Here is a 53,728-nt window from a genome sequence, read left to right as displayed (position 1 = left end):
TTCGTTGCTGCGGGAGTGGAATTCTACTCAACCGCCTTCTCGAGTCAAGCCTTATTTTCAAAGGCTTTTCGAGGTTACCGACTTGGCTTTCTGCGTTGCCGCTTGCTCTGTCGATGTGGCGCATTATAGGGATCTGGATCACGCTTGCAAGGGTGTTTTCGAATTAAATTCGCATTTTTGGTTCAACCGTTCACTAATCACCCAAAAAGCGCATTTATCCTGCAATAACACACCCATTTGGCGATATCGCTACCTTTATGTGGCGTGGCGGAGGGTGCAGATCAAGGTTGTGGCGATTTGGTCTCTCTACATCTATATGCATGGTGATCGAGGTCACGCCTTCGGGTAACATAGCGCCCCTTTGCGATTCACACACTCTTGGGCTTTGGAGAGTTTAATGCCTTTTGCACTTGGCCAGCGTTGGATTAGTGATACAGAGACGGATCTGGGGTTGGGGACTGTCGTTGCTGTTGAAGGACGCATGGTTACCCTGTTGTTTCCGGCTACCGGTGAAAACCGCATGTATGCCAAAGAAGAGGCGCCGGTGACCCGGGTCAGCTTCAATGTGGGCGATCAGATCACCAGTCACGAAGACTGGACCATGACGGTCGAAGAAGTGCAGGAGAAAAACGGCCTGCTTATATATGTAGGTGTGCGCACCGACAATGATGAGCCCGTTGCCCTCAAGGAAGTGTTTCTCAACAACTTTATCAAGTTCAACAAGCCGCAGGATCGCCTGTTCGCCGGTCAGATTGACCGGATGTCCCGCTTTACCCTGCGTTACGAGGCATTGATCAACCAGCACCAGCGTCGTCGCAATCCGACTCGCGGTCTGGCCGGTGGCCGGGTCAGCCTGATCCCGCACCAGCTCTATATCGCCCACGAAGTGGGTCACCGCTACGCCCCGCGCGTACTGCTGGCCGATGAGGTGGGTCTGGGCAAGACCATCGAAGCGGGCATGATCATTCATCAGCAGTTGCTCTCCGGCCGCGCCCATCGCGTGCTGATCCTGCTGCCCGAGACTTTGCAGCACCAGTGGCTGGTCGAGATGCTGCGCCGCTTCAACCTGCACTTCTCCCTGTTTGACGAGGAGCGCTGCATCGAGGCATTCGCCGATGCAGAGAACCCCTTCGAGACCGAACAGCTGGTGATCTGCAGCCTCGACTTCCTGCGCAAGAAGCGTCGTCGCTTCGAGCAGGTGCTGGAAGCCGAGTGGGATCTGCTGGTTGTCGACGAAGCACACCATCTGGAGTGGAGTGAAGAGGCCCCCAGCCGCGCCTACGAAATGGTGGAAGCGCTGGCCGAACAGGTGCCGGGCGTACTGCTGCTGACCGCTACCCCGGATCAGCTGGGCCACCAGAGCCACTTTGCCCGTCTGCGCCTGCTCGATCCCGAGCGTTTCTACGACTACGAGGCTTTCCTCGCCGAGGAGCAGGCTTATGGCCAGGTCGCCAGCGCCGCGCAAGAGCTGCTGGAAGGCGAGACCCTGAGTGATGCAGCCAGACAGATCCTCGCCAGCCAGCTGGAAGGGCTGGACTTAAGCGATGCAACCGCCCGTCAGCAAGCGGTCGCCAAGCTGCTGGATCAGCACGGCACCGGCCGGGTGCTGTTCCGCAACAGCCGCGCCAATATTCAGGGCTTCCCCGAGCGTCATCTCAATGTCTACCCCATGCCGCTGCCGGATCAGTACAAGACCGCCATCAAGGTGATGGGCATGATGGGTGGCAACGGCGGCGATCTGCAGACCCGCGCCCTGCGCTACCTCTACCCCGAGAAGATCTTCCAGCAGTTCGAAGGCGACAACGCCACCTGGACCCAGTTCGACCCGCGCGTCGAGTGGTTGCTGGGGCTGCTGCTCTCTGCCCGCCAACAGAAGGTGCTGGTGATCTGCTCCGAAGCGGCCACCGCTCTCGCACTGGAAGAGGCGCTGCGCACCCGTGAAGGGATCCGCGGCACCGTATTCCATGAAGGGATGTCGATCCTCGAGCGGGACAAGGCCTCTGCCTATTTTGCGCAAGAAGATGGTGGCGCCCAGGTGCTGCTCTGCTCCGAGATCGGCTCAGAAGGTCGCAACTTCCAGTTTGCCAGTCATCTGGTGCTGTTCGATCTGCCGCTCAATCCGGATCTGCTGGAACAGCGCATCGGTCGACTGGATCGTATCGGTCAGCAGAATACCGTCGAGATCCACGTTCCCTATCTGGAGGGCACCTCCCAGCGCGCCCTGCAGCTCTGGTATCACGATGGTCTGGACGCGTTCGAGCAGACCTGCCCGACCGCTCGCCCGGTATTCGAAGCGGTGCGTGACGAGCTGTTCGAGCTGCTGGCCGCCAACACCGGCGATCAGGCGACCCTCGACGCCCTGCTGATCAAGACCCGCGAACTGCACGAACCGCTCAAGGCCCGGCTGGAACAGGGTCGCGATCGCCTGCTGGAGATCCACTCCAGCGGTGGTGCCGCCGCCCAGCAGCTGGTCGACAAGCTGGCCGCCGAAGATGACGACACCGGCATGATCTCCTTCGCCCTCAAGATGTTTGACGAGATCGGCGTCAATCAGGATGACCGTGGCGAGAACGCGCTGGTGCTGACTCCCGGGGATCACATGCTGGTCTCCAGCTTCCCGGGCCTGCCGCAAGACGGCATGACCATCACCTTCGATCGCAACACCGCCCTGTCGCGGGATGACATGGCGCTGCTCTCCTGGGATCACCCCATGATGCGCGGCGGCATCGACCTGATCCTCGGCTCCGAGATCGGTGCTACCTCGGTCGCATTGCTCAAGAACAAGGCGCTGCCCATCGGCTCCATCCTGCTTGAGCTGATCTTCGTTGCCGAGTCTGCGGCCCATCCCCAGCTCTACCGTTTCATGCCACCGACGCCAATCCGTCTGCTGATGGACAAGAACGGCCAGAATCTGGGCGAGAAGGTGGCGTTCGATGCCTTCAACCGCCAGCTGACTCCGGTCAACCGCCACCTCGGCAGCAAGCTGGTCACCGCGTCCCAACCGGTGATCCACGGTCTGATTGGCAAGGCTCAACCGATTGCCGAAGAGCTGAAAGCCGGGATTGTCGACAAGGCCCGTGCCCAGATGGCGCAGACCCTGCAGCAGGATCTGGATCGTCTGGAAGCGCTCAAGGCGGTCAACCCGAACGTGCGCGACAGCGAACTGGATTATCTGCGCAATCTGCAGGCAGAATTGCACCACCTGATCGATCAGACCCAACTCAAGCTGGATGCAATCCGCTTTATCGTGGTCACCCATAACTGACAAGGTACCGACCGACAGCGGCCAGACCCAGCTCAAACTGGATACTCAATGCCGCTTTATCGTGGTTACCCATAACTGATGGGGGCTTGCCCCCACCTTCTGATGCGAGACATTTATGTTTGAATACTCACCGCCTCTGGAACCCTGGCTCGATATCCTGTTCAAGGACAAGGACATCATGGTGGTCAACAAGCCCACTGGCCTGCTGAGCGTCCCCGGGCGCGGCCCCGAGAATGAAGACAGCGTCCTGCATCGGGTGAAGCAGCAGCACCCCAAGGCGGCGGCGGCTCATCGCCTCGACATGTCCACCACGGGCGTCATTGTCATTCCCCTCAACCCCAATTCACATCGGGAGCTGAGTCGGCAATTTCGCGAGCGGGAGACCGAGAAGCACTACCTCGCCTGGGTGTGGGGCGAGCCGGAGGCCGAGTCGGGTCAGGTTGACCTGCCGCTCTGCGTCGACTGGCCCAACCGCCCGAAACAGAAGGTTGACCACGAAGAGGGCCGCCACGCCCTGACCCTGTGGGAAAAATTGAAGGTGGAGAACGGCAACAGCCTGATCAAGCTGACCCCCATCACCGGTCGCTCGCACCAGCTGCGCGTTCATATGCTGGAGCTGGGGCACCCGATCCTGGGTGACAACCTCTACGCCCATCCGGATGCACTGGCGGCAGCGCCCCATCTCTACCTGCATGCGGCCAGCCTGACCATCAGCCACCCCCGCAGCGGCGAGCGGATGAGCTTCGAGGCGCCAGCGCCCTTCCCGCTCTGAGCGGAAGAGGCTCGCGCCAAATCGCAGAGATAACAAAGCCCCCATCGCGAGATGGGGGCTTTTTCATTAGGGTCAGACGCGAATATCGATCTTGCTTCCCAAAGAAGCGCTGGCCGATGTCGGTGCAACCGGCGCTGATTGCGCTGCGTTTTGCAGCAGCTTCAGCGCAGCTTCGCCCTCTTGGGTCTGCTGTTTCTTGGCCAGACTGGCCGTCATCAGAGCAGAACCAAACGACGCATTTGCAGAACTTGATATATCCATAGGGTTCCTCCTGCACTCAACAGTATCGGCCAAGCGGCCCGGAACATAAGCACTGAATACAAAACAATCTGAAAGTCGCTTTTCTATCAATCAGATAGCGCGAACATTCATGGCCCCTGTTCACCGCTAGATGACGCCTTCAAGCTCCTGTACCGTCATCGGCCGAAGCACCTTGCAAGGGTTGCCAGCCGCCACCACGCCCGCCGGCACATCCTTGGTCACCACCGAACCCGCGCCAATGACGCTATTGTCCCCTATGGTGACGCCGGGGCAGATGACGACGCTCCCGCCAATCCAGACGTTGTGGCCTATACGAACAGGCTTGCCGAACTCCACCCCCTTGATGCGCGGCGCCACCGCCACCGGATGAGCAGCGGTGTAGATCTGCACCCCGGGCGCCAGCAGCACGTTGTCGCCGATGTGCACCTCGCAGACGTCGAGGATGGTGCAATTGACGTTGGCGTAGAAATTCTCCCCCACGAAGATGTTGGCACCATAGTCGCAAAAGAACGGCGGGTTGATGGCGCACGCTTGGCCACGCCCGCCCAGCAGTTCATGGAGCAGGGCATCCCGCGCCGGTTTCTCCTGCCAGCTGGTATTGAAGGTGTGATAGAGCTTGCGGCAGCGCTCGCGCGCCGCTTTCAGCTCAGGGTCACCAGCATCATAAGGCGCCCCCGCCACCATCTTCTGCCACTCGGCACCGCGCACCGCGTTCGTCATCGCCTACTCCATCAGCCAGATCAGGGATTCATAAGGGCGCAGCATACCCGATTGCGGTCGGGCTGGGCTATCTGGGTAGTTGCCCAGCAGCAGGTGACCCTCCCCGCTTTGCAGCTCGGCAGGCAAGGCAAACTCCACCGGCTCACCGTAGAAGTTGCTCACTACCAGCAGGGTCTGACCGTTGGCGCGGCGGGCATAGGCCCAGATCTGCGGGTGCCCGGTCAGCAGCTCCTGATAATCCCCCTGAGTGAAGATGGGGTGCGCCTTGCGAAGGGCGATGAGATCCCGATAGTGCCAGAACACCGAGTTCTGGTCGGCCAGCGCCGCCTCGGCGTTGATCTCCGGGTAGTTGGTGGCTGGCTTGAGCCAGGGCGTCCCGCTGGTAAAACCGGCGTTGGGGGCGGCGCTCCACTGCATCGGGGTACGCGAGTTGTCGCGGGACTTGGCGCCGAGAATGGCGAGGATCTCGGCCTCGCTCATCCCTTCGGCCTGCTTGATGGCGAAGATGTTGCGGCTCTCCACATCCTGATAGTCATCAATGCGCTGATAGCCGGGGTTGGTCATGCCGATCTCCTCCCCCTGATAGATGTAGGGGGTACCCTGCAGGCCGTGCAAGGTGCTGGCCAGCATCTTGGCGGCGACCACCCGATGCTCGCCCTCATCGCCGAAACGGGAGACGATGCGCGGCTGATCGTGGTTGCACCAGAACAGCGCCGACCACCCCTTGCCGTGCATGCCGCTCTGCCAGTGGTTGAAGATACGCTTGAGTTCGAGGAAATCGAACGGCGCCTTGGTCCACTTGTCGCCGTTGGGGTAATCCACCTTCAGGTGGTGGAAGTTGAACACCATGGAGAGCTCGGAGCCGTCCAGTGCTCCATAGCGCTGGCAGTGCTCCAGCGAGGTGGAGGACATCTCCCCCACCGTCATGGCGCCGACCGGGGCAAAGACGTCACGGCTCACATCCTGCAAAAATTCGTGGATACGCGGCCCGTCGGTGTAGAAGCGGCGGCCATCGCCGATCTCGTCGTTCGGAAACGCCTGATCCTTGGAGATGAGGTTGATGACATCGAGGCGGAAGCCATCAACCCCCTTCTTGGCCCAGAAGTGGATGATCTTTTTGACCTCGGCGCGCACCGCCGGATTTTCCCAGTTGAGATCCGCCTGCTCGCGGGCGAACAGGTGCAGATAGTACTGACCGGTGAGCTCATCCAGCTCCCAGGCGCTGCCGCCAAATTTGGATTGCCAGTTGTTGGGCACGCCGCCATCCACCGGATCGCGCCAGATGTAGTAGTCGCGGTAGGGACTGTTTTTATCCCCCAGCGCCGACTTGAACCAGGCGTGCTCGGTGGAGGTGTGGTTCACCACGATATCCATCACGATGCGGATGTCGCGCTCATGGGCGGCGGCCAGCAGCGCCTCGAAATCGGCCATGGTGCCGTAGGCGGGGTCGATGGCAAGGTAGTCGGCGATGTCGTAGCCGTTGTCCACCTGCGGGGAGACGTAGACCGGGGTCAGCCAGAGGGCATCGACACCCAGGGTTTTGAGATAGTCGAGGCGGGCCATGATCCCCTTGAGGTCGCCGGTGCCACGCGCAGCGGAATCCTGAAAGCTCTTGGGGTAAATCTGGTAAATCACGGCACTCTGCCACCAGGGTGTTTGGCTCATGGGTCTTTCTCTTGTCTCGAATAGAAAATGGAGAGGGCGACCCGCGGGTCGCCCTGATAATCAGTGTCAGGCGCTGGCTTGGGCCAACTTGCCAGCAGCTTGCTGGCGCTTGTAGACCAGCAGGGTCAGCACCACCGGCACCACGATGGCGACCAGCATGGCAATGGAGTAAACGGCCCAATATTGCGGCTGGATGGAGAGGATGCCCGGCAGGCCCCCTACCCCGATGCCGTTGGCCATCACCCCGGCGAAACCGCAGATGAGGGCAGCAAGGCTCGATCCCACCATGGCGCACAGCATGGGGAACTTGTACTTGAGGTTGATACCGTACATGGCCGGTTCGGTCACCCCCAGGTAGGCGGAGATGGCGGCAGGCACCGAGATCTCCCGCTCGTTCTCCTTACGGCTGATCAGAATGATGCCCACCACGGCAGACGCCTGAGCGATATTAGAGAGCGCAATGATCGGCCAGATCGGCGTGCCGCCCATGCTCTGCATCAGTTGCAGATCCACTGCGTTGGTGGTGTGGTGGATACCGGTGATGACCAGCGGTGCGTAGAGGAAACCGAACAGCGCGGCACCGATAGGGGCGAAGGAGCCGGTCATGGCGGCCTTGGCAGCGAAACCGACGCCCTCACCAATCCAGCGACCGAACGGGCCGATAAAGGCGTGGGCCACGATCACCGCCAGCAGCAGAGACACGAACGGCACAATCACCAGATAGAGATAGGCCGGAATGATCCGCTTGAGGTTGGTCTCCACCCAGGCGAGGAAGACACCCGCCAGCAGGGCCGGAATGACCTGGGCCTGATAACCCACCTTCTGGATCACGAACAGGCCGAAGTCCCACACCTCGGGAGTTTGCTGGCCGATGCCGTAGGCGTTCATCAGCTGCGGCGACACCAGCGTGATGCCGAGCACGATACCCAGGATCTCGGAGCCGCCCATCTTCTTGACCGCAGACCAGCAGACGCCCACCGGCAGGAAGTGGAAGATCGCCTCGCCCAGCAGCCAGAGGAAGGCGTGTACCTGAGCCCAGAACTGGCTGATCTCGGTGAGGGTGTGAGTGCCATCGTCAAACATCTTGATGTCGCCGATGACGTTGCGAAAGCCCAGGATCAGACCGCCGGTGATGATGGCGGGCAACAGCGGCACGAAGATCTCCGCCAGATGGGAGATGCCCCGCTCCAGCGGGTTCATGTTCTGGCGGGCTGCCTGCTTGGCGGCATCCTTGCTGCCACCGCTGACGCCGATCTCTTCGGTCAGCGCCTTGTACCACTGCTCCACCTCGTTGCCGATCACCACCTGAAACTGACCGCCCTGGGTGAAGCTTCCCTTCACCGCCGGGATGGTTTCGATGGCTTTGCTGTCGGCCTTGGCCGGATCGTTCAGGACGAAGCGCAACCGGGTCAGGCAGTGGCTGACGGTGGCGATGTTCTCCTTGCCGCCGATCTTGTCGATCAGGGTGGCAAGCTGCTGTGCGTTGATCTTGGACATGGGTCTTCCCTCTGTGACGCCATTGAATAGTGGTCTGCATCGCCCTTATGAGCCAGTCTGTCGGCCGGAGCGTTTTTGGTATCGTTCCCATTTAGCATGCCGACAATTTCGCAAGATCAAAATGGGAACGTTCCCAATTCGTGGCCAGCGTCACAAAAAGCGCGTTTTTTGTTCAGTCGAAAGTGATGGGGCTCACAGGGTTCGGCAGGGGGCGATAGTCACCAGCGGTGGTTGTTCCTGCTCGATCTGGCCGAGCAGCTGACGCGCCGCCTGCTCGCCCGCCCCCTTGTAACCGAGATCGAGACTGAGGGCGTTGGGGAAGAGGAAGCTGAGCATGGGGTTGTTGCCAAGGCCGGTCACCAACACCTCGCTACGTCCTTGTTCTTGCAGGTATTTTGCCGCTCCGATGGCGAGGGTGTCGCTGGCGCAGACCAGCGCCTGGGTGGTGGGAGTAAGCAGCTCGGCAGCCAGCCGGTAGCCGCTCTGCAGGCTGAGATCGCCGAGGGCGCTGCGCGGGCGCAACCCCTGCTCTGCGCAGTAAGCGAGATAGGCATCGAGGCGGCGCTGGCCGGTGGTGAGGTCGGCGGTATCCACCCCCAGATAGGCGATGTCGCTGGCGCCACGGCTTGCCAGCTGCGCCAGCATGGTGCGCACCGCTCCGGCATCGTCGAAGCAGACCGAAGAAAAACCGGGGTATTCGCGGGCGACCAGCACCAGCTTCTCTTTCAGCGGCGCCATGGCGGCATAGTCCAAGTCATTGAAGGCGAACAGGATAATGCCATCCACCCCGCGCCGCTCCAGCACCGCCAGATGCTCCTGCACCTTGGCGGGGGAAAACTTGCTCTCCATCAGCACGGCGTCGTAGCCACGCTGGTAGAGGGTCTCCAGCATGCCGCGCACCGCCTGATTCTCCGAACTGGAGTCGAGCCGCGAGACGATGATCCCCACCACCTGCTGACTCTGGCTGCGCATGGCCCGCGCCGACTTGCTCGGCACGAAGCCATGCTCGGCGATGATCTGCTCCACCCGCTCGCGGGTCTCCTGCTTCACCTTGGGATCCTGATTGAGCACCCGGGAGACGGTCGACTTGCCGACGCCGCTCAGTCGGGCGATATCGAGGATGGTCAGTTTCTTGTCCATGAATTGGCTCACAGGAGGCTAGGCGGTGGAATTGCCCACATTGTTGTGATTAACCCCTGTGAATACAAGTCCATGGCGTTAGAATGCCCTTTTTGCCCCGCCGTCAGGGTATGTGGGCACAGCACAGGATGCTCATCATGGATCTGCTGGCCAGTCTGCTCTTCTCCCTCTCCATCACCGGCCCCATCTGCGTGGTGCTGCTGCTCGGCATCTTGCTCAAGCGGCTGGGACTGCTGCCGGATCCCTTTACCGAATCCGCCTCGCGACTGGTGTTTCAGGTCACACTGCCCTCCCTGCTCTTTCTCAGCATTCTGGGCACCAACTTCGCCACAATGCCGAGCCTCTGGTTTATCGGCTATGGCCTGCTGGCCACCGTTATCAGCTATCTGGTGCTGGAATTGCTGGCCGGGCGTTTTATCGGCGAGCAACGGCTGCGCGGCATCTTCGTGCAGGGGAGCTTTCGCGGCAACAGCGCCATCATCGGGCTCGCCTATGTGCAAAACGCCTACGGCCACGAAGGGTTGGGGGCAGCGGCCTTCTATGTCGGTGCGGTGACCGTGCTCTACAACATTCTCGCGGTGATCACCCTCACCCGCAGTCTGGGCGGCGCCACCGGCATTCGCCCCATTCTGCTCGGCATCATCAAGAATCCGCTGATCATCGCCATTGTGGCGGCGCTGCCGTTTACCCTGCTCGGCATCAAGATGCCGCAACTGCTGCTCACCACCGGCAGCTACTTCGCCAATATGACGTTGCCGCTGGCGCTGCTCTGCACCGGCGCTTCTCTCAGTCTCGACGCCCTGCGCGGTGGCGCGGCGTTGGCAGGTTGGGCCAGCATCATGCGGCTCTGCCTCATTCCGGCAGCCTTCACCCTGGGGGCGGCCCTGCTCGGTTTCAGCCATCTGGAGCTGGGCATTCTATTTCTCATCAGCGCCACCCCGACCGCCGCGGCCAGCTACGTGATGACCCGCGCAATGGGGGGCGACAGCGTGCTGGCTGCGAACATTATCGCCACCACGACCCTCGGATCGCTGGTCACTACCAGCCTGGGGGCCACCCTGATGAATTACCTCGGTTTGATGTACTGACCTCACCCGCACACCGGCGGGAGCAACCCTGATGAATTACCTCGGTTTGATGTGCTGACCTCACCCGCACTCCGGCCGGGAGCAACCCTGATGAACTATCTGGGCCTGATGTACTGACCTCACCCGCACACCGGCTGGGAACGACCCTGATGAACTATCTGGGCCTGATGTACTGACTGCTTGACCTTGCCGGAGGCGGCAGCTTTAGGCTGGCGCACATCAACAGAGGAGATATCCCATGACCATCGAACTCACCGTGTCCGGCATGTCCTGTGGTGGCTGCGCCGCCAGTCTGCAAAAAGCGTTGCTGGCCCAGCCTGCCGTCACAACCGCAACCGTCGATTTCGCCAGTAGCAAGGCCGTCATCGAAAGCGGGCTGAGCAAAGCCGAGCTGATCGCCCTGATCGAAGCCCAGGGCTTTCAGGTAGGTTAATTTATCTCTATAGAGGTATTAAACAGGTTAAAAATCTGTACCCACCTGTCTTTTGGTGAGTTTTATCACAGATATTGCTGTTTAAATGGGCAAACTTGCTGCGATTATTCCAACCATAAGGATTTGCAGCATGACCCTACCGATCCGCAAGACCCTGCTCGCCGCCGTCGTTGGCCTGACCCTCTCCCCCATGGCGATGGCCCTGCCCAGCGTCCATATTCTGGCGACCGGCGGTACCATCGCCGGGGCAGGCCAGTCGGCCACCCAGTCCAACTACGAGGCAGGCAAGGTAGCCATCGAGACCCTGATTGCTGCCGTTCCCGAGATGAAGAACGTCGCTGACGTGCAGGGTGAGCAGGTAGTCAAGATCGGCTCCCAGGACATGAACGACGAGGTGTGGCTCAAACTGGCCAAGCGGGTCAACGAGCTGCTGGCCAAGGATGACGTGGACGGCATCGTCATCACCCACGGCACCGACACCATGGAAGAGACCGCCTACTTCCTCAACCTGACCGTCAAGAGCGACAAGCCGGTAGTACTGGTTGGCGCCATGCGCCCCTCCACCGCCATGAGTGCCGATGGCCCGCTCAACCTCTACAACGCAGTAGTGACTGCCTCCGACCCGAGCTCCAAGGGCCGTGGCGTCATGGTAGCGATGAACGACACAGTGCTGGATGCCCGTGACGTCACCAAGACCAACACCACCGGGGTGCAGACCTTCGCCTCCCCCAACTTCGGCCCGCTGGGTTACATCCACAACGGCAAGATCGACTATCAGCGCACCCCGGCCCGTCTGCACACCAGCAAGACGCCGTTTGACGTGAGCAAGCTCGACAAGCTGCCGCAAGTGGGCATCGTCTACAACTATGCCAACGCCACCGATCTGCCGGCCAAGGCGATGGTGAACGCCAAGTTCGACGGTATCGTCAGTGCCGGTGTGGGTAACGGCAACCTCTACCATACCCTGTTCGATACCCTGGCTCAGGCGAGCAAGGATGGTATCCGCGTGGTGCGTTCCGCCCGCGTGCCGACCGGCGCCACCACCCTGGATGCCGAGATCGATGATGCCAAATACGGCTTCGTGGCCTCCGGCACCCTCAACCCGCAAAAATCCCGCATCCTGCTGATGCTCTCCCTGACCCAGAGCAAGGATCCGGCCCAGATCCAGCGCTGGTTCCAGCAGTTCTGATAAAGGTTGTCTGACAAGTGATAAGCAAGGGCGGGACTTCCCGCCCTTTTCCATCCCGTGGCGCCACCTCGCCGCGCGCTCTGTCTCGCTGGTTCCATCCTTGCCCCTTTTCTCGCCATCGCGGACTCTCGTCAGCAAATTAGCGAACCGGATCACCCGCTTTCACAAGCGCATCGCCGCCAAATTCATTACACTGCCAGCGATCTTATCCACTCAAGAGGTGCTGTTGCTGTATGGAAATATTGATCCTGCTGGGATTGATTTTGCTTAATGGCGTCTTCGCCATGTCAGAAATCGCCATCGTCACCGCACGCAAGGCGCGCCTCGGCAAACTTGCCAATGAAGGCAACCGCTCCGCCGCCATCGCCCTCAAACTGGGTGAAGACCCGACCCATTTTCTCTCCGCCGTCCAGATAGGCATCACCAGCATCGGCCTGCTCAACGGTATTTATGGCGAATCGCTACTGGCCCAGCCCTTCTCGCTCTGGTTGCAGGAGTGGGGACTATCCCCCAAGAGCAGCGGCCTGATCGCCACCGTCATCGTGGTGGTGGTCGTTACTTACCTCTCCATCGTGGTGGGGGAGCTGGTGCCCAAGCGGCTTGGCCAGCTCAATGCCGAGCGCATCGCCTGCCTGATGGCCCGTCCGATGCACTGGCTCGCTACCCTGACTCGCCCCTTCGTCTGGCTGCTGTCGGCCTCCACCAATGCCAGCCTGCGGCTGCTGCGGGTCAACCAGAATGGCAGTAACAATGTCACCGAGGAGGAGATCCACGCCATGCTGGTGGAAGGATCGGAAGCCGGGGTGATCGAGGATCATGAACACACCATGCTGCGCAACGTCTTCCGTCTCGACGAGCGCAGCCTCTCCTCCCTGATGGTGCCACGCAGCGATATCCGCTATCTGGATCTGGCGCTGCCGCTGGAGGCCAACCTGCAGCGGCTGGTGGAGTATCGCCACAGCTATTTTCCGGTCTGCGACGGCAACCTGTCAGAGCTGGTAGGGATCATCAATGTCAGCAAGGTGCTGCACGCCTATATCAAGGGAGAGCCTATCGATCTGGCGGCCCTGACCCAGGAAGGGAGCCTGCTGCCCGAGACCCTCAACGGCGTCGAGCTGCTCAACCACTTCCGCACCCACAGCGAACAGATGGTGCTGGTGGTGGACGAATATGGCGAATTACAGGGGCTGGTCACCCAGCAGGATCTGCTGGAGGCGCTGGCGGGGGATTTCCAGCAGGAGGATGGCAGCGACAACTGGGCCTTCCGGCGCGCCGACGGCAGCTGGCTGCTCGATGGCCTGATCCCGCTGCCAGAGTTGAAGGACTGTCTGGAGCTGGTTCGTCTGCCAGAAGAAGAAAAACATCACTATCACACCCTCGGAGGGCTTATCATGCTGCTCCTTGGTCGTGTTCCACACACCGGAGACCTGGTGACACTGGAACAGTGGCAACTGGAAATTGTTGACATGGATGGCCTGCGCATCGACAAGGTGCTCGCCATGCCCTTGACCGATCAACCCAGCTAACCTGCGGAGTTTGCAAGTATGGAGCAGTTTTACCAACTGGCTCACGCCTTTATGAATCACGATCTGAACACACTTTCCGATCCCAAGATGGCCTTCATGATCTGTGGTGTGATTTTGACGTTTCTGGTACTGGAGAACGGATTCATCCCTACCGCCTTTCTGCCCGGTGACAGCCTGCTGCTCCTCACCGGCGTGCTTATCTATCAGGATGTGTTGTCACTCGGGGTGATCCCGCTGCTGATCATGGCTACCTTTGTCGGCACCTGGCTCGGTTACATGCAGGGGCGCTTCCTCGGCCATACCCAGCTTTACCACCGGCTGATGTCCCACGTGGAAGAGCGACACCAGCAGAAGGTCTACCACCTGCTGGACAAGTACGGGATCATCACCCTGATCACCGCGCGCTATATCGCCTTCGTGCGCACCGCCTATCCCTATATCGTGGGGGCCACCGAGCTGCCGCAGGGGCGTTTTCTCATCGTCAATCTGATCAGCTCCATTATGTGGATCTGCCCGCTGGTCGGCACCGGCTACTACCTGAGCCACACCAAGCTGGCAGCCGAATACCAGACCCAGTTCTTCAACATCATCATCTATCTGCCGGTGGTACTGCTGGTGGGTGGCATGGTGGCGCTGGTATGGCGCTGGATCAGCAAACGCAAGGCCGCGCAGCCGCGGGATTGACCCCTCGCGCAACGCCCGACCCGAAAGCCCTCGCCAGAGGGCTTTTTTGATCCCCTATTTTGCGCAAATAGCAGAAATAGTCCCGCTCGGCCCTTGTAAAGCAGGGGTAAAAATGAGTGAATCTAGCGCCTTTTTTTGGATGGGAATGGAGTCGGTTGTATGTGGTGTCGGATTCGCGCAGCAGCGCTGGTTGTCGGGTTGATGGGAATGCTGGGATTGCCTGCGGTCAGCGCGGCCCCCAACCCAGCCAAACTGGAAGTACGCTCAAGCAGCGCCCTGGTCGTGGATGTAAAAACGGGCAAGACGCTCTACCAGAAGAATGCCACCAAGGTGCGTCCCATCGCCTCCCTCACCAAGCTGATGACAGCGCTGGTGGTGCTGGATGCCAAGCAGAATCTCAACCAGACCATCACGGTCGACAAGAACGATCTGGATCGGGTCAAACACACTCACTCCCGCATCCGTATGGGCACCAAGGTGACCCGTCGCGATGCCCTGCATCTGGCGCTGATGTCCTCCGAAAACCGGATGGCCTCGGCACTGGCGCGTCACTATCCGGGTGGTCGCAGCGCCTTCGTGCGGGCCATGAACAACAAGGCCAGACTGTTGGGGATGCGCAATACCCACTTCTACGATTCCACCGGCCTCTCCACCCGCAACGTCTCCACTGCCCAGGATCTGGGCAAGCTGGCCGCCGCCGCCTATCGTCAGCCGCTGATCCGTCAGTTCACTCAGGATGAGAACCGTGAGATGCGGTTCAGCTCCCCCGCCTACAGCCTGATGTTCAACAACACCAACCCGCTGGTGAAAAACCCGGATTGGGACGTACGCCTCTCCAAAACCGGCTTCACTGACGAAGCGGGGCGCTGTCTGGTGATGCGCGCCAAACCGGACAATCAGGAGCTGGCCATCGTGCTGCTCAACTCGGTGGGCAAACGCACCCCCATCGGCGATGCCAACCGCATTCGCAAATGGCTGAAAAGCTGAGTAACACTCTCAACACCAAAGGATGCTGCGGCATCCTTTTTTATTGCCCGCAGAACGCCTCAGCAGGCCTTACGGGATGTTGATAGCCAAACCCTGAGTGGTGAGCTGCGCGCAGTCCCCCGCAGTAACAGCAGGCATACAGCCCGCCTGCAGATGAGGCTCAGGGTGGCAAGGGGTTGCACCGTTCAGAAGAGCGCGGTGTAATAACAGAAGGGGAGCAGAAAAGAGGACAAGAACAGGCAGGCAGGCAGGCAGGCAGGCAGGAGGGTAACCCGGCCGCTCCAGCGAACGAGGATCCGCATCAAAGAGTGAATTGTCGCCCATAAAAAAACAGCCCCGACCGAAGTCGAGGCTGTCTGTATGGTGCGCCCGAGAGGATTCGAACCTCTGACCACCTGGTTCGTAGCCAGGTACTCTATCCAGCTGAGCTACGGGCGCGCACGAAGTATGGTGCGCCCGAGAGGATTCGAACCTCTGACCACCTGGTTCGTAGCCAGGTACTCTATCCAGCTGAGCTACGGGCGCCCTGTTTTAAAACGATAAAAAAAGCTTACTTATCAGTAAGCCTTTTCCAAAGTGTCGACTTGCTGATGGTCAACACATGACTCTTGCTTGAGTCGTAATATGGTGCGCCCGAGAGGATTCGAACCTCTGACCACCTGGTTCGTAGCCAGGTACTCTATCCAGCTGAGCTACGGGCGCAAATGGCGGAGAAGGGGGGATTCGAACCCCCGATGCGGGTATAAGCCGCATACTCCCTTAGCAGGGGAGCGCCTTCAGCCTCTCGGCCACCTCTCCGTTTGCGGGGCTGATAATACTTCACAGGGATTTTTAGTCAAACACTTTTTTGGAGAAAAAAGCGCGTTCGCTCAGCATTTGGTCAAAGCGTGGAATATTCAAACAATATCGGCACTTATCCCGCAGTTTCGCACCTTGCAGGGCGATTTTTGGGGGGCCAGAAAAACAAAAGGCGACACATAGGGTGTCGCCTTGTCACAGCCATGAACGCAGCTTAGAAGCCCGGTTGGCCCGGTACTTTCTCGGCCTGGATGCGCTGGTAGATCTCTTCGCGGTGCACGGAGACCTCTTTCGGTGCGTTCACACCGATACGGACCTGGTTGCCTTTAACGCCCAGTACGGTGACAGTCACTTCATCACCAATCATCAGGGTTTCCCCAACACGACGAGTCAAAATAAGCATTCGCTTGCTCCTGTATCCTGTTTTGTTTTTATATCGATATGCGACATTATCTTACAAAGATACCGATATGGTAAATGGTTGAAACTAAATCAATCAGAGATTGTTAGCCCAAGGGCTGCTCCTGCGGTGCCTGATCCAACCCGAAAGCCGCGTGCAGGGCGCGCACTGCCAGCTCCAGATACTTCTCGTCAATGACCACAGAGATTTTGATTTCAGAGGTCGAGATCAACTGCATGTTGATCCCCTCCTCGCCCAATACCTTGAACATGGTGCGCGCAACACCGGGATGGTTCCACATGCCGACACCGACAATGGAAACCTTGGCGATCTCGCCATTCCCCTGCACGCAGGAGGCGCCCAGCGCAGTGGCGGTCTCCTCCAGCAGTGCCCGGGCACGGCGGTAATCGTCACGATTCACCGTGAAGGTGAAGTCGGCGGTGCCATCTCCCAGGGTGTTCTGCACAATCATGTCGACATCGATGTTGGCGTCGCTGATCGGATTCAGGATCTGCGCGGCAACGGTTGGTCTGTCCGGCACGCCCAGAATGGTCAGGCTGGCCTCGTTGCGGTTAAAAGCGATCCCGGATACCAGGGGAGCTTCCATCCTATCACCTCCATATGTGATTAAGGTTCCCTCTCCATCGATAAAGCTCGACAGCACCCGCAGCGGGACGCGGTACTTGCCCGCAAATTCCACCGAGCGGATCTGCAGCACCTTGGCACCGAGACTGGCCATCTCCAGCATCTCCTCGAAGGTGATGGTGTCGAGACGACGCGCCTTGGGCTCGATGCGCGGATCCGTGGTGTATACCCCATCCACATCGGTAAAGATCTGGCACTCATCGGCCTTGATGGCCGCCGCCACGGCAACCGCCGTGGTGTCCGAGCCACCGCGGCCCAGGGTCGTGATGGCGTTATGCTCGTCACGGCCCTGGAAACCGGCGATCACCACCACCTTGCCCGCCCCCAGTTCAGCCTGAACCAGCTCGGTGTCAATGTGAGTGATGCGCGCCTTGCCATAGGCGGAATCGGTATGAATGCGCACCTGATCACCGGTCATTGAGACCGCAGGACAACCGCGTTTGTTCAACGCGATGGCCAGCAGCGCTATGGTGACCTGCTCACCGGTGGAGACCAGCACATCCATCTCGCGCCGGTTGGCATCAGGATCCAGCTGCTGGGCCATGCCCAGCAACCGGTTGGTTTCGCCCGACATGGCGGAGACAACCACCACCACGTCGTGTCCCTGGGCGCGGGTCTGCTCGACCCGCTCAGCTACCGCCTCGATCCGCTCCAGTGTGCCGACCGAGGTGCCGCCGTACTTCTGTACATAGAGTGCCACAGATCACCTCGCCCTATTACAGGCGCTCTTCCAGCCAGGAGTGAACGGATTGCAGCGCTGCCGGCACCGCCTCAGGCTGGGTACCACCCGCCTGTGCCATGTCCGCACGACCACCGCCCTTGCCACCCACCTGCTGGGCAACCAGATTGACCAGCTCACCGGCCTTGACCTTGCCGGTCAGGTCGTTGGTCACACCCGCGATCAGGTTCACCTTGCCGTCGGCACAGGTTGCCAGCAGTACGACACCGGACTTCATGCGGTTTTTCAGCTCGTCCAGCATGCCGCGCAGAGATTTCGGATCGGCCCCTTCCAGTGCTGCAACCAGCACCTTCTGACCATTGATCTCGATCACCTGACTCAGCAGATCGTTACCGGCCTGGGCAGCCAGCTTGGCCTTGAGCTGCTCCAGCTCGCGCTCCATCATCTTGGACTTGTCCAGGATCTGGCGCACTTTGCTGCCGATGGAGAACTGGTCGCCTTTCACCAGTGCGGCAGCCTCTTCAAACTGCTCGGCCAGCTGGTGCATGAAGTCGATGGCGCCCTTACCGGTCACCGCTTCGATACGACGCACACCGGCGGCGATACCGCTCTCGGCGATGATCTTGAAGAAGCCGATGTCACCGGTGCGCTTGGCGTGAGTACCGCCACACAGCTCGGTGGAGTAGTCGCCCATGCGCACCACTCGCACGTCGTCTTCATATTTCTCACCAAACAGCGCCATGGCACCGGCAGCCTTGGCGGCTTCCAGATCCATCACCTGAGTGCTGACTTCGTGGTTGGCACGGATCTGGGCGTTGACCAGCTCTTCGATGCGACGAATAGTCGCCATGGTCAACCCCTCGAAGTGGGAGAAGTCGAAACGCATGCGCTCGGCCCCCACCAGAGAACCTTTCTGGGTCACATGATCACCCAGCGACTGACGCAGGGCGGCGTGCAGCAGGTGAGTCACGGAGTGGTTCAGGGCAATGGCCTGACGGCGATCGCCATCGACCACGGCTTCCACTTCGGCGCCCTTCTCCAGGGTACCCAGCTCCATGTAACCCTTGTGGATGATCGCCTTGCCCGCTTTCTGGGTGTCGGTCACGGCAAAGATGCCGTCGTCCACTTTCAGGGTGCCGCTGTCGCCAACCTGACCACCGGACTCGGCGTAGAAGGGGGTCTGCTCCAGCACGATGACGGCTTCGTCACCGGCGATCAGGCCATTCACCTCTTCGGTGCCCTTGTAGATGCCGAGCACACGAGTGCGCTCGCTCAAGTTCTTGTAACCGGTGAACGGGGTTTCGAAGTCGAGCTTGAGCATCTCGTTGTAGTTCACGCCGAAGCTGGAGGCCTCTTTGGCGCGCGCACGCTGCTTCTCCATCTCGACGGTGAAGCCCTCTTCATCTATGCCGATGTCGCGCTCGCGCACCACGTCAGCAGTCAGGTCGGCCGGGAAGCCGTAGGTGTCATAGAGCTTGAACACCACCTCACCCGGCACGACTTTGGCGTCGCCCAGATTGGCCAGCACATCTTCCAGCAGCAGCAGACCGCGATCCAGGGTGCGGACAAACTGCTCTTCCTCGATGCGCAGTACGCGCTCGACCAGCGGCAGCTGGGCGATCAGTTCGGCGCCCACGTCCTTCATCTGCACCGCCAGTTCGGCAGCCAGTTTGTAGAAGAAGACGTCGGTAGCACCCAGCTTACGACCGTGGCGCACGGCGCGACGGATGATGCGGCGCAGCACATAGCCACGACCTTCGTTGGACGGCATCACGCCGTCAGCCACCAGGAAGGCGCAGGAGCGGATGTGATCAGCGATGACGCGCAGGGACTGGTTGCTCAGATCGGTGGTACCGACGATCTCGGCCGCTTTCTTGATCAGCGCCTGGAAGATGTCGATTTCGTAGTTGGAGTGGACACCCTGCATGATGGCGGAGATACGCTCCAGACCCATGCCGGTATCCACAGACGGACGGGGCAGCGGTTCCATGGTGCCGTCAGCCTGACGGTTGAACTGCATGAACACCACGTTCCAGATCTCGATGAAACGGTCGCCATCCTCTTCCGGCGAGCCAGGACGGCCACCCCAGATGTGATCGCCGTGGTCATAGAAGATCTCGGTGCAGGGACCGCACGGGCCGGTATCACCCATCGCCCAGAAGTTGTCGGAAGCGTAAGGGGCACCCTTGTTGTCACCGATGCGCACGATGCGATCGGCCGGTACACCGACCTCTTTCTCCCAGATATTGAACGCTTCATCGTCAGTCGCGTAGACGGTCACCAGCAGGCGATCTTTCGGCAGCTGCAGCACTTCGGTCAGGAAACCCCAGGCAAACTTGATGGCGTCATGCTTGAAGTAGTCGCCGAAGCTGAAATTGCCCAGCATTTCGAAGAAGGTGTGGTGACGGGCGGTATAGCCGACGTTTTCCAGGTCATTGTGTTTACCACCGGCACGGACACAACGCTGGGACGTAGTGGCGCGGTTGTAGGCACGCTTCTCGGCGCCAAGGAACACATCCTTGAACTGGTTCATACCCGCGTTGGTAAACAACAGGGTCGGGTCGTTATGCGGTACCAGCGAGCTGGAGGAGACAACCTGGTGTCCCTGGGAACGAAAATACTCGAGAAACGCAGCGCGTATCTCTGACGTGGACATATACATGGAAAATCCTGCTTGATTCGAATACGGACTTTTAACCGCATTAATGTAAGTTTTCTGCGGGGTAAAGTAAAACGTACAGGCCCGTCACGGGCGAAAAAGCGCGCATAAACGGATACGAAGAGAAAAGGGAGGCAAACCGAGGCTTTTTGAGCCGGGGATCAGGCAAAAAGCAGTGGAAAATAGCCATGTGGCACGGCAGAACCGGCCTTTCGCCACACCCGGCCCCCAAGCCACTGAATGGGCAAGAAAAATCCTGTAAATGCGAGATAAGGAGTATCACTGGGTGGTGCATAGAAGAGGAAAGAGTGCCGCGGGCAAGGCGTTGTCTCATGACCTTGCATCACGCAACAAGGCACCGGCCCCGTTACTCTGAGGCCGACTCCTGCAGGGTTGATATCGCATAACGCGCCTGATCCTGAGTAAAACCACGCCCCAGCAGGTATTTGAGCCACTTCATCCGCAGCTTGAAATCCGCCAGATCGGCCACCCGGGCACGCCGTTCGAGCAGGGCAAACGCCAGTTCAAACCAGTCCAGTTCCGGCTGATCGAAGGCGGCATCGATCTGCATATCATCGAGCCCCTTGCGGCGCAGATCGAAGCGGATCTTGATGGGGCCATGTCCCTTGGCTGCACCGGCCCGCACCGCCATGCCACCGTAACGTTCGTCGTTAACCCAGTTGTAACCGCGACAGTAGTCGACCACCGCCTCGATCACCTCTTCATTGAAACCTTGCTGGCGCAGCCGGTTGGCCAGCTCGGACTCGGCGCTCTCGCGACGGGCCAGACTGCGCATGGCAAAGGCGCGGGCAGCGGCAAACAGCTCTTCAAAGGAGAGTTCAACGGGTTCGGGGAGAGATTCATCGACCATAAATGACAAGGCCGGGTATCAACCCGGCCTCCTTTACCTTATTCGAACTCTTGTTCGCTTTCGTCTTCAAACTCTTCGGCGGCAGCTGCCACCGGCTTTTCTGCCGGTACGGCACCGGAGAGCAGCAGTTCGCGCAGGCGCGCTTCAATTTCACCAGCCATTACCTTGTTCTCGGCGAACAGCTTCATGACGTTGGCCTTGCCCTGACCGATCTTCTCGCCGTTGTAGCTGTACCAGGCACCGGCCTTGTCGATCAGCTTGTGCTTGACGCCCAAGTCCACCAGCTCGCCCTCTTTGGAGATACCGGCGCCGTAGAAGATCTGGAATTCGGCCTGCTTGAAGGGCGGGGCCACCTTGTTCTTGACCACTTTGACGCGGGTCTCGTTACCGACCACTTCGTCACCTTCCTTGATGGCGCCGATACGACGGATATCCAGACGCACGGAGGCGTAGAACTTGAGCGCGTTACCACCTGTGGTGGTCTCCGGGCTACCGAACATGACGCCGATCTTCATCCGGATCTGGTTGATGAAGATGCACAGGCAGTTGGCGTTCTTGATGTTGGCGGTCAGCTTGCGCAGCGCCTGGGACATCAGACGGGCTTGCAGGCCTACGTGGGAGTCACCCATTTCGCCTTCGATTTCCGCTTTCGGGGTCAGGGCCGCCACGGAGTCGACGATGATGACGTCAACGGCATTGGAGCGAACCAGCATGTCGCAGATTTCCAGCGCCTGTTCGCCGGTATCCGGCTGGGAGATCAGCAGGTCGTCGACGTTGACGCCCAGCTTGGCAGCATAGATAGGGTCGAGTGCGTGCTCCGCATCGACGAAGGCACAGGTTTTGCCTTTCTTCTGGGCTTCCGCGATCACCTGCAGGGTGAGGGTGGTTTTACCGGAAGATTCCGGGCCGTAGATCTCGACGATACGGCCACACGGCAGGCCGCCGATGCCCAGCGCCACGTCCAGCGAAAGAGAACCGGTAGAGATGGCTTCGATATCCATGGTCTTGCTGTCGCCCAGACGCATGATGGAACCTTTGCCGAACTGCTTTTCAATCTGACCCAGCGCAGCCGCCAGTGCCTTCTGTTTGTTCTGATCCATGCCAATCTCCGCTGGAAATCGTGAGTAAGAAGTGAAGTTGGGCTAAGTATACTGTCTATTCATACAGTATCAAGCCCAATTTATCTGAGCAGGGCCAACAGACCCGACAGGGCCTGTCTCACCGCCTGCTGGCGCACCTGTCGGCGATCCCCGTCGAAGCGGGCGAGCAGAGAGTGGTGACGGCCGTTGCGGTCGGCCCAGGCGAACCAGACAGTGCCGACCGGCTTGTCCTCGGTAGCGCCGCCGGGGCCGGCAATGCCGCTGATGGCCACACTGATAGCGGCCGACGAGTGCGCCAGCGCACCACGAGCCATCTCCAGCACCACGGCTTCGCTCACCGCACCGTGCAGCTCCAGGCTCTCGTCGCTCACCCCCAACATCTGCTGCTTGGCCTCGTTGGTATAGGTAACAAACCCGCGATCGAACCAGCCGGAGCTGCCCGCGATGTCGGTAATAGCCGTAGCCACCCCGCCGCCAGTACAGGATTCGGCGGTCGCCGCCAGCCAGCCCCGTTGACCGAGGGCCCGTCCTAGCTCGATGGCAAGGTGCTCTATCTCTGCATCCAGTTTCATCACGACTCCTTCTGATCCGCTCAAGAGGCACATTATGCGATCCCGATACCAACCCCCGCAACCACGGCAGACCGCCCTTGCCTGCCGCAATGTGAGGTGCCGCACCGGAGTCATGTCTTCAATAATGCAGAGCAACCGCGCCCGGAACACCCGCTCCCCCGTCGCGGCGCTTATGTGTAGAATGGCGCCATCAAGCTCAAGGCTCATCACCGCAGACACTGGCCCGCAGAGGCCCCTTCTGGAACAGAACATGACCGCACAACACCACGCTACTGGCGCTGCGCCAAGCGCCAATCTCAGCGCCCACACGCCCATGATGCATGGGTGTGTCACCATTGATATATAAGTGTTTTTTGAAACATAAAATAAAAACTTACACTTTAACCTACACTTACATTATTTACCCCCAACCTCCTTACCCCCCCACAAACAATGCTCCCTTGAGGATGCACGCCCCTAGCACCTGCCTGCACATTCAGCCTCCTGCAAACCAAGATCCTAAGCAAAGAAGAACGGGGGGCTCATTGGCCCCCCGTCTTTAGGTCACTCTTCGTCCTCATCATCGGGACGTTCGTCATATCCCCGACTCTGCCAATAAGCATCGTGCTCAGGGTTTAACTGACGTGAATGGTTATCGTCATCATCTTTTTTGGACATCACTGGCTCCATGCCGTTATGGTCAACCAAGCCACGGCTCTGCGCTTACCGCAGTCCACGGCAGAAATGCTATTACTTGCGATTCGGGTTCATGTCCTTGCCACGGTTCCCCTGATTCTGGTCATACTGACGATTGGTTCCAGATGAACCAGAATTTTTATTCTGCATGTTGGCGGCATTATCTGCGGGTTTGATGGGGGCATGCTTTGACATAAAAGACTCCTTGAAAGTTGATGGTTGTCAGCCCAACGTTGTGCTGACAGGGATCATCATCAATCAGTGCAATGCACTAAAAAGCCTTTCCAAACAAAAGATCGACAGTCGCAGAGAATTCCTTTGCGGCGCGGTACTCCGCTTCAATATGTTGAGCCAGGTAAACCAGTTCATGAGGTATCATTTCAGAAGCCAAAAGCATGCGAGCGGCATGCTCTGCTGCGATATCCAGCTCTCCATTCAAGTAGCAACGTAGCATGGGATCGGCCTTGGTGAGGCTGGCACTACGTGCAACGTTGCAATCAAGCAGCCCCACGTCTCCATCCAATAAGGTCTGGGGTAACGCCTCAAATGGGTTATCCAACCTGTTTTTTCGGAGGTCTACATCGGGTGACGCTAGCGCCTTGACGAAGGTTGCTGCACTCACGCTCAAATGGACAAGCTCCAGCAAAGACTGGCGATTTATCACAATCAACTCCACCAATCTAGCTGCTTTCTGCCGCGCCCCCACATCATTAAAAATCAACTTAACCCTGCCGGGATCAGGGAAGATCGCCAACAACAAGGTTGCATTGAACAAGGTTGTCAGCTCACGCTCTGGCAAGCGCCTGCGATCTCGATGAGAGACAAGCTCGGCATCCATATGGATCAGCTTGTTGCGAACCAAGCTATTCAACTGATCTTTCAACTTGGGATAATCCGCCAACTTGATCCCGAACAGGTGTCGCATGGCTTCTGCCAAGGTGTACGAGCTCATGACTGACAAGCACCTCGTAACAGCGACTCGGTTGATGGCGGCAAGCTCTTAGCCTCTTTATGATCTGCAATGTATCGAGCGCGCTCTAACCAGTCCCCACCGCAATGATGGTTACGGTCATACTCATCGATAACGCCCCTGCAATAGCCAGCCCTTAACGCTTCAGAAAGTGACGTCATCGTAGCCGCCTGCCACCTGTAGCGCTGGTTATCCTCGTAAATCTGGATAGCTTCAGCACAGCCTTCAATCAACATAGACCTATTCGTCTCAGCACCGACTATCTGTGGCAACATAAGAATAAATAGCACTGGAACATAACGTAGCATCATGACACTTGCTCAGTCGAAGAGATGGGTGATAGGGGTTGGAATCGAGGTGCGGCCAGATAGAGCGCCACCAAAAACAGCATGTAATCGAACAGTCGTTCATACATGGCATATTCCTGAAACTGCCCTGCATCTTCAGCTAGCAAGCTTGCGTCAATATTAAAAATGATGCCCACCATAACCTGCTCGACCACGAATAAACTCCCCAAACTGAGCAAGGGGCGCAGCAATCGTTGCCAATAGGACGTTGAACAATATTGGCAGTACCGCCAATGACGCCAAAGCAACAAGACCAGTAACAGCAACACGCCCTTCTCAACAAGGCTCAGATCCGCCATCCCCTCACCATATTTGAAGATGCTTGTAACGAATGTCCAAACACTGGCACATCCAAACCCAAGCAGAAAACACTGCCCTAGCCAATAACACAACCGCTGACACAGGCCCATCAGCCCATTATCAAAACGTTGTAACAGTGAAGGTGAACTGGAAGGCAAAGTTTCATTATCAGGAGTCTGGCCAGACTCAGTGTGTGGGGCATGCATGTAAGGGGTCATCCTTGGCGGAACTTGATTCCAAAAGAGGTGCGATTGTATCAAAAAACTCCCTTAGGATACGTTGTTGGTCGTCACATGGTGCCTGCTGGCTTGAGCGCTACCGCGTGTTATGCGCAACCAGCCACAGGCCAACGCCATCCATAGCAGGGCTCGCTCGCAGCTCATGCCATCTCACAAAACCCGCGCAAACGTGACTCTCTTGGTTTATCGCCTGCGACGACAAAGGTAGAATCCCCGCAACTCTTTCTTGCCTCCTGCGGTATCTCTCCTATGGCTATCAAAAAAAACGAACTCTACTCCGCCTTGTGGAGCAGCTGCGATGAGCTGCGTGGCGGCATGGACGCCTCCCAGTACAAGGATTACGTGCTGACCCTGCTGTTTATGAAGTACGTCTCCGACAAGTACAAGGGCAACCCCTACGGCATGATCGTTGTACCCGCAGGCGCCAGCTTCGACGATATGGTCGCACTCAAGGGCAACAAAGAGATTGGCGATGGCATCAACAAGATCATTGCGGCACTGGCTGAAGAGAACGATCTTAAGGGCGTCATTGATGTGGCGGACTTCAACGATGAAGACAAGCTCGGCAAGGGCAAAGAGATGGTGGATCGTCTCACCAATCTGGTGGCCACTTTTGAGGGGCTGGATCTCTCCGCCAACCGTGCCGATGGTGATGACCTGCTGGGTGATGCCTACGAATACCTGATGCGTCACTTTGCCACCGAATCGGGCAAATCCAAGGGGCAATTCTATACCCCGGCAGAAGTGTCGCGCATTCTGGCCAAGGTGGTCGGCATCAACAAACAGACATCGCAAGATGCTACCGTCTATGACCCCACCTGTGGCTCAGGGTCCTTGTTACTCAAAGCCAGTGATGAAGCCCCACGGGGCCTCACCATCTATGGTCAGGAGATGGATAATGCCACCAGTGCCTTGGCGCGGATGAACATGATCCTGCACGACAACGCCACCGCCAAGATCTGGAAGGGCAATACCCTCACCGACCCTCAGTGGAAAGAGGGCAATGATCGCCTTAAGAGCTTCGACTTTGCCGTGGCCAACCCCCCATTTTCGAACAAGAACTGGACCAACGGCCTGAATCCCGACAAGGATCTCTTCAATCGTTTTCACTGGGGGGTCCCGCCCGAGAAGAACGGTGACTATGCCTTCCTGCTCCATATTCTGGCGTCCCTCAACAGCACCGGCAAGGGCGCGGTGATCCTGCCCCACGGCGTGCTGTTTCGCGGTAATGCCGAGGCGCGTATTCGCGAGAACCTGCTCAAGCAGGGCTATATCAAGGGGATCATCGGCCTGCCTGCCAACCTCTTCTACGGCACCGGTATTCCCGCTTGCATCATCGTCATCGACAAAGAGAGCGCCCACACCCGCGCCCTTTCTGTTCAGGTTGAGGGCGCATTGGCCAGCAATGAGCAAGGGCTGTTTATGATCGATGCCAGCAAAGGCTTTATCAAAGATGGCAACAAGAACCGGCTGCGCGAGCAAGACATCCACAAGATTGTCGACACCTTCACCCGTGGCCTGACCCTGGAAGGTTACAGCCGCTGGGTGCCACTTGGCGAGATCGCCCGCAACGACTACAACCTCAATATCCCGCGCTATATCGATGGCAGCGAAGGGGAGGACCTGCACGATCTGGCTGGTCACCTGCAAGGGGGCATCCCCGAGCGCGATATCGCGGTGCTTGGTCCCTACTGGCGGGTATTCCCGACCCTCAAGGCCACCCTGTTTGCTCCGCTGCGTCCCGGTTACAGTGAGGCGCAGGTAGCCGCCGCCAAGGTCAAGGGCACCATACTGGCCTGTGAGGAGTTTGCCCGCTTCAAACAGGCGGCGCTGGCGCCGTTCGTCCAGTGGTTTAGCGAGTGCCAGTTCGGCGAGTTTGCCAAGGGGGACTCGCCCAAGGCGCTGATCGACGAGGTGAGTGAAGCGCTGCTTGAGCACTATCGCGCCGCCGCCGAGGCGACCGGTGAGCTGCTCGATCCCTACGCCATCTATCAGCTGCTGATGGACTACTGGCAGAACCAGCTGCAAGACGATCTCTATGTCCTCTCTCAGGATGGTTGGCCAGCGGGTCGGGTCCTGCGCGAGCTGATTGCCGACAAGGGCGAAAAGATCAAAGAGAGCCCGGATCTGGTAATTAGCAAGGCTAAGTACAAGGCTGAGCTGCTCCCACCCGCCTTGCTGGTGGCCCGCTTCTTTGCCAATGAACAAAAAGAGCTCGATACCCTGCAAGCCGCGCTTGATGAAGCAAGCCAGGCACTGGAGAGCTTTATTGAGGAGCAGAGCGGGGAAGAGGGCGGTCTGGTCGAGGCGATGAACGACAAGGAGAAGGTGACCGCCGCCAGCGTCAAGGCGCGTATCAAGGCCGCCATCGACAAAGAAGAACTGGCTGTGCTCAAGCAGGCGCAGCAGCTGTTCGACGCCGAGACTCGCGCCAAGAAGGCCCACAAAGAGGCCAGCGACACTCTCGATAAGGCGGTGTTTGCTCACTACCCCAAGCTGCAGGATAACGAGATTAAAACCCTGCTGGTTGAAGATAAATGGCAGGCGAGCCTGCGCGGCGCACTGGAAGCCGAGGTTGAGCGGGTTACCCAGCAGTTGGCGAATCGGGTCAAGGAGCTGGAGGAGCGCTACAGCCGTTCCCTGCCAAAACTCACCCAAAACGTGAGCGAGCTGGAGGCCAAGGTAGCGGCCCATTTGAAGGCCATGGGGCTGGAGTGGGCATAATGGCGGAACAGATGATTCAGCATAAAGAAGGCGAGAAGGTGGCCACGCAGGCTATTCCGACGGGCTATAAGCAGACCGAGGTGGGGGTAATTCCCAAGGATTGGGAAGTTATGCTTGTGGGCGATTCATTTACTGTTTGTAACAATCTAAGATTGCCAATTAGTTCTAAAGTACGTGATGGCATGAGTGGTTCTTATCCATACTACGGTCCAACGAAGATACAAGGCTATATTAATGAATATCGAGTTGAGGGTGAATTCGCTCTGATTGGTGAGGATGGAGACCATTTCTTAAAGTTTGACTCATTTAATCAGACCCAACTGGTTAGTGGGAAGTTCAACGTTAACAATCATGCACACCTGATTAAGGGAAATGTTGGTTCTGCAAAGTGGTTTTACTGGTTTTTCAGAAATCGCGATATCTCTATTTATCTAACTCGGCAGGGTGCTGGGCGATTTAAATTAAATAAAGCCTCTCTTGAAAGAATACAATGCGCAATTCCTCCAACGGAAGAGCAATTAGCAATTGCGACAGTACTCTCCGATAGTGATGCTCTGATTGTTAGCTTGGGGCAGTTGATCGCCAAGAAACAGGCCATAAAGACCGCCGCCATGCAGCAACTGCTGACCGGTCGAACCCGCCTGCCGCAGTTTGCCATGCGCCCTGATGGCACCCCAAAAGGTTATAAATCCAGCGAGCTGGGACAAATCCCAGAGGATTGGGGGTGTTATACATTTAATGATGTTGTGGATTCATGCTCCAGTGGTGCTACACCTTATCGAGGAAATAAAGATTTTTATAAGGGAACAAATCGCTGGATTACAAGCGGTGAGTTAAATTATTGCATTATTAATGACACGATTGAGAAGATCAGTGATGAAGCCATTAAGAAGTCAAATTTAAATGTTCACCCTCAAGGAACTTTCCTAATGGCAATTACTGGTCTTGAAGCTGCAGGTACACGAGGTGCTTGTGGTATTGTTGGTAGGCCAGCTACAACAAACCAATCATGCATGGCAATTTATCCGAATGAAAAATTGTCATCAGAATACCTGTATTATTGGTATGTGCACAATGGAGAAAACTTGGCTTTTAAATACTGCCAAGGAACAAAGCAATTAAGCTATACAGCTGGATTAATTAAAAAGATTCCATTGTATCTTCCAACCATAAAGGAAGAACAAACTGCCATCGCCACTATTTTATCCGATATGGATAACGAGCTGCAGGCGTTAACCCAGAAGCTGGAGAAGGCCCGCGCCCTCAAACAAGGCATGATGCAGCAACTGCTGACCGGCCGTATCCGTCTGCCTGTGGAACAGGTTGAATGACAGCCGTATCAGTGACCCATCCCCACACCTTGCAGTACAAGGTGATCAAGGTCAGCCAGTTACTGGCTGACCCCACGTTGGTGATCCCGCCCTACCAGCGTCCCTATAAGTGGACGACCAGACATGTCGAGCAACTGCTGGATGATCTGGCCTTACACCAAGAAAAAGATGCTTATCGATTGGGTACGTTAGTGTTATATGAGCCCCCATCTCAGGAAGATACTGGGGCGGGCATGCGTATCCGGGACATTGTTGATGGTCAGCAACGGACCATCACACTGCTGTTAATCCTTCATGCACTACTCAATGAGAAACTCGCCGCACTGACCAACCCTAACCTGCGAAAGCAGTTGAACACGCTGAAATCGAGCATGATACATCCCGATTTCACTCACACAGTGTCACAACACAATATCCGGGAGAACTATCAGGTGATCCGCAGGCGGGTCGCGCGCGCCGATTTTGATGAGAAACAGATCGACTTTCTGCTGAACCGCTGTGAACTGGTACAGGTGACGCTGTTTGATATCTCAGAAGCATTCCAGTTTTTTGATTCACAAAATGCGCGCGGACGAGATCTGGCCCCCCATGATTTGCTCAAGGCTTTCCATTTACGAGAATTTTCAGCGTTGGATGAGCCGCTTAAAACTGCCACCGTATCCAGTTGGGAAAATAGTAATGGGGATGTATTAGAAGCCCTGTTTGGTGAACATCTTTATCGCATTCGACGTTGGATTACAGGGAAACCTGCCCGTTACTTTGGCAAGGATGACGTGGCGCTATTCAAAGGGGTTAATCTGGCCAACAGCGAAGCCTTTCCTTGCATCTCCGCGTTGCGGATAGTTCATAACAAAGTTGATGAACTGCATATGGCGTTTCCGTTTCAGCTGGATCAAACCATTATCAACGGTCGTCGTTTCTTCGAGATGATTAAGCACTATCAGGGGCTGACATTTCTGTTTAACGGTTCGGCGTTGATGGAGCGTTATAAGCTCGAGGGCTATGCCCGCGAGATACTTATGGTGCTTGCCGACTACCAGGGCCGCCATCGTACCGGTGATCGCTATGTGCGAACAATGTTCGATTGTTTGTTGCTCTACTACTTCGACAAGTTCGGCGCCACGCACCTCTCCAAAGCGATAGAGAAGATCTTTATCTGGGCCTATGCCTTGCGCCTTGATATGTATTCTGTGCAGTTGGCCAGTATGGATAACTATGTGGTCGGGCGAAAAAATATGTTCAAGGTGTTACGTGAGGCGACTAATCCCCAGCTGTTATTGCAATATGAGGTGCCGACCGTGACCAAGGTTAATGGCACCAAGATTGATGAATTGAAAGCATTATTTGACAAAATGGGGTATCTCGATGAGCGATGAGATGATCACCCTTCTCTCAGTGGGCAAGCTGCTGGGTAACACCCCGCCAGAGGAGCAGGTGAGCTATCTGATCCCTATGTATCAGCGCAACTACGCATGGGAAGAAGCCGAGATAATTCAGCTGATTGAGGATGTGCTCGACTATCAGCCCAAGAGGAAGCGCTACTATATCGGCAGCTTGGTGGTATCCGCACGGGAGCGTGAGGCCGATCGAGCGATATATGAAGTGATCGATGGCCAGCAACGACTGACAACGCTGTCGTTGTTGGTAACCTATTTACGCAATCAAGGGCGATCGCTCGGTGTTGAACTCGACTGGTATCGTCAACCCAATATCGACTTCGAATGCCGTGAGCATTCCCGCCAAACCCTTTCTGCACTGTTCAATGGCCAACTGGAAGGTAACCCGCCTCAGTTAACGGGTATGACCGAGATTAATGACGCCATCCTGCGTGGTTACCGGATAATTCACAACGTGCTGAGAAATAAGTTGAAGGCGCGTGATGTCAGTCCCACCGCGTTCGCGGAGTATCTGCTAAACCACGTCGAGATCCTCCGGGTCCCAGTGCCGCCAAAGACAGATCTCAATCACTATTTCGAGGTGATGAACAGTCGCGGTGAGCAGCTCGTAAAACATGAGGTGCTTAAAGCCCGTTTGCTGGCGGTAATGAATCAAATCCCTGACCCGATTGAAAAAGCCAGTAGCGAGTATGCTCTGCATAAGGTGTGGGACGCTTGCGCCAATATCGACAAGTATGTGCAAGCTGGTTTTACCACCTCCGAGCGGTCGAAATTGTTTGGTCAAGAGTGGTATCAACTGCGTGTCGATAGCTTTGACGCTTTGAGTGAGCTGCTTGGGGATGGGCAAGCTGCCGTGATGGATAGACCAATTTCATTGAGTCTTGAAGCGCTGATCCAACAACCGGTGGGCAAACACACTGAGCAACTTGATGATGATGGCGCGAAACGCTTCCACTCAGTGATCAACTTCCCGAATTTCCTGCTGCATGTGCTGCGTGTCCTGCTCAAACAGGATATTCCCCTCGATGATAAACGGCTGCTGGATACCTTTGACGACTATCTGCTCCGTGGCAACCCAACGCAGGGGGGGATCGGAAAGGCGCAAGCTATTGAAGGCACCAAGGCATTCACCTTTGCCTTACTGCGCTGCAAGCATCTGTTTGACTCGTATGTTATCAAGCGTGAATACGCTGCAAATAAGACAGGCTGGAGTCTGAAAAGCTACAAGAAAGACAGTGGCGGAAGCACCGACTATCCGAAATCATTTAGTAATGAAAAGGGTGAGAATGACATCAATCAGCAACTTGCGATGTTGCTGGCAGCTTTTCATGTCTCCGCTCCGACTATGGTCTATAAGCATTGGCTCAATGCGGCACTTCACTGGCTCTTCAATGACGCGCAGCAACCGATACAAGCCGCTGACTATCTGGTCTATCTGGAGTCGGTTGCCAAGAGGTTTGTTTTTGACCGTTTCCTGGCTGACACCGAGGCCGACTATTTCGATATGATCTATCGGCAGGAAGATCTGCCTCAAACAGTACAAGAGCAGATCGACAGAAATATGGTGAGGCAGCGTCTCTGTTACGGACAGATAGAGAACAATCTGATCTTTAACTTTCTCGATTATCTCTTATGGCAAAGGAATCGTAGTGCGGCTAACAAAGACAGCACTATTGCCAACTTTCAATTCACCTCTCGCAGTTCGGTGGAACACTACTACCCACAGCATCCTAGAGGAGGGAAACTATGGCCAAGTGAGCACCTGAATGCATTTGGCAATCTCTGTCTGATTAGCCATGAAAAAAATTCACGTCTAAGTGACTATTTGCCCAAAGCCAAACAAGAACACTACGCAGGTGGGGTAATCGACAGCATTAAACAATATTTGATGATGGAGTCAGATGACTGGCACATTGAGGCAATGAAACGCCATGAAGACGAGATGTTAGATGTTCTATTACATGCTTTGCCATGCGACCAGACATAATACGGGAGAACCAGACCAATGCCATATGACTACAGTCGCAGTCTCAATCCAGAGAAGGCGCTGATCTTTCGTATCGTGCATCGCGATAATCTGCCATGGATTTTGACTCATGGTCTGTGGGCGGGCAACGCAACCGAGCAGAGTGATTCTTGGGTACATATTGGTTTGGCCGAGTTGATCAGCAAGCGCGCCCATCATCCGGTGCCGCTGGCGCCTTTCGGGGTATTGAACGACTACGTGCCATTCTATTTCACTCCCTTTTCTCCCATGCTCAGCAATATCCACTCAGGGAGGGGCGTGCCGCAGCGCAGTAATGACGAGATCCTGATCCTGGTATCTAGTCTGCATCGAATTGCCGAGCTGGAGTTGGCATTCCTGTTTACCGACAGCCACGCCTATTATCAATGGGCCAATTTCTACGATGATCTGGGGGAACTGAACCGCATCGACTGGCCCATTTTGCAACGGCGTGACTTCAAACGAAACCCAGATGACCCCGCCAAGTTCGAACGCTACCAAGCAGAGGCGTTGGTGCATCAACACTGTCCCGTTGAGGCATTAGTCGGCGTGGTGTGTTACAACGAAGAGACAAAGGCTCAGGTTGAGCAAACGATGGCCCAATTGGGTGTCGCCCGACCGGTTCATGTTCGTTCTGGATGGTATTTCTGATGATTCGATACACCACTGGCAACCTGCTGGATGCGCCTGTTGAGGCATTGGTGAATACAGTGAACACCGTTGGTGTTATGGGTAAGGGTATTGCGCTGATGTTTAAAGAGCGCTTTCCCGACAACATGGCTCGCTATGCGGCTGCCTGTAAGTCAGGGCAAGTGACCACTGGCAAGATGTTCATCACCGAAACTGGTGAGCTACTCGGCCCCCGCTGGATCATCAACTTTCCCACCAAGCAACATTGGCGATCTCCATCCCAGATGGCATGGATTCAGGAAGGCTTACAAGATCTGCGACATTGGCTTGTGCAAAATCACGTCAAATCTATCGCCATCCCCCCGCTAGGAGCAGGCAATGGTGGCCTACCATGGCCTGAAGTAAAACAGGCCATTGAAGAGGCTCTCGGTGATCTGGATATTGAAATCCTGTTGTTTGAACCCAGCAACCAGTACCAAAATGTTGCCAAACGTACTGGCGTCGAACATCTCACACCAGCCCGCGCCTTGATTGCCGAACTAGTCCGTCGCTACTGGTTTCTTGGCATGGAGTGCAGCCTGCTGGAAATTCAAAAACTGGCATGGTTTCTGGAGCGCTTTATTCGTCAAACGGCGCCACAAGATCCGCTGCAGTTGCACTTCACGGCACACCATTACGGGCCTTATGCCAATAATCTAGCCCATTTGCTGAATGCAATGGACGGCAGTTATCTCAAATCAGATAAGCGGATCCCAGACAGCAAACCCTTTGATGTCATCTGGTTCAATGATGACAAAAAGCAACAACTTGCCACCTATTTGCATACCGAGGCGCGAGCTTACTTACCCGCGCTGGAGCAAGCAGCTGCGCTTATCGACGGATTTGAGTCCCCCTATGGAATGGAGCTGCTAGCAACCGTTGACTGGCTGGTAAACCAAGAAGGATGCGAACCAACCGTAGAGGCGCTGCGGGCAGGACTTATCCGTTGGCCCAAAGGTGGCAAATGGGCACAACGTAAGGCCAAGCTCTTCGATGACAAGAGCTTGGGCATTGCCCTGACCCGCTTGCAGCAGAGCTTCCCTGCATATCACTGATGACATGCGCGCTAACGGGACACACTTCTTATCCAAATCTGGTAGTCTTGTCTGACTCCAACCAAGAGTTAAATCTTTGTCTGCATTCCTGATTTCTGGAACAAGGGCCTGTATTTCAGGCCCTGCTGTGGACAATGTCATCGCGTATTGCAGGTTAGCCGTGGTTCCCTGTCTTGACTGCATGCAACCATCGCCAACCCATGGTTCAAATGGAAGACGTCCTAATGGGTAAAGTGGGTCAAAAAGAGCTGGTCACCCAGCAGCGAGTCATCGATCTATTTCAGGAGCAGTTGCAATGGGAGTACCTTGGCAACTGGCACCACCGAGACAACAATCGCAACGTTGAGGAGTCGATCTTGACCCCCTGGCTCAAGAAGCGTGGAGTCAATGATGCCCTGATTACGCGAGCCTTGCGCCAACTGGATCAGGCGAGTGCACTGGGTGAAGGCAAAACGCTCTACTACGCCAACAAGGATGTCTACAACCTGCTGCGCTACGGCATCAAGGATAAAACTGGCGCGGGCGAACAGAATCAGACGGTATGGCTCATCGACTGGAAAAACCCAAACGACAACCATTTTGCCATTGCCGAAGAGGTCAGCGTCAAGGGGGAGAACAAGAAGCGCCCCGATCTGGTGCTCTACGTCAATGGCATAGCGCTTGGGGTAATAGAACTCAAACGCTCCACAATCTCGGTATCCGAAGGCATTCGGCAGAATCTGGATAACCAAGAGAAGAGCTTCATCCGCAATTTCTTCACCACCATGCAACTGGTCATGGCCGGTAACGATACCCAAGGTTTACGCTACGGCACCATCGAGACGGCTGAAAAGTATTGGCTGGAATGGAAATCAGATTCACCAGGCATCTGTGAAAGCCCCCTTGATAATCATCTGGTGGAGCTATGCAACAAGCCGCGCTTTCTACAGATCATCCATGACTTCATTGTGTTCGATGCCGGTGTAAAAAAGACCTGTCGGCACAACCAATTCTTCGGTATTGAGGCAGCAAAGCGATATATCGCACGACGCGAAGGGGGCATCATTTGGCACACCCAAGGTTCAGGCAAAAGCTTGACGATGGTGTGGCTGGCCAAGTGGATCCGCGAGAACGTGACTGATGCCAGAGTGCTGCTGATCACTGACCGAACCGAGCTCGATGAACAGATTGAGAAAGTCTTCAACGGGGTAGCAGAGACCATCTACCGAACCCAAAGCGGTGCGGATCTGGTCACCACGCTAAACCAGACTTCCCCTTGGTTAATCTGCTCCTTGGTACATAAATTTGGCCGTCAAGGGGAGCAAGAACAGTCCAACACGGATCAATATGAAGACGCTGACGACTACATTGCGGAGCTGACCCACTGCTTGCCCAGTGACTTCAAACCCAAAGGGAACTTGTTTGTGTTTGTCGATGAGTGCCACCGTACTCAATCCGGCAAACTACACGAGGCCATGAAGCGCATTCTGCCAGAGGCTATATTCTTCGGCTTCACGGGCACGCCATTGATGAAGAAAGACAAGCAAAAGTCCATCGAGATATTTGGCCCCTACATTCATACCTACAAGTTTGATGAGGCCATCCGTGATGGGGTTGTGCTGGATCTTCGCTATGAGGCTCGGGACATCGACCAGCATCTCACCTCCGAGAAGAAAATTGATGAGTGGTTCACCGCCAAAACATCAGGGATCTCCAACCTTGCTCGCACTCAATTGAAGCAGAAGTGGGGGTCGATGCAGAAGCTGCTCTCCAGCAAGAATCGGCTGGAGAAGATCATGATGGATATCCTGTTGGACATGAGCCAGCGCCCCCGTTTGAAAGATGGTCATGGCAATGCCATTTTGGTGTGCGCCAGTATCCATCAGGCTTGCACCCTGTATGAGCTATTTAGCAAAACCGAACTCGCGGGTAAGTGCGCCATAGTGACCAGCTACCAGCCCACTGCTACAAGTATCAAGGGACAGGCGAGTGATGCAGGTCTGACGGAAATGCTGTTTAAATATCAGACCTATCGCAAGATGTTGGCGGACTACTTTGAACAGAGTGAAAACGCCGCAGCCAGTCGAGTCGAGGAATTTGAGACTCTCGTCAAGGCTCGGTTTGTCGACGAGCCGGGGCAGATGAAGCTACTGATCGTTGTAGACAAGCTACTGACCGGCTTCGATGCCCCTCCAGCCACGTACCTCTACATTGATAAGCAGATGGCAGATCATAACCTCTTCCAAGCAATCTGCAGGGTCAATCGACTCGATGGTGATGATAAAGAGTATGGCTACATCATCGATTACAAGGACCTGTTCAAGTCGCTTGATAAGGCGATCAGTGACTACACCGGCGAAGCGTTTGATGGTTACGACAAGGAGGACGTGGCTGGTTTACTCAAAGACAGACTCACCCTTGCACGTGAAGATTTGGACAACGCTCTGGAAATGGTTCGCGGATTGTGCGAACCCGTGCTAGCACCTCGCCACACGGCTGACTACATTCACTATTTTTGCGGGACGTCAGGCACTAACAGCAGTGACCAGCCGGAAAAAGAGTCGCTACGCCTAACCCTTTATCAAAGTGTCGCCAAGCTGCTTCGAGCTTACATGAACCTTGCCAACGAGATGAACGCAGCAGGGTATACAGTGAAACAAGCCTCGGATATCAAAGCCGAGGTGGCTCATTACACGAACGTCCGCGATGAGATCAAGTCCGCCAGCGGTGATAAAGTTGACATGCGGCAGTATGAACCTGCCATGCGAGCCCTGCTCGATATGTATATCCGCGCCGATGACAGCGAACTTCTGATCGACTTTGATGATCGTGGTTTGCTGCAGCTCATCAACGCCAAGGGAACGGCCGCTCTCGACTCCCTGCCAGAAGGGATCAAAAAGGATCCCGAAGCCATGGCCGAAGCCATAGAGAACAACATTCGCAAAACCATCGTCGATGAAAATCCAGTCAACCCAAAGTATTACGCACAGATGTCTGTACTACTCGACGAGTTGATCAAGCTGCGACGCAAAAAAGCTATCGAGTACCAAGACTACTTGGAGCAGGTTCTAGCACTGGCCAAGCAGGTTGTTAATCCCGATGGACAACACCATCAACACTACCCTGAATCTGTTGACACCAGCGCCAAAAGAGCACTATTCGACAACTTTGGCCAAGATGAGGTGTTGGTTGCAAAGCTCGATACGGCTATTCGCTATACCAAAAAAGCGGAGTGGCTAGGCGATCGATTCAAGGAGCGGGAACTGGCCAATGCGATTCGTGAAGAGGTACAAGGCTATGATATCGATGTGGCAGAAATCATGACGTTGGTCAAAGCACAGCAGGAGTATCATTGAGTACGACCTTACACATTGGCCCTTTGACAATCGAGCTACATCACAAAGCAATCAAGCACCTGCATCTTGATGTATTGCCACCGGATGGCAAGGTTCGAGTCTCGGCCCCGCTTGCCATGAGTGAGACAGCAATCAGGGTGGCCATCATTCGTCGGCTACCTTGGATTAAGCAACAACAGCGCAATTTTGTGGCGCAACCCCGCCAAAGTGAACGTGAATTAGTCAGCGGGGAAAGCCATCACTTGTGGGGTCAACGTTACCGACTAGAGGTAATTGAGCGTGTTGGCCGCCATGAAGTTCTCATCAAGGGAAGCCGAAAACTGGCACTGTTTGTGAATCCTGAAACAACTCTTGCTAACCGAAATCTGGTGATAACCGAGTGGTATCGCTCTCAGCTCAAGCAACGAGTTCCTGCTCTCCTAGCCTTGTGGGAACCCATTCTTGGTACCCAGTTGCAACACTGGGGTATCAAAAAAATGAAGACAAAATGGGGGACATGTAATCGTGAGGCGAGCCGAATTTGGCTCAACCTTGAACTAGCCAAGAAACCAGTGACATGCCTCGAATACATCCTTGTACATGAACTAATCCATCTGCTGGAGCGGCATCACAATGCCCGATTCGAAGCACTGATGAATCGTCACCTTCCCAATTGGCGTGAAAGCCGTGCGTTATTGAAAGACCTGCCGTTAGGATATGATACGTGGATACGTGACAGTCACTAACTCATCAGGCTGCAAACCAGACCGCAGCCTGATGATTAGTGTTAGCCACCTAATATAGCCAGTAGATAGTTCTACCGTACTGTAGACATAATCTAACAGCATGGAATAGCAAAGTATCATTTTTTACCATGGACAGACTCCGTCAACGTTGCTCCATTTTGTTGCACCCTATACATGAACTCTACATCAACTAATTTCAATGAATCAAGCTTCAGTAATGCGTCTATGAATTTACCTTTTGGCAACCTATATTTTTTGCTTTTCCTACGGTCATCTTTACCAATAAAAAACCCCTTCCGCTGCCACATAAACTTACAAGTGTAAGCTATCTGCCTCAATGGATCTTTGAGTTCCTTAACCTCAACAGGGCAGAATTTTATAACATTGATATTGTTTGGTACATCCTGTTTCTGGAAAAGCTTACGTAGTCTCTCCCATTCTGGAGTATGGGAGTTCCTACATTTCACTAACAGATGAAAATGGGGAAGCCAATGATTATATTCCGTTTGAAAATCAACTTCAAAATACCCTATAACAACATCAGTTATACCTGCACGATCCAATTGCTTATACAACCTATTTTTCAAACGAGGGGTGTCAATGTGACTTAATTCGCGAACCATTTCGTCATAATAGATGAACGTCGCAAATTTCCACTCTTTATAATCTTCACAGAACAGCGCTAACTGACTTATCTTTTTAAGTCGTAATCGTCGTACACATTCATGGCATGCCAAACTAAAACAAGGCCTCTCCTCATCGCAATCTGATAGTTTTTCAGCCAGCACATTCGCGCCATATTTATTAGAATTAGAAAGTTTGCTTACTCTAATTTTGTTCTCATGCCAACAATCTTCATGGGTCTCAAATTTTGGAAGCAACGATTCAATTGCAATGACATTTTCAATTTTGGCTTTCATGAACTTTTTCATTTTCAAAGTCTCGGCACTGACTCCATTGCGTATTCCCACGCGAAGCCATTCGCTATATTTAACGTTCGCACTACCACACGAACAAACTCATTGTTGCGATATCTTTCGACAACAATGTCGCATTGGTTCTGACTACCAAGTTAAAAACGTAGAGCTTAGGCGGAGATGTAAGGAGAGTAGAACAAAAATCAGGTTGAATATTTAGACTCACCCTTCATGAATGAAATGAGTGGTTTCATTTTTTGTCGGTGTATTGCAGATTACTCATCCATGCTTGTATATCGGAGGAACGCCATGCAACTCGACGACAACCTTTCGGCTGAACTGATCTCGGAAAGTTTCCCTGCGCCATCAAACGATAAATTGTTGCGCGAGAAATTGTGCAGCATTCGATGACTTCAGCCAGGCTCAGCAAACATGTTTCGTGTTTCATAAATGACTCCTTTGTAATAGTCAAAGGTCATTTACAGATTTCGAGAACAGCGAAAACTTGATGTGTTCTTTCCCTCGATGTCGCCGCTCATAACGACTGTTCGAATACTAGGGACGCATTCTAAAGAATCACGATCGCGGCTTTTGAACTGCCCTGCACAACCACAACACATAACGATGTATGGACGCGCACGTACACGTTCATATCGCTACGTGCGTTATCGCCACATTCTGCGTTGTATCATGCGTGTATATCGCGCGCGCGATTAAACGCGCGCGCACGCGCGTTTAACACATCAAGAGGGATTTTGCCATCTTATAGGGAGAATAAGTGTGGGTATCGAAAATCCTTTGAAGGGCTCTGCTCACCAACTGGTGACGTAGCACGACAAGATTTTTGGCAACTGTGCTCAAGGTAAGATACCTCTAGTGTCACGTACGTAGAACGCTCAGCGCTACAAGATCCAAGCAAAACAGTGCATCGCATATGTTGATCCTGAATGTTGTACCAAAGAACACGAACGTTACTCATGAACGTTGGAAATAATGCTTATCCAGAATTATAATTATCGAATTCGGTGACCACCTGAACGGTCACCTGTAATGGAATTGGCAGTTACACAGAATTATTTACAGGCTCCAAATTCCGGATCGACATTCTGTGGTGTCACCGCATATCAGAAGTTCATCAACTCGAGCTATGCAATGTATCTAGGTGATCCGCCCAACGTTGCAACCATTCTCGACTTTGCTCGGTGTACTGATGAAGATCATATGTCCCGATCAACCCTTTCTTCGAGTGCCCAAGAATAGCCTCTGCAACTTCTGTTGGACATTGTAAACGCGAGAGCCCTGTTCTAACGGTACGCCGGAGGTCATGTGGCGTCCAATGCGGAATATCTAGCATTACATTCCCACACCTCATAACCCAAGTAGTTTCAGTCAACTGCTTTTGTTTTATGGGCTTACCTGTTCGCTGAGATGGGAATAAATAAAGCTCATTGCCGATTTTATTTTCTTTAAGAAAGGTTATGCATTGACGTGGAAGTTGGACCTCTCTTGCCACTCCTGTTTTAGACTCTCGAATGTAAAATATGCCTTCGTTAATATCTATATCACGCCAAGTAGCCTCACATATTTCCCCTGTACGACAGCCAGTCCATAAAGTCATCCTAAGAATATTTTTCTGCACATCAGTGAATTTTGAATTTGGCAACCAGTTCAAAAATATTTTCAGTTCATCATTACTAAAAAAACGGCTGCCTTTCTTAGAAGTTAGTTTGACCTTGGTTCTAGCCAAACTGACCTTAGCTTGGAGCGCAGGGTTAATAAATTGGTCATCGAATTTACCCAATCCCATCGAGTAATCATATGCAGCCAAAACCTCCCGCAAAACATTCCCAGCCTGAACATTAGCACCTCGCTTTATAATAGACATAACAAGATCAATCATATCTTGTCGACTCACATCACGAGCTAATTGGTCACCAAGCATTGGAACCGCATCACCGTAAAGAGTGCGCCTAGCCTCAGCCTGACCTTTCTTTTTCCTTGCCCCACTCTTTATAGTACCATTAGGTAAACGTTGATCCTCTATATGGTTCTTTAGATAAAGATCGATCATCGCTTTAAGGGTAAACTTCCCTAGCTCACTCTCATTCTTGACTTTTTGTTTAAGCTCAAGCGCGGCAGCTCTTGCTTCAGTAGCTGGACACCGGCCTTGTTGCCTGATGAGCTTGAGCTCCCGTAGTTTTATACGGGCCTGCTCCAAGGATACGGCTGGAAATACCCCAAGTGAGATTTGGGTTAACTTATTTGTTACTGGGCTCGTATAACGATAGAAAAATGTCTTTTTACCTGTCTTTCCGCAAGTGACACGAAGCCCTCTGTTGACCCCATTATCAGCCTTATCGCTATCCGATGGCTTCATGACTTCAATTGCTCTAAAGGACAGTGCTTTGTTACCCTTGTCCGCTGGCATAACCGACCTCCTATGGCTGATGCATACGCTCTCCTAGCTTGGCCGCATGCATAGGGCTTAATGTCACTGTAGGCTACAAAATCAAAACCTACACTTCAACCTACATTTTCGCCTGCGATTGGGTGAGATCGAGTGAGACTCTCAGAGCAAACAAGAGACCACGAAAACACCATAAGCCATTGTAATATAAGCATGTAAAGAGAGATAACTACATGTCAGCAATAGAGAATCTCCACAATCACACACCAATGATGCAGCAGTACCTTGGCCTCAAGGCCGAGAATCCCGAGATCCTGCTGTTCTACCGGATGGGCGACTTCTACGAGTTGTTCTATGACGATGCCCGCAAGGCCTCCCAACTGCTCGATATCTCCCTGACCAAGCGTGGCCAGTCGGCTGGCAGCCCCATCCCGATGGCGGGCGTTCCCTATCACGCCATCGAGGGCTATCTGGCCAAGCTGGTCCAGCTCGGCGAATCTGCCGCCATTTGCGAACAGGTGGGGGATCCCGCCACCAGCAAGGGGCCGGTGGAGCGCAAGGTGATCCGCATCATCACTCCGGGCACCGTCTCCGACGAGGCGCTGCTCAGCGAGCGGCAGGACAACCTGATCGCCGCCGTCTACCACGATGGCCGCCGCTTCGGCTATGGCACCATGGACATCGGCTCCGGCCGCTTCTTCATCAACCAGTTCGAAAAAGAAGAGACCCTGCTGGCGGAGCTGCAGCGCACCAATCCGGCGGAGCTGCTCTACCCCGAATCCTTCGCCTTCCTGCACCACGTCGAGGGTCGCCGCGGTCTGCGCCGGCGCCCGGAGTGGGAGTTCGAGCTCGGGACTGCCCGCAAGCTGCTCTGCCAACAATTCGGTACCCAGGATCTGGTGGGCTTTGGCGTCGAGCAGAGCGAGACCGCCCTGTGCGCTGCCGGTTGCCTGATGCAGTACGTCAAGGACACCCAGCGCACCGCACTGCCCCACATTCGCAGCGTGCGCCTCGAACAGCCCGATCATGCCGTCATCATGGATGCCGCCACCCGCCGCAATCTGGAGCTGACCCAGAATCTGGCCGGTGGCTATGAAAATACCCTGGCCGAGGTGCTGGATCGCACCGCCACCCCCATGGGCAGCCGCCTGCTCAAGCGCTGGATCCACCAACCGATCCGCGATCGGGTGATCCTCAAAGGCCGCCAGAGCACCATCAAGGAGCTCATCGAGCAGAACCTCTACGACGAGTTGGGCAACCTGTTGCGTCAGGTCGGCGATGTGGAGCGGGTGCTGGCCCGTCTCGCCCTGCGCTCGGCCCGTCCCCGCGACCTCACCCGCCTGCGTCAGGCGTTCGCCCAGCTGCCCGAGTTGCAACGCCTGCTGGCGGACAATGAACACGAAGCGGTGCAGCAGCTGGCCGAGCGCGCCAGCACCTTCCCCGAGCTGCTCGACCTGCTGGAGCGCGCGGTGATGGAGGTGCCACCGGTGCTGATCCGCGATGGCGGCGTCATCCGTGACGGCTTCAATCAGGAGCTGGACGAGCTGCGGGATCTGGCCAACGGCGCCACTGCCAGCCTCGCCCGCATCGAGGAGCGGGAGAAGCTGCTGACCGGCATCAACACCCTCAAGGTGGGTTACAACAAGGTGCACGGCTTCTATATCGAAGTGAGCCGCGCCAACAGCCATCTGGTGCCGGCCCACTACATCCGCCGTCAGACGCTGAAAAACAACGAACGCTACATCATCGATGAGCTTAAAAAATACGAGGACAAGGTGCTCACCGCCCAGGCTCAGGCGCTGGCACTGGAGAAACGCCTCTACGAAGAGCTGCTCGATGCCCTGCTGCCCCACCTCGGCGATCTGCAGGAGTCCGCTGCCGCACTGGCGGAGCTGGACGTGCTGGCCAACCTGGCCGAGCGGGCCGAGACCCTCGACTACCGATGCCCGACGCTCATCGATGAGGATCAGATCCTGATCGAGGCGGGCCGCCATCCGGTGGTGGAGCAGGTGATGAGCGATCCCTTTATCGCCAACCCCATCCGGCTGGAGCGGGAGCGGCGGATGCTGATCATCACAGGCCCCAACATGGGCGGTAAATCGACCTACATGCGCCAGACTGCGCTGATCGTGTTGCTGGCCCATATCGGTGCCTTCGTGCCCGCCGACAGCGCCCGCATCGGCCCCATCGACCGCATCTTCACCCGCATCGGGGCATCGGACGATCTCGCCTCCGGCCGCTCCACCTTTATGGTGGAGATGACCGAGACCGCCAACATCCTCAACAACGCCACCGCCCGCAGTCTGGTGCTGATGGACGAGATTGGCCGAGGTACCAGCACCTACGACGGCCTCTCGCTGGCGTGGGCCTGCGCCGAGCAACTGGCGAGCAAGATTGGCGCTTACACCCTGTTCGCCACCCACTACTTCGAGCTGACCCGCTTGCCCGAGCTGATGAGCGGACTGGCCAACGTCCATCTGGATGCAGTGGAGCACGGCGACACCATCGCCTTTATGCATGCGGTGCAGGAAGGGGCGGCCAGCCGCTCCTACGGCCTGCAAGTGGCGGCGCTGGCGGGGGTGCCAAAATCGGTGATCCAGCAGGCTCGCCACAAACTGCACGAGCTGGAGAGCGCCACCCCGGTGGCCGCCGGTGAAAGCCGCCCGGCTCCGGTGACTCTCGCCCCGCAGATCCATCCGGTGGTGGAAGAGCTGGAAGCGGTGCGCCCAGACGAGCTGACCCCCCGTCAGGCGCTCGACCTGATCTATCGCCTCAAGCAGATGCTGTAAGCAGCTGCCGCCGCGCAAGCATGCAAAAGGGGAACCGCGAGGTTCCCCTTTTTATGTTCAGCACGTTATGTTCAGCACCGACCAGCCGTTCAGGCCACCGCTCGCGCCTCCCTGCGAGCACGCAGCAGGCTCTGGCGCCCCTGCCAGTAGCCCTGCAGATAGCCGGACTCCAGCTTGAACGCGTCGCGGGTAAAGCGGGAGACAGGAAAATCGGCCGGTGGCGCGATCACCTCGATCTCGCAGTCGGCAGGGGGATTGGCGATAAAATCGAGAGCCCGGTTGTAGGCCACATCCCGTGCAAGCATCGCCTGTGCCAGCGCGGGCTGGGTCTTCAGCAAGGCTTTGACCATCCAGCAGAAGCGGGCCGGCTTCTTGCGATAACCGCGCGGCTCGGAGAGCACCACCGTCATCCGCCGCGCCCCGCGACGGTAGGCCTCGATCACCGGAATGGAGTCGCTGATGCCGCCATCCGCCATGGGGCGCCCCTCGACACAGGGGGTCTCGTGCTGCACCACCGGCAGGGCGCAGGTGGCGGTCAGCACTTCGTCCATATTCTCGGGGCGCACCGGCAGGTAGACAGCCGCGCCGGTCGCCACCTCGGTGATGACCGCATAGAAGGGGATGCGGCAGGTGGAGAAGGTATCGAGGTCGAGGGGAAAACGGTAGCGACTGGTGCGCCAGAGCCAGCGGACATCCACCAGATCGCCCCCCTTGACGAAACGCAACGGGTCGAGAAAGTCGCTGCTGCAGGCCAGCTCGGTGATGATGTGATGACTGCGGCGCGGCTGCTCGCTCAGATAAGAGACCAGATTGGTGGCACCGGCCGAAACGCCCATGACGAAATCGAACGGGTAGTGGTGGCTTTCCACGAAGGCATCGAGCACGCCGCTGGCGAAGATGCCGCGCATGGCTCCCCCTTCGACAATCAGGGCGCGAGGGTGGGGATTAAACATAACAAGGCTCCGTCAGCTGTAATACCTGCCGGGATCGATCCCGGCCCAGTGATGGACGCCTTCATGCAGAACATCAAGACGCCGCAGCAGGACGGTTCAGGCCCGCATCGGCAAGGCAACAGCCGGACAGATGCAAAACGTGAAACCGTGAAGCGACCCCCAGTATATGCAGCGCAACAACCGTCAAAAAATGAATTTAAATAATAAAAAGCATGCCAATTTGGCATGATTCGCCTGATAAAAAGGCCAGCCGCAGGGCTGGCCACGTCACTGATTGCTGATTCCGGCTCAGGGCAAGCCGGGGCCGAAGTGCCCCGTTACCGGATCATAGTGGTAGGCGTCGTAATCAAAGTCGATCCCCTTGAGCAGCGGGTTGGGCAGCTCGAACAGCTGCCGCTCGTGGAGCCTGGCCTGAGCGAGGGATGGCTTGAAGTAGCGCAGCCAGAGCTGTTGTAGCGAGCCATCCTGCCACGCCAGCTTGAGCCCGGCCTGAATGCGCCTGAGCCCCGTCTGATTCCCCTTGTAGGTGTAGAAGAGATGGAGGAAGGGGTAGTGCAGAGCGATGTGCGGCTCCACGGTGAGACCGACCACATCCCGATGCTGCTCCAGCTCGGTGAAGAGCTCGTTGGCGCCGCGGCAAAAGAGGTCGGCCCGCCCACGGGCCACCAGCTTGAACAGGCGCTCATAGCTGTCCACCTCCTGCACCTGCAGACCGGCCGCCCGCAGAATGGCAGCATCCTGCCAACCGCGCCCCTGCACGTTCTGGTACTGCTTGAGCTGTTCGAAGCGGGTCACCCCCGCAATTGCCTTCGCCTGCTGCGGACTGACAAAGCAGATGCGATAGCCGAGGATGCCGAGCTCCACCGGGAAGCGGACATAGTCGAGGGCCTCGCCGCTATCAGGCTGTGGCGTATCGACGGCAAAGAAGTTGGGATAGAAGTTGGTTTGCAGCACTTGGCGCAGCCGGATCCGGTTCATCGGCGGCGCCGCCCGCAGCTCGTAGTCACCGAAGCTGTCGCGGGTCTTCTCCAACGCCAGCTGCAACAGATCGCGAAAATAGAGAGTGCGCTGATCCCGCTCACTTTCGGGGCTGATATGGGTAAAGACGTCGCTCGCCCACAGGGGGGCGGCAAGGAGGGAGAGGCTGCACAGCAGCAAGGAGAAAGCGAGGCGATGAAAGGTCATACTGCTCATCCCGGGAATACACGCTCCCTAGAGTGTAGCGCCGGGACGAGCCGCCTTCTAAAGGGAAACTCGGCCTACCAGAACATCTGGCCCAGCAGGGGCGCCAGCAGCACGGTTACCATGCCGGCGATCATCATCACCATGCTGGAGACCACCCCCTCCTCGTTACCCATCTGATAGGCCTTGGCAGTACCGGCACCGTGGGCCGAAGCACCAAAGCCCGCCCCCTTGCCGAGGCGGCTGCGAATGGCCAGCACGGTGAGCACGCTCTCCCCCACCGCCATACCAATCACCCCGGTCAACACTACGAACAGCGCGGTGAGATCGCTCTGACCGCCGATGGCGCGGGTCGCCTCCACCGCAAATGGGGTGGTGATGGAGCGCATCGCCAGACTGCGTTGCAGCATGTCGGAGAGATCCAGCCAGCGGGCCAGCAGCACGGTACTGCCCACCGCCATGATGACGGAAGCGAACACCCCCACCGACAGCGACAGCCAGTGGCGGCGAATGAGCTGGCGGTTCTCGTAGACCGGCACGGCGAAGGCAACGGTGGCGGGTCCCAGCAGCCAGAGCAGCCAGTGGGATTCGGCCATGTAATCCTGATAGGGGATGTGGAACAGCAGTACCACCGCCACCAGCAGGGTCGGCGCCAGTAGAAGGGGCATCAGCGGTAGAATGCGCTTTTTGCCATAGAGCCATTTGCTGGCGTAGTAGAAGAGCAGGGTCAGGGCAAAGCAGAGCAGCCCGAGCAGGGTATCAGACATGACGGCGACTCCGGCGGGCCAGTTTCAGTTCGAGGCGGTAAACCCGGTCCACCACCAGCGCGGTAGTGCCGAGCACTAGCGTGGTACTCACCAGCAGCACCACCATGATCCGCCACCCCTCCTCCAGCAACAGCTCCTGATAGTTGACCACCGCCACCACGGCGGGGACGAAGAACAGCAGCATCTCCGCCAGCAGCCAGCGGGCACCGGCCTCAAACCACTGCGCCTTGACCACCCCAAGCAGGATGCAGGCCAGCAGCAGCAACATGCCGGTGAGGTTGGCGGGCAGCGGCAGATGGAGGGTGCGCACCGCGATATCGGCCAGCAGCCAGATGGCTGCCAGCAACACAATCTGGAAGGGAGTCTGTAACCAGCGCAAGCAGAGGGCTTTCATGATTATCGTCTTTCTGTGAACCGGCTCACAGTATAGAGTTGAGCAAAACCTGCCAGAAATGAATTAAAATTATCAAATTCATGCCGCATAGGCATACTTCATCCCCTACCCGCCAACACGAGTCGAGAGAGTCCATGGATATTCGCGCCCTGCGCTATTTTGTCGAACTGGTGCGGGAAAAAAGCTTCACCCGCGCCTCCGAAAAGCTGTTCGTCACCCAGCCCACCATCAGCAAGATGATCCGCAATATTGAAGAGGAGCTGGGCCAGCCCCTGCTCAACCGGGAGGGACGCCGCTTCACCCTGACCGACAGCGGCCAGGTGCTGTTCAACCGGGCCCAGACCATCCTGGCGGAGATGCAGCAGCTGGAGGCCGAACTGGCGGATCTGCAGAGCCTGCAACACGGTCGCCTCACCCTCGGCATTCCCCCCATGGTGGGCCACGTCTATGCGGATCTGATCCGCGCCTACCGCACCCGCTATCCCAAGGTGGAGCTGACGCTGGTGGAGTACGGCGGTCGCCGCATCGAACAGGCGGTGCTGGAGGGGGAACTGGATCTCGCCATCACCATGCTGCCGACCAAAGAGGGGGGCGCCCTCAGTGCGCTGGAGCTGGATCAATACCCGATTAGGGTGGTGCTGCCGGATCAACCCCGCTGGCGTGGCGAGGCGCCGCTGCGGCTGGAGTCCCTGCAGGAGGAGCCCTTCCTGCTCTATACCCAGGCATTTACCCTGAGCGAGCGGCTGGAGCAGGCGTGTCAGGAGGCAGGCTTTGTGCCGCAGGTGGCGGCGCGCAGCAGCCAGTGGGATTTTCTCACCGCCATGGTACGCAGCGGCATGGGAGTCGCCTTCTTGCCGGAGCCGGTCTGCAACCGGCTGACGCCCGATGGGTTGGTGCTGCGGCCGCTGGAGCCCGAACTGAGCTGGCGACTCGGGGTGATCTGGCCGAGCGAGCGCTATCTGTCGCGCACCGCCGAGGCCTGGCTGGCCCTCTGTCGCACCCGGCAGGAACCTCAATAATCACCGAAGCGATCGGTCTGCGGGTTGTAGAAGTAGGGGCGGTAATCGAAGCTGATCCCCTCGAGAAAGGGGTTATCCAGCCGCAGCAGTCTGCGCTGGTAAAACTTGGCAAAGGCGATGGCCGGGCCAAAACTCTTGCGCCACAGCGCCTGTAGCGAGCCATCCTGCCATGCCAGTTGCAACCCCTGCTCGACCCGTAACAGCGCCTCGCGATTATTGGGATTGGTGTAGAAAACCCGGGGCAGCGGGTAGTAGATCAACAGCGCCTCATCCACCAGCAGATCCGCTATCTCCTTGTGGGTGAGCTGCTCGCTGCGCAGCTCGCTCGCCCCGCGGCAGAAGAGATCGAAGCGACCCCGCGCTACCATTTTGAACAGCTTCTCGTACCCCTCCACTTCCACCACCTCCATCCCGGCGTAGCGCAGAATATCCACATCCAGCCACCCCTTGCCCTGACCAAAGGTGAACTGGCGCAGCCCCTTGAGGTCGGTCACTCTGCTCACCGCCGCCTTTTGCTGTGGGCTGACGAAACAGATGCGGTAGCTGACGATGCCCAGATGGATGGGAAAACGGACATAGGTGAGCCCCAGCCCCTCGCGGGTGCTGCTGTAGCTGTCCATCACAAAGAGGTTGGGGTAGCTGTCAAGCTGCATGCTGAGCCGCTCGCGCGCCTTGGTCATGGGCGGTGCGGGGACCAGCTCATAGTCGCCAAACTGGTCGCGGGTCTTCTCAAGGGCGAGCCGCAACAACTCCCGATCATAGGTGGTGCGCGGGTCCCGCTCGCTCTCCGGGCTGATGTAGGTAAACCGGGTGGCCGCCTGCCCGGTCAGCGACAACAGGCAGAGCAGCGCGGCGGCCAGCAGATGCAGGGAGGACATAAACCGGGCCTTGGCTGAAGGGGTACTTTCAGTGTAGCCCCCGAGCGTGGGCGCCCGCTCCCGCCACCACCCCATGGTCTCTTCCCCTTTTTGGCCAGTTGCACCCATCAGCCTACTCCCCCGCCGGAGGCGTGCTTCTGAGCGACGCGGCGTAACGTTGATAGGCAGCAGAATCGCGCACCTGCTCGATGGCATCCCACACCTGCCGGCTTTGTTGGGGATGGGCCTGATAGAAGTGGTGAGAGAAGACCAGATAGTAGGGTTTCTCCACCAGCACCGGCGACAGCCGCTCGATACGGGCCTGCAGCTCGGGATGGGCCGCCAGAATGCTGTCAGCCACCTCGGTCTGGATGGCCGTCGCCTGCGCCCGATCCATCACCAGCTTTTTCAACATGATCAGCGGGTCACGGCTGGAGTCATCCACCTCGGCCCCCGCCGCCAGCAACAAGTCGACGATGGAAAATCCCGACTGGGCCGCCACCATGCCCTTGACCCTGAGGGTGGTGCCATCCCACTGGCTCTTGCCCCCCTTGAGCTGGTAGAGGCTGTAGCTCTCGGTCAGCAGCCGCTTGGCGGGGTCGGGTTTGCCCTCACGCATGGGATAGACCCCCACCTTGGTCGCTCGCTCGACGCTGTAACTCATCTTGATGGCCGCATCCATCTGGCCACTGCTCACCTGCGAGAGGCAGCGCTTCCACGGCAGCGGCGTCAGCACGATCTCGGCATTGAGGGCGGTGGCAACCGCCTTGAGGTGATACTGGACAATCCCCTCGCCCGATTGCAGCAGCCAGGGGTAGGAGTCACTGTTTTCGAGGCAGGTACGCAGCGTAAAGGCCGGGGCCGCGCCGCCAGTGACGGGCAACAGCAACGCGATGAAGAGCAGGATGCGGGCAGATACGCGCATGGGCCATCTCCTTGGCGGCAACGATCTCTCCCTTACTCTATCAGAGCCTGTGCACCTGATAACCCGGCTCAGGGCAGTGAACCGAAATCATCCGCCTGCGGATTGTAAAGGTAGGGGCGATAGTCAAAACCCGCCTTGAGTAGCAGCGGGTTGCCGAGCCGGAAGATCTGGCGAGCCCCCAGATTGGCAAACACCAGCGAGGACTGGAAGTGGTGACGCCAGAGCCGCTTGAGGGAACCATCCTGCCAGGCCAGTTGCAGACCGCGCGCAAGACGCTCGCGCTCCTGAACATAGTGGGCGTTGCTGTAGAACACGTGGATCAGTGGATAGAAGAGGGCCAGATGGCGATCGACCGTCAACCCGGCCACCTTGCCCTGATGAGATTGCCACTCCGGCAGGATCTCGTTGGCCCCACGGCAGAAGAGGTCGATGCGCCCGCGCGCCACCATGCGAAACAGCGACTCGTAGTTATCCACCTCATGCACGGTCAGTCCGCCGTGGCGCAGGATCACGGCATCCTGCCAGCCGGTGCCCGCTCCCTGAGTGAAGTGGCGCAACTGATCCAGGGTGTTCACCCGCGCCAGCTCGGCAGCGCGATCCGAACCGACGAAACAGACCCGGTAGCCGAGGATCCCCATGTCGATCGGGAACGGGATCGATGCCACCTGATCCGCCGCGCCCTGAACCGCCACAACTTCCCCCTGATAGGGCCAGCTGTCGACAATAAACAGGGCGTTTTCGCCCTGCTCCTGCACCTCAATCCGCATCCGCGCCTTGTTCATCGGCAGGGAGTCCAGCAACTCGTAGTCACCATATTCGGGGCGGGTCTTCTCCAGCGCCAGCTGCATCACCTCACGGTAATAACGCATCCGCATATCCTGACTGTTTTCAGGACTGAGCAGGGTAAAGCGGGTGGCAGCCAGCAAGGCAGAGGGGAAGGATAAACAGAGGCAGAGCAACAGAAGTCGATAGATCATGGCTGAACTCATACAACGGGGTTCACCCAGTATAGACTGGCTCTCCCCCCGTTGAGGGCGGGCCAGTTGCGACTTGCGCGCCCGATCACCGGCGGGGAAGTCCGGGCCGCCACCGGCCCGGAGCGCGGGATCATGCCGAGCCCGGCACTACTCTTCGCCGATGGGAGCGGCGATCCACTTCATCAGCGTCAGCATATCCTGCGGCGCCACCCCGACCGAGAGGCCACGCTTGCCGCCGCTCACCAGGATCTCGTCAAACTGCAGGGCCGACTCGTCGAGCACGGTAGGCAGCAGCTTCTTCTGGGCCAGCGGGCTGATGCCACCCACCTTGTAACCGGTCAGCTTCTCCGCCTCAGCAGGTTTCATCATCTCCACCTTCTTGAGGCCGGTCGCCTTGGCCAGCTGCTTCAGGCTGCACATGCCGGATGAGGGAACGATGGCCACCACCGCCTGCTTGTCGTGATGGGCGACCAGGGTCTTGAACACCTGCGCCTCCGGCAGCCCGAGCTGGGTCGCGGCATGCTTGCCGAAATCGTCGTGGGCTTCGCACTCGTAGGGGTAGAGCTTGTGGGGAATCTTGAGCTTCTTCAGCAGGTTGATGGCAGGAGTCATGATGGTTGCCTTGAATCGAATCACATAAAAACAAGGCCAAACAGTCTGCACCTCACTATGGGGTGATGCAAGGGGGGTGATGCAGTCGCAAGGGAGATTGACTGGCCGCTAGCCATGCACGCTGGCGGCGGCCGACTAGAACACTTGACCAAACTGAGCCCAAACGGGTATTGCTTTAACCCTTTGACGCAGCCACGACCCCATACAGCAGGAGCACATATGCAACTAACCCCACCCCAACCGCCTCGGGACGATGAGATCGAAGCGCTGCGCATTGGTCTCTCGGGCTTCAACAAGGGTCACGCCGGCACCCATCTGCGCGAGCGGATCGCCAGCTTTATCAAGGATAAAGAGGGCAAGGTACACGGCGGCATCATCGCCGACATCAAGTGGGGCTGGCTGCATGTCGACTGGCTCTGGATCGACGAAAGCATCCGCCGCGATGGCTGGGGCGGCCGCCTGCTCGGCGCCATGGAGCAGTACGCCCAAAGCAAGGGCATCAGCAACTACCACTTGGAAACCACCAGCTTTCAGGCCCTCCCCTTCTACCAGAAGCAGGGTTACGAAGTCTTTGGCCAGCTGCCCGATATGCCGCCGGGGCATATCAGTTACTTCCTGAAAAAGCAGGACAAGTGATCACATTCCAGCTCCTTGCCAACGCTCAGCTCGTGATCCGCCCGTTCGAACCGGCCGATGCCGACGAGTTTTGGTGCTCCCGTTCATTTACTCGGGGCAGCGCGCTGGAGTGGTTTGCCAGCTGCGATCAGGATCGCGCGGCAGGACGCGCCTTTGACATGGGCATCTTCTGCGCCACCACCGGCCAGCTCTTGGGTGGCGCAGGTATCAACCAGCTGTCGCCACATCATCGCTACGGCAATATCGGTTACTGGGTTCGCCAATCCCGCCAAGGCTGCGGCATCGCCCGACAGGCGGTCACCCTGCTCCGTGACTTTGCTTTTGAGCAGTTAGGGCTATTTCGGCTGGAGATCGTGATGGGGGTTGGCAACACCGCCAGCGAAGCCGTTGCCATCGCCGCCGGTGCAACCTTTGAATGCAGGGCAAGGAACCGTCTCTTTCTTCATGGCCAGCCCCTTGATGCACATATCTACTCCCTTGTTCCCACTAACTGGCAGGGCGGGATCGCACTTTGTTAATGAAATTTGAACAGGCAGATCGTCTGTGATCTAATCGCGTCTCCATGCAGGA

Annotated in this window: 47 protein-coding genes and 4 tRNA genes; 22 read left to right on the top strand and 29 right to left on the bottom strand. The window is 56.7% G+C overall.

Annotation, left to right across the window (positions count from 1 at the left end):
* The 3 genes from OKC27_RS16740 to rluA all read left to right on the top strand — a co-directional run.
* The coding region (locus OKC27_RS16740; protein ID WP_270693880.1) for a hypothetical protein at positions 1–349 on the top strand (349 nt) is incomplete at its 5' end.
* Between the two features lie 48 nt (positions 350–397).
* Positions 398–3,265: an RNA polymerase-associated protein RapA gene (gene rapA, locus OKC27_RS16735; protein ID WP_270806514.1), complete on the top strand. Its 2,868-nt coding sequence runs from the start codon at positions 398–400 to the stop codon at positions 3,263–3,265.
* A 115-nt stretch (positions 3,266–3,380) separates the two neighbouring features.
* Positions 3,381–4,037 carry a bifunctional tRNA pseudouridine(32) synthase/23S rRNA pseudouridine(746) synthase RluA gene (gene rluA, locus OKC27_RS16730; RefSeq protein ID WP_270806513.1) on the top strand — a complete coding sequence of 219 codons (657 nt, stop codon included), beginning with the start codon at positions 3,381–3,383 and terminating at the stop codon, positions 4,035–4,037.
* A 72-nt stretch (positions 4,038–4,109) separates the two neighbouring features.
* Here rluA and OKC27_RS16725 read toward each other — a convergent pair whose 3' ends face one another.
* From OKC27_RS16725 to treR, 5 genes are all read right to left on the bottom strand, one after another.
* Positions 4,110–4,298 (bottom strand): hypothetical protein, encoded by a 189-nt coding sequence (locus tag OKC27_RS16725; RefSeq protein ID WP_005336040.1) that lies wholly within the window; start codon positions 4,296–4,298, stop codon positions 4,110–4,112.
* A gap of 126 nt (positions 4,299–4,424) precedes the next feature.
* On the bottom strand, positions 4,425–5,018 hold the full coding sequence (locus OKC27_RS16720; RefSeq protein WP_270806512.1) for a sugar O-acetyltransferase: 594 nt from the start codon (positions 5,016–5,018) through the stop codon (positions 4,425–4,427).
* Positions 5,019–5,021: 3 nt separating this feature from the next.
* Positions 5,022–6,683, bottom strand: coding sequence for an alpha,alpha-phosphotrehalase (gene treC, locus OKC27_RS16715; RefSeq protein ID WP_270806511.1), 1,662 nt, complete (start codon positions 6,681–6,683; stop codon positions 5,022–5,024).
* Positions 6,684–6,749: 66 nt separating this feature from the next.
* Positions 6,750–8,180 carry a PTS trehalose transporter subunit IIBC gene (gene treB, locus OKC27_RS16710; RefSeq protein ID WP_270806510.1) on the bottom strand — a complete coding sequence of 477 codons (1,431 nt, stop codon included), beginning with the start codon at positions 8,178–8,180 and terminating at the stop codon, positions 6,750–6,752.
* A 192-nt stretch (positions 8,181–8,372) separates the two neighbouring features.
* Positions 8,373–9,320, bottom strand: a complete 948-nt coding sequence (gene treR, locus OKC27_RS16705) for a trehalose operon repressor TreR (protein WP_270806509.1) — start codon at positions 9,318–9,320, stop codon at positions 8,373–8,375.
* 137 nt (positions 9,321–9,457) lie between these two features.
* On the opposite strand from treR, the gene OKC27_RS16700 reads away from it, so the two are divergent.
* The 6 genes from OKC27_RS16700 (at position 9,458) to pbpG (ending at position 15,227) form a co-directional block, all read left to right on the top strand.
* Positions 9,458–10,408: an AEC family transporter gene (locus OKC27_RS16700; protein WP_270806508.1), complete on the top strand. Its 951-nt coding sequence runs from the start codon at positions 9,458–9,460 to the stop codon at positions 10,406–10,408.
* A 238-nt stretch (positions 10,409–10,646) separates the two neighbouring features.
* Complete coding sequence (locus OKC27_RS16695) at positions 10,647–10,841, top strand: heavy-metal-associated domain-containing protein (protein WP_111809430.1); 195 nt, start codon at positions 10,647–10,649, stop codon at positions 10,839–10,841.
* 130 nt (positions 10,842–10,971) lie between these two features.
* Positions 10,972–12,030, top strand: coding sequence for an L-asparaginase 2 (ansB, locus tag OKC27_RS16690; RefSeq protein ID WP_058053364.1), 1,059 nt, complete (start codon positions 10,972–10,974; stop codon positions 12,028–12,030).
* A 233-nt stretch (positions 12,031–12,263) separates the two neighbouring features.
* Positions 12,264–13,556: a hemolysin family protein gene (locus OKC27_RS16685; RefSeq protein WP_075112893.1), complete on the top strand. Its 1,293-nt coding sequence runs from the start codon at positions 12,264–12,266 to the stop codon at positions 13,554–13,556.
* A gap of 18 nt (positions 13,557–13,574) precedes the next feature.
* The gene (locus tag OKC27_RS16680) at positions 13,575–14,240 is read left to right on the top strand and encodes a DedA family protein (protein ID WP_058053366.1); all 666 of its coding nucleotides are present in this window, start codon (positions 13,575–13,577) and stop codon (positions 14,238–14,240) included.
* A 159-nt stretch (positions 14,241–14,399) separates the two neighbouring features.
* Complete coding sequence (gene pbpG, locus OKC27_RS16675) at positions 14,400–15,227, top strand: D-alanyl-D-alanine endopeptidase (protein ID WP_270806507.1); 828 nt, start codon at positions 14,400–14,402, stop codon at positions 15,225–15,227.
* A 361-nt stretch (positions 15,228–15,588) separates the two neighbouring features.
* Here the strand turns inward: pbpG and OKC27_RS16670 are convergent.
* The 13 genes from OKC27_RS16670 to OKC27_RS16610 form a co-directional block, all read right to left on the bottom strand.
* Positions 15,589–15,665, bottom strand: a tRNA-Arg gene (locus tag OKC27_RS16670).
* A 10-nt stretch (positions 15,666–15,675) separates the two neighbouring features.
* A tRNA-Arg gene (locus tag OKC27_RS16665) sits at positions 15,676–15,752 on the bottom strand.
* Between the two features lie 100 nt (positions 15,753–15,852).
* Positions 15,853–15,929, bottom strand: a tRNA-Arg gene (locus tag OKC27_RS16660).
* Between the two features lie 3 nt (positions 15,930–15,932).
* A tRNA-Ser gene (locus OKC27_RS16655) sits at positions 15,933–16,025 on the bottom strand.
* A gap of 214 nt (positions 16,026–16,239) precedes the next feature.
* Positions 16,240–16,428 carry a carbon storage regulator CsrA gene (csrA, locus tag OKC27_RS16650; protein WP_005336053.1) on the bottom strand — a complete coding sequence of 63 codons (189 nt, stop codon included), beginning with the start codon at positions 16,426–16,428 and terminating at the stop codon, positions 16,240–16,242.
* Between the two features lie 103 nt (positions 16,429–16,531).
* The gene (locus tag OKC27_RS16645; protein ID WP_163127421.1) at positions 16,532–17,770 is read right to left on the bottom strand and encodes an aspartate kinase; all 1,239 of its coding nucleotides are present in this window, start codon (positions 17,768–17,770) and stop codon (positions 16,532–16,534) included.
* Positions 17,771–17,786: 16 nt separating this feature from the next.
* Positions 17,787–20,411 (bottom strand): alanine--tRNA ligase, encoded by a 2,625-nt coding sequence (alaS, locus tag OKC27_RS16640; protein ID WP_111809427.1) that lies wholly within the window; start codon positions 20,409–20,411, stop codon positions 17,787–17,789.
* 364 nt (positions 20,412–20,775) lie between these two features.
* Positions 20,776–21,279, bottom strand: a complete 504-nt coding sequence (locus OKC27_RS16635) for a regulatory protein RecX (protein ID WP_042657692.1) — start codon at positions 21,277–21,279, stop codon at positions 20,776–20,778.
* Between the two features lie 38 nt (positions 21,280–21,317).
* Positions 21,318–22,379, bottom strand: coding sequence for a recombinase RecA (recA, locus tag OKC27_RS16630; RefSeq protein WP_042058789.1), 1,062 nt, complete (start codon positions 22,377–22,379; stop codon positions 21,318–21,320).
* Positions 22,380–22,459: 80 nt separating this feature from the next.
* Complete coding sequence (pncC, locus tag OKC27_RS16625) at positions 22,460–22,951, bottom strand: nicotinamide-nucleotide amidase (RefSeq protein WP_182938867.1); 492 nt, start codon at positions 22,949–22,951, stop codon at positions 22,460–22,462.
* 729 nt (positions 22,952–23,680) lie between these two features.
* Positions 23,681–23,821, bottom strand: a complete 141-nt coding sequence (locus OKC27_RS16620; RefSeq protein WP_270806506.1) for a hypothetical protein — start codon at positions 23,819–23,821, stop codon at positions 23,681–23,683.
* 76 nt (positions 23,822–23,897) lie between these two features.
* Complete coding sequence (locus tag OKC27_RS16615; RefSeq protein WP_270806505.1) at positions 23,898–24,578, bottom strand: hypothetical protein; 681 nt, start codon at positions 24,576–24,578, stop codon at positions 23,898–23,900.
* A 325-nt stretch (positions 24,579–24,903) separates the two neighbouring features.
* On the bottom strand, positions 24,904–25,449 hold the full coding sequence (locus OKC27_RS16610; RefSeq protein WP_270806504.1) for a hypothetical protein: 546 nt from the start codon (positions 25,447–25,449) through the stop codon (positions 24,904–24,906).
* Between the two features lie 282 nt (positions 25,450–25,731).
* On the opposite strand from OKC27_RS16610, the gene OKC27_RS16605 reads away from it, so the two are divergent.
* The 8 genes from OKC27_RS16605 to OKC27_RS16570 all read left to right on the top strand — a co-directional run bounded on the left by OKC27_RS16605 (position 25,732) and on the right by OKC27_RS16570 (position 38,723).
* On the top strand, positions 25,732–28,206 hold the full coding sequence (locus tag OKC27_RS16605) for a type I restriction-modification system subunit M (protein WP_270806503.1): 2,475 nt from the start codon (positions 25,732–25,734) through the stop codon (positions 28,204–28,206).
* Positions 28,206–29,537, top strand: a complete 1,332-nt coding sequence (locus OKC27_RS16600) for a restriction endonuclease subunit S (RefSeq protein ID WP_270806502.1) — start codon at positions 28,206–28,208, stop codon at positions 29,535–29,537. Before OKC27_RS16605 ends, OKC27_RS16600 begins: the two co-directional genes overlap by 1 nt.
* On the top strand, positions 29,534–30,913 hold the full coding sequence (locus OKC27_RS16595) for a DUF262 domain-containing protein (protein ID WP_270806501.1): 1,380 nt from the start codon (positions 29,534–29,536) through the stop codon (positions 30,911–30,913). Before OKC27_RS16600 ends, OKC27_RS16595 begins: the two co-directional genes overlap by 4 nt.
* Positions 30,903–32,921, top strand: coding sequence for a DUF262 domain-containing protein (locus OKC27_RS16590; protein ID WP_270806500.1), 2,019 nt, complete (start codon positions 30,903–30,905; stop codon positions 32,919–32,921). Before OKC27_RS16595 ends, OKC27_RS16590 begins: the two co-directional genes overlap by 11 nt.
* An 18-nt stretch (positions 32,922–32,939) precedes the next feature.
* Entirely contained in the window at positions 32,940–33,590 is a 651-nt protein-coding gene (darT, locus tag OKC27_RS16585) for a type II toxin-antitoxin system toxin DNA ADP-ribosyl transferase DarT (protein ID WP_201991550.1), read from the top strand.
* Entirely contained in the window at positions 33,590–34,663 is a 1,074-nt protein-coding gene (gene darG, locus OKC27_RS16580) for a type II toxin-antitoxin system antitoxin DNA ADP-ribosyl glycohydrolase DarG (protein ID WP_139409885.1), read from the top strand. Before darT ends, darG begins: the two co-directional genes overlap by 1 nt.
* A gap of 224 nt (positions 34,664–34,887) precedes the next feature.
* Positions 34,888–37,998 carry a type I restriction endonuclease subunit R gene (locus OKC27_RS16575; protein WP_270806499.1) on the top strand — a complete coding sequence of 1,037 codons (3,111 nt, stop codon included), beginning with the start codon at positions 34,888–34,890 and terminating at the stop codon, positions 37,996–37,998.
* Positions 37,995–38,723, top strand: coding sequence for a M48 family metallopeptidase (locus OKC27_RS16570; protein WP_270806498.1), 729 nt, complete (start codon positions 37,995–37,997; stop codon positions 38,721–38,723). The genes OKC27_RS16575 and OKC27_RS16570 overlap by 4 nt, the downstream gene beginning before the upstream one ends.
* Before the next feature lie 116 nt (positions 38,724–38,839).
* On the opposite strand, the gene OKC27_RS16565 is transcribed toward OKC27_RS16570, so the two are convergent.
* The 3 genes from OKC27_RS16565 to OKC27_RS16555 form a co-directional block, all read right to left on the bottom strand.
* Complete coding sequence (locus OKC27_RS16565) at positions 38,840–39,643, bottom strand: hypothetical protein (protein ID WP_270806497.1); 804 nt, start codon at positions 39,641–39,643, stop codon at positions 38,840–38,842.
* Positions 39,644–39,890: 247 nt separating this feature from the next.
* Positions 39,891–40,088 (bottom strand): helix-turn-helix transcriptional regulator, encoded by a 198-nt coding sequence (locus OKC27_RS16560; protein WP_100654656.1) that lies wholly within the window; start codon positions 40,086–40,088, stop codon positions 39,891–39,893.
* A 687-nt stretch (positions 40,089–40,775) separates the two neighbouring features.
* The gene (locus OKC27_RS16555) at positions 40,776–42,068 is read right to left on the bottom strand and encodes a tyrosine-type recombinase/integrase (RefSeq protein WP_270806496.1); all 1,293 of its coding nucleotides are present in this window, start codon (positions 42,066–42,068) and stop codon (positions 40,776–40,778) included.
* Positions 42,069–42,280: 212 nt separating this feature from the next.
* Between OKC27_RS16555 and mutS the strand changes: the two genes are divergently transcribed.
* On the top strand, positions 42,281–44,836 hold the full coding sequence (mutS, locus tag OKC27_RS16550; protein ID WP_270806495.1) for a DNA mismatch repair protein MutS: 2,556 nt from the start codon (positions 42,281–42,283) through the stop codon (positions 44,834–44,836).
* An 89-nt stretch (positions 44,837–44,925) separates the two neighbouring features.
* Here the strand turns inward: mutS and OKC27_RS16545 are convergent, their stop codons facing one another.
* The gene (locus OKC27_RS16545; protein ID WP_182938864.1) at positions 44,926–45,789 is read right to left on the bottom strand and encodes a patatin-like phospholipase family protein; all 864 of its coding nucleotides are present in this window, start codon (positions 45,787–45,789) and stop codon (positions 44,926–44,928) included.
* A 63-nt stretch (positions 45,790–45,852) separates the two neighbouring features.
* On the opposite strand from OKC27_RS16545, the gene OKC27_RS16540 reads away from it, so the two are divergent.
* Positions 45,853–45,993 carry a hypothetical protein gene (locus OKC27_RS16540; RefSeq protein ID WP_182933030.1) on the top strand — a complete coding sequence of 47 codons (141 nt, stop codon included), beginning with the start codon at positions 45,853–45,855 and terminating at the stop codon, positions 45,991–45,993.
* A gap of 84 nt (positions 45,994–46,077) precedes the next feature.
* On the opposite strand, the gene OKC27_RS16535 is transcribed toward OKC27_RS16540, so the two are convergent.
* The 3 genes from OKC27_RS16535 to OKC27_RS16525 all read right to left on the bottom strand — a co-directional run bounded on the left by OKC27_RS16535 (position 46,078) and on the right by OKC27_RS16525 (position 48,132).
* Entirely contained in the window at positions 46,078–46,974 is an 897-nt protein-coding gene (locus tag OKC27_RS16535; RefSeq protein WP_182938863.1) for a hypothetical protein, read from the bottom strand.
* A gap of 74 nt (positions 46,975–47,048) precedes the next feature.
* Positions 47,049–47,738 (bottom strand): LrgB family protein, encoded by a 690-nt coding sequence (locus OKC27_RS16530; protein WP_139406758.1) that lies wholly within the window; start codon positions 47,736–47,738, stop codon positions 47,049–47,051.
* Positions 47,731–48,132: a CidA/LrgA family protein gene (locus OKC27_RS16525; protein ID WP_182933032.1), complete on the bottom strand. Its 402-nt coding sequence runs from the start codon at positions 48,130–48,132 to the stop codon at positions 47,731–47,733. The genes OKC27_RS16530 and OKC27_RS16525 overlap by 8 nt, the downstream gene beginning before the upstream one ends.
* A 134-nt stretch (positions 48,133–48,266) precedes the next feature.
* Here OKC27_RS16525 and OKC27_RS16520 point away from each other — a divergent pair, with 134 nt between their 5' ends.
* The gene (locus OKC27_RS16520) at positions 48,267–49,151 is read left to right on the top strand and encodes a LysR family transcriptional regulator (protein ID WP_182938862.1); all 885 of its coding nucleotides are present in this window, start codon (positions 48,267–48,269) and stop codon (positions 49,149–49,151) included.
* Here the strand turns inward: OKC27_RS16520 and OKC27_RS16515 are convergent.
* The 4 genes from OKC27_RS16515 to ybaK form a co-directional block, all read right to left on the bottom strand.
* Complete coding sequence (locus tag OKC27_RS16515) at positions 49,145–50,029, bottom strand: hypothetical protein (RefSeq protein WP_182939705.1); 885 nt, start codon at positions 50,027–50,029, stop codon at positions 49,145–49,147. The genes OKC27_RS16520 and OKC27_RS16515 overlap by 7 nt on opposite strands.
* Before the next feature lie 112 nt (positions 50,030–50,141).
* Positions 50,142–50,933 (bottom strand): substrate-binding periplasmic protein, encoded by a 792-nt coding sequence (locus tag OKC27_RS16510; protein ID WP_182938861.1) that lies wholly within the window; start codon positions 50,931–50,933, stop codon positions 50,142–50,144.
* Between the two features lie 68 nt (positions 50,934–51,001).
* Positions 51,002–51,910: a hypothetical protein gene (locus OKC27_RS16505; RefSeq protein WP_182938860.1), complete on the bottom strand. Its 909-nt coding sequence runs from the start codon at positions 51,908–51,910 to the stop codon at positions 51,002–51,004.
* Positions 51,911–52,057: 147 nt separating this feature from the next.
* Positions 52,058–52,522, bottom strand: coding sequence for a Cys-tRNA(Pro) deacylase (gene ybaK, locus OKC27_RS16500; RefSeq protein WP_005336092.1), 465 nt, complete (start codon positions 52,520–52,522; stop codon positions 52,058–52,060).
* Positions 52,523–52,741: 219 nt separating this feature from the next.
* On the opposite strand from ybaK, the gene OKC27_RS16495 reads away from it, so the two are divergent.
* Positions 52,742–53,158: a GNAT family N-acetyltransferase gene (locus OKC27_RS16495; protein ID WP_182938859.1), complete on the top strand. Its 417-nt coding sequence runs from the start codon at positions 52,742–52,744 to the stop codon at positions 53,156–53,158.
* Positions 53,158–53,676: a GNAT family N-acetyltransferase gene (locus OKC27_RS16490; RefSeq protein WP_270806515.1), complete on the top strand. Its 519-nt coding sequence runs from the start codon at positions 53,158–53,160 to the stop codon at positions 53,674–53,676. Before OKC27_RS16495 ends, OKC27_RS16490 begins: the two co-directional genes overlap by 1 nt.
* Positions 53,677–53,728 lie beyond the last annotated feature (52 nt).

The organism is Aeromonas sp. QDB62 (assembly GCF_027705695.1).
GTDB classification, from domain to species: Bacteria; Pseudomonadota; Gammaproteobacteria; order Enterobacterales; family Aeromonadaceae; genus Aeromonas; species Aeromonas allosaccharophila.
The sequence above is the reverse complement of the archived record's forward strand: the minus strand, read 5'-3'. Positions and strand labels throughout refer to the sequence as shown.

Coding starts and splice junctions, on each gene's coding strand:
- rapA (WP_270806514.1), top strand. CDS start 398: ATGCCTTTTGCACTTGGCCAGCGTTGGATTAGTGATACAGAGACGGAT.
- rluA (WP_270806513.1), top strand. CDS start 3,381: ATGTTTGAATACTCACCGCCTCTGGAACCCTGGCTCGATATCCTGTTC.
- OKC27_RS16725 (WP_005336040.1), bottom strand. CDS start 4,298: ATGGATATATCAAGTTCTGCAAATGCGTCGTTTGGTTCTGCTCTGATG.
- OKC27_RS16720 (WP_270806512.1), bottom strand. CDS start 5,018: ATGACGAACGCGGTGCGCGGTGCCGAGTGGCAGAAGATGGTGGCGGGG.
- treC (WP_270806511.1), bottom strand. CDS start 6,683: ATGAGCCAAACACCCTGGTGGCAGAGTGCCGTGATTTACCAGATTTAC.
- treB (WP_270806510.1), bottom strand. CDS start 8,180: ATGTCCAAGATCAACGCACAGCAGCTTGCCACCCTGATCGACAAGATC.
- treR (WP_270806509.1), bottom strand. CDS start 9,320: ATGGACAAGAAACTGACCATCCTCGATATCGCCCGACTGAGCGGCGTC.
- OKC27_RS16700 (WP_270806508.1), top strand. CDS start 9,458: ATGGATCTGCTGGCCAGTCTGCTCTTCTCCCTCTCCATCACCGGCCCC.
- OKC27_RS16695 (WP_111809430.1), top strand. CDS start 10,647: ATGACCATCGAACTCACCGTGTCCGGCATGTCCTGTGGTGGCTGCGCC.
- ansB (WP_058053364.1), top strand. CDS start 10,972: ATGACCCTACCGATCCGCAAGACCCTGCTCGCCGCCGTCGTTGGCCTG.
- OKC27_RS16685 (WP_075112893.1), top strand. CDS start 12,264: ATGGAAATATTGATCCTGCTGGGATTGATTTTGCTTAATGGCGTCTTC.
- OKC27_RS16680 (WP_058053366.1), top strand. CDS start 13,575: ATGGAGCAGTTTTACCAACTGGCTCACGCCTTTATGAATCACGATCTG.
- pbpG (WP_270806507.1), top strand. CDS start 14,400: ATGTGGTGTCGGATTCGCGCAGCAGCGCTGGTTGTCGGGTTGATGGGA.
- csrA (WP_005336053.1), bottom strand. CDS start 16,428: ATGCTTATTTTGACTCGTCGTGTTGGGGAAACCCTGATGATTGGTGAT.
- alaS (WP_111809427.1), bottom strand. CDS start 20,411: ATGTATATGTCCACGTCAGAGATACGCGCTGCGTTTCTCGAGTATTTT.
- OKC27_RS16635 (WP_042657692.1), bottom strand. CDS start 21,279: ATGGTCGATGAATCTCTCCCCGAACCCGTTGAACTCTCCTTTGAAGAG.
- recA (WP_042058789.1), bottom strand. CDS start 22,379: ATGGATCAGAACAAACAGAAGGCACTGGCGGCTGCGCTGGGTCAGATT.
- pncC (WP_182938867.1), bottom strand. CDS start 22,951: ATGAAACTGGATGCAGAGATAGAGCACCTTGCCATCGAGCTAGGACGG.
- OKC27_RS16620 (WP_270806506.1), bottom strand. CDS start 23,821: ATGTCAAAGCATGCCCCCATCAAACCCGCAGATAATGCCGCCAACATG.
- OKC27_RS16615 (WP_270806505.1), bottom strand. CDS start 24,578: ATGAGCTCGTACACCTTGGCAGAAGCCATGCGACACCTGTTCGGGATC.
- OKC27_RS16610 (WP_270806504.1), bottom strand. CDS start 25,449: ATGCATGCCCCACACACTGAGTCTGGCCAGACTCCTGATAATGAAACT.
- OKC27_RS16605 (WP_270806503.1), top strand. CDS start 25,732: ATGGCTATCAAAAAAAACGAACTCTACTCCGCCTTGTGGAGCAGCTGC.
- OKC27_RS16600 (WP_270806502.1), top strand. CDS start 28,206: ATGGCGGAACAGATGATTCAGCATAAAGAAGGCGAGAAGGTGGCCACG.
- OKC27_RS16595 (WP_270806501.1), top strand. CDS start 29,534: ATGACAGCCGTATCAGTGACCCATCCCCACACCTTGCAGTACAAGGTG.
- OKC27_RS16590 (WP_270806500.1), top strand. CDS start 30,903: ATGAGCGATGAGATGATCACCCTTCTCTCAGTGGGCAAGCTGCTGGGT.
- darT (WP_201991550.1), top strand. CDS start 32,940: ATGCCATATGACTACAGTCGCAGTCTCAATCCAGAGAAGGCGCTGATC.
- darG (WP_139409885.1), top strand. CDS start 33,590: ATGATTCGATACACCACTGGCAACCTGCTGGATGCGCCTGTTGAGGCA.
- OKC27_RS16575 (WP_270806499.1), top strand. CDS start 34,888: ATGGGTAAAGTGGGTCAAAAAGAGCTGGTCACCCAGCAGCGAGTCATC.
- OKC27_RS16565 (WP_270806497.1), bottom strand. CDS start 39,643: ATGAAAGCCAAAATTGAAAATGTCATTGCAATTGAATCGTTGCTTCCA.
- OKC27_RS16560 (WP_100654656.1), bottom strand. CDS start 40,088: ATGAAACACGAAACATGTTTGCTGAGCCTGGCTGAAGTCATCGAATGC.
- OKC27_RS16555 (WP_270806496.1), bottom strand. CDS start 42,068: ATGCCAGCGGACAAGGGTAACAAAGCACTGTCCTTTAGAGCAATTGAA.
- mutS (WP_270806495.1), top strand. CDS start 42,281: ATGTCAGCAATAGAGAATCTCCACAATCACACACCAATGATGCAGCAG.
- OKC27_RS16545 (WP_182938864.1), bottom strand. CDS start 45,789: ATGTTTAATCCCCACCCTCGCGCCCTGATTGTCGAAGGGGGAGCCATG.
- OKC27_RS16540 (WP_182933030.1), top strand. CDS start 45,853: ATGCAGAACATCAAGACGCCGCAGCAGGACGGTTCAGGCCCGCATCGG.
- OKC27_RS16535 (WP_182938863.1), bottom strand. CDS start 46,974: ATGACCTTTCATCGCCTCGCTTTCTCCTTGCTGCTGTGCAGCCTCTCC.
- OKC27_RS16530 (WP_139406758.1), bottom strand. CDS start 47,738: ATGTCTGATACCCTGCTCGGGCTGCTCTGCTTTGCCCTGACCCTGCTC.
- OKC27_RS16525 (WP_182933032.1), bottom strand. CDS start 48,132: ATGAAAGCCCTCTGCTTGCGCTGGTTACAGACTCCCTTCCAGATTGTG.
- OKC27_RS16520 (WP_182938862.1), top strand. CDS start 48,267: ATGGATATTCGCGCCCTGCGCTATTTTGTCGAACTGGTGCGGGAAAAA.
- OKC27_RS16515 (WP_182939705.1), bottom strand. CDS start 50,029: ATGTCCTCCCTGCATCTGCTGGCCGCCGCGCTGCTCTGCCTGTTGTCG.
- OKC27_RS16510 (WP_182938861.1), bottom strand. CDS start 50,933: ATGCGCGTATCTGCCCGCATCCTGCTCTTCATCGCGTTGCTGTTGCCC.
- OKC27_RS16505 (WP_182938860.1), bottom strand. CDS start 51,910: ATGATCTATCGACTTCTGTTGCTCTGCCTCTGTTTATCCTTCCCCTCT.
- ybaK (WP_005336092.1), bottom strand. CDS start 52,522: ATGACTCCTGCCATCAACCTGCTGAAGAAGCTCAAGATTCCCCACAAG.
- OKC27_RS16495 (WP_182938859.1), top strand. CDS start 52,742: ATGCAACTAACCCCACCCCAACCGCCTCGGGACGATGAGATCGAAGCG.